The organism is Halalkalibacter okhensis (assembly GCF_000787375.1).
GTDB classification, from domain to species: Bacteria; Bacillota; Bacilli; order Bacillales; family Bacillaceae_D; genus Halalkalibacter; species Halalkalibacter okhensis.
This window is the reverse complement of the sequence record NZ_JRJU01000021.1, coordinates 1-56649: the sequence shown is the minus strand read 5'-3', so window position 1 is coordinate 56649 and position 56649 is coordinate 1. Positions and strand designations below refer to the sequence as shown.

General features: G+C 35.2%; 73 protein-coding genes, 1 pseudogene and 2 other annotated features (1 of these 76 only partly in view). Of the genes and pseudogenes, 61 read left to right on the top strand and 13 right to left on the bottom strand.

The window, feature by feature from the left end:
• Positions 1-61 carry the 5' end (the start) of a hypothetical protein gene (locus LQ50_RS15390; protein WP_052144798.1) on the bottom strand. 185 nt of this gene lie to the left of the window's left edge, so only the first 61 of its 246 coding nucleotides appear in the window; the start codon lies at positions 59-61; its stop codon lies off the left edge, out of view.
• A gap of 195 nt (positions 62-256) precedes the next feature.
• Here LQ50_RS15390 and LQ50_RS15385 point away from each other — a divergent pair, with 195 nt between their 5' ends.
• From LQ50_RS15385 to LQ50_RS26525, 12 genes are all read left to right on the top strand, one after another.
• Positions 257-1321 carry an ABC transporter permease gene (locus LQ50_RS15385; RefSeq protein ID WP_034630959.1) on the top strand — a complete coding sequence of 355 codons (1065 nt, stop codon included), beginning with the start codon at positions 257-259 and terminating at the stop codon, positions 1319-1321.
• Positions 1321-2001, top strand: a complete 681-nt coding sequence (locus tag LQ50_RS15380) for an ABC transporter ATP-binding protein (protein ID WP_034630956.1) — start codon at positions 1321-1323, stop codon at positions 1999-2001. The genes LQ50_RS15385 and LQ50_RS15380 overlap by 1 nt, the downstream gene beginning before the upstream one ends.
• Positions 2002-2117: 116 nt before the next feature.
• Positions 2118-3245 (top strand): sensor histidine kinase, encoded by a 1128-nt coding sequence (locus tag LQ50_RS15375; RefSeq protein ID WP_052144797.1) that lies wholly within the window; start codon positions 2118-2120, stop codon positions 3243-3245.
• A complete protein-coding gene (locus LQ50_RS15370; protein WP_034630953.1) occupies positions 3217-3903 on the top strand; it encodes a response regulator transcription factor in 687 nt (228 codons plus the stop codon). The genes LQ50_RS15375 and LQ50_RS15370 overlap by 29 nt, the downstream gene beginning before the upstream one ends.
• A gap of 184 nt (positions 3904-4087) precedes the next feature.
• Positions 4088-4504, top strand: a complete 417-nt coding sequence (locus tag LQ50_RS15365) for a DUF6220 domain-containing protein (protein ID WP_052144796.1) — start codon at positions 4088-4090, stop codon at positions 4502-4504.
• A 4-nt stretch (positions 4505-4508) separates the two neighbouring features.
• Positions 4509-4700 (top strand): DUF5957 family protein, encoded by a 192-nt coding sequence (locus LQ50_RS15360; protein ID WP_034630952.1) that lies wholly within the window; start codon positions 4509-4511, stop codon positions 4698-4700.
• Positions 4701-4900: 200 nt separating this feature from the next.
• Positions 4901-5356 (top strand): GNAT family N-acetyltransferase, encoded by a 456-nt coding sequence (locus LQ50_RS15355; protein WP_034630950.1) that lies wholly within the window; start codon positions 4901-4903, stop codon positions 5354-5356.
• A 7-nt stretch (positions 5357-5363) separates the two neighbouring features.
• Positions 5364-5552: a DUF4083 domain-containing protein gene (locus tag LQ50_RS15350; RefSeq protein ID WP_034630948.1), complete on the top strand. Its 189-nt coding sequence runs from the start codon at positions 5364-5366 to the stop codon at positions 5550-5552.
• Positions 5553-5626: 74 nt separating this feature from the next.
• Positions 5627-6001, top strand: coding sequence for a DUF4181 domain-containing protein (locus tag LQ50_RS26530; protein ID WP_034630945.1), 375 nt, complete (start codon positions 5627-5629; stop codon positions 5999-6001).
• A 378-nt stretch (positions 6002-6379) separates the two neighbouring features.
• A complete protein-coding gene (locus LQ50_RS15335) occupies positions 6380-6712 on the top strand; it encodes a hypothetical protein (RefSeq protein WP_034630941.1) in 333 nt (110 codons plus the stop codon).
• Between the two features lie 117 nt (positions 6713-6829).
• Positions 6830-7495 (top strand): HAD family hydrolase, encoded by a 666-nt coding sequence (locus LQ50_RS15330; RefSeq protein ID WP_034630939.1) that lies wholly within the window; start codon positions 6830-6832, stop codon positions 7493-7495.
• Between the two features lie 22 nt (positions 7496-7517).
• A complete protein-coding gene (locus LQ50_RS26525; protein ID WP_034630938.1) occupies positions 7518-7892 on the top strand; it encodes a DUF4181 domain-containing protein in 375 nt (124 codons plus the stop codon).
• A gap of 89 nt (positions 7893-7981) precedes the next feature.
• Here LQ50_RS26525 and LQ50_RS15320 read toward each other — a convergent pair whose 3' ends face one another.
• Positions 7982-8935: an arsenic resistance protein gene (locus LQ50_RS15320; protein WP_034630936.1), complete on the bottom strand. Its 954-nt coding sequence runs from the start codon at positions 8933-8935 to the stop codon at positions 7982-7984.
• A 208-nt stretch (positions 8936-9143) separates the two neighbouring features.
• Between LQ50_RS15320 and LQ50_RS15315 the strand changes: the two genes are divergently transcribed.
• The 3 genes from LQ50_RS15315 (at position 9144) to LQ50_RS15305 (ending at position 10783) form a co-directional block, all read left to right on the top strand.
• Positions 9144-9581, top strand: coding sequence for a VOC family protein (locus LQ50_RS15315; RefSeq protein ID WP_034630934.1), 438 nt, complete (start codon positions 9144-9146; stop codon positions 9579-9581).
• Between the two features lie 129 nt (positions 9582-9710).
• Positions 9711-10202 (top strand): DinB family protein, encoded by a 492-nt coding sequence (locus tag LQ50_RS15310; RefSeq protein ID WP_084138858.1) that lies wholly within the window; start codon positions 9711-9713, stop codon positions 10200-10202.
• Positions 10203-10318: 116 nt separating this feature from the next.
• A complete protein-coding gene (locus tag LQ50_RS15305) occupies positions 10319-10783 on the top strand; it encodes a hypothetical protein (protein ID WP_152608230.1) in 465 nt (154 codons plus the stop codon).
• A gap of 236 nt (positions 10784-11019) precedes the next feature.
• On the opposite strand, the gene LQ50_RS15300 is transcribed toward LQ50_RS15305, so the two are convergent.
• Complete coding sequence (locus LQ50_RS15300) at positions 11020-11907, bottom strand: AraC family transcriptional regulator (protein WP_034630928.1); 888 nt, start codon at positions 11905-11907, stop codon at positions 11020-11022.
• A 174-nt stretch (positions 11908-12081) separates the two neighbouring features.
• Here LQ50_RS15300 and LQ50_RS15295 point away from each other — a divergent pair, with 174 nt between their 5' ends.
• The 18 genes from LQ50_RS15295 to LQ50_RS15215 all read left to right on the top strand — a co-directional run bounded on the left by LQ50_RS15295 (position 12082) and on the right by LQ50_RS15215 (position 23153).
• Positions 12082-12864, top strand: coding sequence for an MBL fold metallo-hydrolase (locus LQ50_RS15295; RefSeq protein WP_034630927.1), 783 nt, complete (start codon positions 12082-12084; stop codon positions 12862-12864).
• Between the two features lie 191 nt (positions 12865-13055).
• Entirely contained in the window at positions 13056-13271 is a 216-nt protein-coding gene (locus LQ50_RS15290) for a hypothetical protein (RefSeq protein WP_034630926.1), read from the top strand.
• Positions 13272-13646: 375 nt separating this feature from the next.
• On the top strand, positions 13647-14096 hold the full coding sequence (locus LQ50_RS15285) for a GNAT family N-acetyltransferase (RefSeq protein WP_034630924.1): 450 nt from the start codon (positions 13647-13649) through the stop codon (positions 14094-14096).
• Positions 14097-14150: 54 nt separating this feature from the next.
• A complete protein-coding gene (locus LQ50_RS15280) occupies positions 14151-14363 on the top strand; it encodes a hypothetical protein (RefSeq protein WP_034630922.1) in 213 nt (70 codons plus the stop codon).
• 125 nt (positions 14364-14488) lie between these two features.
• The gene (locus LQ50_RS15275) at positions 14489-14881 is read left to right on the top strand and encodes a DUF4871 domain-containing protein (RefSeq protein ID WP_237563725.1); all 393 of its coding nucleotides are present in this window, start codon (positions 14489-14491) and stop codon (positions 14879-14881) included.
• Between the two features lie 330 nt (positions 14882-15211).
• Positions 15212-15643 carry an HTH domain-containing protein gene (locus LQ50_RS24420; protein WP_308417927.1) on the top strand — a complete coding sequence of 144 codons (432 nt, stop codon included), beginning with the start codon at positions 15212-15214 and terminating at the stop codon, positions 15641-15643.
• Between the two features lie 91 nt (positions 15644-15734).
• Positions 15735-16040: a TIGR04104 family putative zinc finger protein gene (locus LQ50_RS26520; protein ID WP_034630921.1), complete on the top strand. Its 306-nt coding sequence runs from the start codon at positions 15735-15737 to the stop codon at positions 16038-16040.
• Positions 16041-16074: 34 nt separating this feature from the next.
• A complete protein-coding gene (locus LQ50_RS25470; protein ID WP_161784689.1) occupies positions 16075-16221 on the top strand; it encodes a hypothetical protein in 147 nt (48 codons plus the stop codon).
• Between the two features lie 151 nt (positions 16222-16372).
• Complete coding sequence (locus LQ50_RS15260; RefSeq protein ID WP_034631024.1) at positions 16373-16915, top strand: GNAT family N-acetyltransferase; 543 nt, start codon at positions 16373-16375, stop codon at positions 16913-16915.
• A 27-nt stretch (positions 16916-16942) separates the two neighbouring features.
• Positions 16943-17722 carry an alpha/beta fold hydrolase gene (locus tag LQ50_RS15255; RefSeq protein WP_034630920.1) on the top strand — a complete coding sequence of 260 codons (780 nt, stop codon included), beginning with the start codon at positions 16943-16945 and terminating at the stop codon, positions 17720-17722.
• Between the two features lie 14 nt (positions 17723-17736).
• Positions 17737-18018, top strand: coding sequence for a hypothetical protein (locus LQ50_RS25795; RefSeq protein WP_034630919.1), 282 nt, complete (start codon positions 17737-17739; stop codon positions 18016-18018).
• A 148-nt stretch (positions 18019-18166) separates the two neighbouring features.
• The gene (locus LQ50_RS15245; protein WP_052144794.1) at positions 18167-18694 is read left to right on the top strand and encodes an RNA polymerase sigma factor; all 528 of its coding nucleotides are present in this window, start codon (positions 18167-18169) and stop codon (positions 18692-18694) included.
• Positions 18684-19904, top strand: coding sequence for an anti-sigma factor (locus tag LQ50_RS15240; protein WP_034630917.1), 1221 nt, complete (start codon positions 18684-18686; stop codon positions 19902-19904). Before LQ50_RS15245 ends, LQ50_RS15240 begins: the two co-directional genes overlap by 11 nt.
• A 233-nt stretch (positions 19905-20137) precedes the next feature.
• Complete coding sequence (locus LQ50_RS15235; protein ID WP_034630916.1) at positions 20138-20614, top strand: DUF2975 domain-containing protein; 477 nt, start codon at positions 20138-20140, stop codon at positions 20612-20614.
• Positions 20615-20624: 10 nt separating this feature from the next.
• The gene (locus tag LQ50_RS15230; RefSeq protein WP_034630915.1) at positions 20625-20846 is read left to right on the top strand and encodes a helix-turn-helix domain-containing protein; all 222 of its coding nucleotides are present in this window, start codon (positions 20625-20627) and stop codon (positions 20844-20846) included.
• 15 nt (positions 20847-20861) lie between these two features.
• Positions 20862-21653: a DUF817 domain-containing protein gene (locus tag LQ50_RS15225; RefSeq protein WP_034630913.1), complete on the top strand. Its 792-nt coding sequence runs from the start codon at positions 20862-20864 to the stop codon at positions 21651-21653.
• A gap of 444 nt (positions 21654-22097) precedes the next feature.
• Positions 22098-22616 carry a DinB family protein gene (locus LQ50_RS15220; protein WP_034630911.1) on the top strand — a complete coding sequence of 173 codons (519 nt, stop codon included), beginning with the start codon at positions 22098-22100 and terminating at the stop codon, positions 22614-22616.
• 33 nt (positions 22617-22649) lie between these two features.
• Positions 22650-23153 carry a GNAT family N-acetyltransferase gene (locus LQ50_RS15215; protein WP_034630909.1) on the top strand — a complete coding sequence of 168 codons (504 nt, stop codon included), beginning with the start codon at positions 22650-22652 and terminating at the stop codon, positions 23151-23153.
• A 465-nt stretch (positions 23154-23618) separates the two neighbouring features.
• On the opposite strand, the gene LQ50_RS25465 is transcribed toward LQ50_RS15215, so the two are convergent.
• The 4 genes from LQ50_RS25465 to LQ50_RS15200 form a co-directional block, all read right to left on the bottom strand.
• Positions 23619-23795: a hypothetical protein gene (locus LQ50_RS25465; RefSeq protein WP_161784688.1), complete on the bottom strand. Its 177-nt coding sequence runs from the start codon at positions 23793-23795 to the stop codon at positions 23619-23621.
• Positions 23796-23863: 68 nt separating this feature from the next.
• Positions 23864-24394, bottom strand: a complete 531-nt coding sequence (locus LQ50_RS15210; protein ID WP_034630908.1) for a hypothetical protein — start codon at positions 24392-24394, stop codon at positions 23864-23866.
• Between the two features lie 128 nt (positions 24395-24522).
• Positions 24523-24885: a DUF4181 domain-containing protein gene (locus tag LQ50_RS15205; RefSeq protein WP_034630907.1), complete on the bottom strand. Its 363-nt coding sequence runs from the start codon at positions 24883-24885 to the stop codon at positions 24523-24525.
• Positions 24886-25238: 353 nt separating this feature from the next.
• Positions 25239-26552, bottom strand: coding sequence for an MFS transporter (locus LQ50_RS15200; RefSeq protein ID WP_052144793.1), 1314 nt, complete (start codon positions 26550-26552; stop codon positions 25239-25241).
• Between the two features lie 120 nt (positions 26553-26672).
• On the opposite strand from LQ50_RS15200, the gene LQ50_RS15195 reads away from it, so the two are divergent.
• From LQ50_RS15195 to LQ50_RS15130, 13 genes are all read left to right on the top strand, one after another.
• On the top strand, positions 26673-27887 hold the full coding sequence (locus LQ50_RS15195; RefSeq protein WP_034630906.1) for a helix-turn-helix domain-containing protein: 1215 nt from the start codon (positions 26673-26675) through the stop codon (positions 27885-27887).
• A 65-nt stretch (positions 27888-27952) separates the two neighbouring features.
• On the top strand, positions 27953-28396 hold the full coding sequence (locus LQ50_RS15190; protein ID WP_034630904.1) for a pyridoxamine 5'-phosphate oxidase family protein: 444 nt from the start codon (positions 27953-27955) through the stop codon (positions 28394-28396).
• 79 nt (positions 28397-28475) lie between these two features.
• Positions 28476-28730, top strand: a complete 255-nt coding sequence (locus tag LQ50_RS15185) for a hypothetical protein (protein WP_034630901.1) — start codon at positions 28476-28478, stop codon at positions 28728-28730.
• 105 nt (positions 28731-28835) lie between these two features.
• Entirely contained in the window at positions 28836-29507 is a 672-nt protein-coding gene (locus LQ50_RS15180; RefSeq protein ID WP_034630898.1) for an HAD family hydrolase, read from the top strand.
• A gap of 207 nt (positions 29508-29714) precedes the next feature.
• Positions 29715-30140: an Rrf2 family transcriptional regulator gene (locus LQ50_RS15175; RefSeq protein ID WP_034630896.1), complete on the top strand. Its 426-nt coding sequence runs from the start codon at positions 29715-29717 to the stop codon at positions 30138-30140.
• A gap of 85 nt (positions 30141-30225) precedes the next feature.
• On the top strand, positions 30226-30834 hold the full coding sequence (locus LQ50_RS15170; RefSeq protein ID WP_034630894.1) for a class I SAM-dependent methyltransferase: 609 nt from the start codon (positions 30226-30228) through the stop codon (positions 30832-30834).
• 488 nt (positions 30835-31322) lie between these two features.
• Positions 31323-31865: a GNAT family N-acetyltransferase gene (locus LQ50_RS15160; RefSeq protein ID WP_034630890.1), complete on the top strand. Its 543-nt coding sequence runs from the start codon at positions 31323-31325 to the stop codon at positions 31863-31865.
• A 55-nt stretch (positions 31866-31920) separates the two neighbouring features.
• Positions 31921-32136, top strand: a complete 216-nt coding sequence (locus tag LQ50_RS15155) for a hypothetical protein (protein WP_034630888.1) — start codon at positions 31921-31923, stop codon at positions 32134-32136.
• Positions 32133-32660, top strand: a complete 528-nt coding sequence (locus LQ50_RS15150) for an AAA family ATPase (RefSeq protein WP_034630886.1) — start codon at positions 32133-32135, stop codon at positions 32658-32660. Before LQ50_RS15155 ends, LQ50_RS15150 begins: the two co-directional genes overlap by 4 nt.
• Before the next feature lie 618 nt (positions 32661-33278).
• Positions 33279-35231, top strand: coding sequence for a hypothetical protein (locus LQ50_RS15145; protein WP_034630883.1), 1953 nt, complete (start codon positions 33279-33281; stop codon positions 35229-35231).
• Entirely contained in the window at positions 35224-35487 is a 264-nt protein-coding gene (locus LQ50_RS15140; RefSeq protein WP_034630881.1) for a hypothetical protein, read from the top strand. The genes LQ50_RS15145 and LQ50_RS15140 overlap by 8 nt, the downstream gene beginning before the upstream one ends.
• Complete coding sequence (locus LQ50_RS15135) at positions 35488-36012, top strand: sigma-70 family RNA polymerase sigma factor (RefSeq protein WP_034630880.1); 525 nt, start codon at positions 35488-35490, stop codon at positions 36010-36012.
• Positions 36002-36298: a zf-HC2 domain-containing protein gene (locus LQ50_RS15130; RefSeq protein ID WP_034630878.1), complete on the top strand. Its 297-nt coding sequence runs from the start codon at positions 36002-36004 to the stop codon at positions 36296-36298. The genes LQ50_RS15135 and LQ50_RS15130 overlap by 11 nt, the downstream gene beginning before the upstream one ends.
• 149 nt (positions 36299-36447) lie before the next feature.
• Here the strand turns inward: LQ50_RS15130 and thrS are convergent, their stop codons facing one another.
• Both thrS and LQ50_RS15120 read right to left on the bottom strand, forming a co-directional pair.
• Positions 36448-37659: a threonine--tRNA ligase gene (gene thrS, locus LQ50_RS15125; protein ID WP_052144790.1), complete on the bottom strand. Its 1212-nt coding sequence runs from the start codon at positions 37657-37659 to the stop codon at positions 36448-36450.
• A 49-nt stretch (positions 37660-37708) separates the two neighbouring features.
• Positions 37709-37949 (bottom strand) — a binding site (T-box leader).
• A 33-nt stretch (positions 37950-37982) separates the two neighbouring features.
• Positions 37983-38215: a binding site (T-box leader), on the bottom strand.
• A 79-nt stretch (positions 38216-38294) separates the two neighbouring features.
• Positions 38295-39005: a CPBP family intramembrane glutamic endopeptidase gene (locus tag LQ50_RS15120; protein ID WP_034630877.1), complete on the bottom strand. Its 711-nt coding sequence runs from the start codon at positions 39003-39005 to the stop codon at positions 38295-38297.
• A 173-nt stretch (positions 39006-39178) separates the two neighbouring features.
• On the opposite strand from LQ50_RS15120, the gene LQ50_RS15115 reads away from it, so the two are divergent.
• Entirely contained in the window at positions 39179-39637 is a 459-nt protein-coding gene (locus tag LQ50_RS15115; protein ID WP_237563724.1) for a helix-hairpin-helix domain-containing protein, read from the top strand.
• A 324-nt stretch (positions 39638-39961) separates the two neighbouring features.
• Here LQ50_RS15115 and LQ50_RS15110 read toward each other — a convergent pair whose 3' ends face one another.
• The gene (locus LQ50_RS15110; protein WP_034630873.1) at positions 39962-40921 is read right to left on the bottom strand and encodes a helix-turn-helix transcriptional regulator; all 960 of its coding nucleotides are present in this window, start codon (positions 40919-40921) and stop codon (positions 39962-39964) included.
• Between the two features lie 110 nt (positions 40922-41031).
• Here LQ50_RS15110 and LQ50_RS15105 point away from each other — a divergent pair, with 110 nt between their 5' ends.
• On the top strand, positions 41032-41574 hold the full coding sequence (locus tag LQ50_RS15105; protein ID WP_034630870.1) for a dihydrofolate reductase family protein: 543 nt from the start codon (positions 41032-41034) through the stop codon (positions 41572-41574).
• Between the two features lie 205 nt (positions 41575-41779).
• On the opposite strand, the gene LQ50_RS15100 is transcribed toward LQ50_RS15105, so the two are convergent.
• A complete protein-coding gene (locus tag LQ50_RS15100; RefSeq protein ID WP_034630868.1) occupies positions 41780-42544 on the bottom strand; it encodes a DUF8817 family protein in 765 nt (254 codons plus the stop codon).
• Positions 42545-42801: 257 nt separating this feature from the next.
• On the opposite strand from LQ50_RS15100, the pseudogene LQ50_RS15095 reads away from it, so the two are divergent.
• The 4 genes and pseudogenes from LQ50_RS15095 to LQ50_RS26515 all read left to right on the top strand — a co-directional run bounded on the left by LQ50_RS15095 (position 42802) and on the right by LQ50_RS26515 (position 45011).
• Positions 42802-43686: pseudogene (locus LQ50_RS15095) on the top strand (aminoglycoside 6-adenylyltransferase).
• Between the two features lie 58 nt (positions 43687-43744).
• Entirely contained in the window at positions 43745-44122 is a 378-nt protein-coding gene (locus tag LQ50_RS15090) for a hypothetical protein (protein ID WP_237563723.1), read from the top strand.
• Between the two features lie 39 nt (positions 44123-44161).
• Positions 44162-44647, top strand: a complete 486-nt coding sequence (locus tag LQ50_RS15085; protein WP_034630866.1) for a hypothetical protein — start codon at positions 44162-44164, stop codon at positions 44645-44647.
• 67 nt (positions 44648-44714) lie between these two features.
• The gene (locus LQ50_RS26515; protein WP_034630863.1) at positions 44715-45011 is read left to right on the top strand and encodes a TIGR04104 family putative zinc finger protein; all 297 of its coding nucleotides are present in this window, start codon (positions 44715-44717) and stop codon (positions 45009-45011) included.
• 251 nt (positions 45012-45262) lie between these two features.
• On the opposite strand, the gene LQ50_RS15075 is transcribed toward LQ50_RS26515, so the two are convergent.
• Complete coding sequence (locus LQ50_RS15075) at positions 45263-46174, bottom strand: iron-hydroxamate ABC transporter substrate-binding protein (RefSeq protein ID WP_034630862.1); 912 nt, start codon at positions 46172-46174, stop codon at positions 45263-45265.
• A 233-nt stretch (positions 46175-46407) separates the two neighbouring features.
• Between LQ50_RS15075 and LQ50_RS15070 the strand changes: the two genes are divergently transcribed.
• The 7 genes from LQ50_RS15070 to LQ50_RS15040 all read left to right on the top strand — a co-directional run bounded on the left by LQ50_RS15070 (position 46408) and on the right by LQ50_RS15040 (position 53411).
• Positions 46408-47097, top strand: coding sequence for a response regulator transcription factor (locus tag LQ50_RS15070; RefSeq protein ID WP_034630860.1), 690 nt, complete (start codon positions 46408-46410; stop codon positions 47095-47097).
• A 1-nt stretch (position 47098) separates the two neighbouring features.
• On the top strand, positions 47099-48103 hold the full coding sequence (locus tag LQ50_RS15065) for a sensor histidine kinase (protein ID WP_034630858.1): 1005 nt from the start codon (positions 47099-47101) through the stop codon (positions 48101-48103).
• 105 nt (positions 48104-48208) lie between these two features.
• A complete protein-coding gene (locus LQ50_RS15060; RefSeq protein ID WP_034630857.1) occupies positions 48209-48892 on the top strand; it encodes an ABC transporter ATP-binding protein in 684 nt (227 codons plus the stop codon).
• Entirely contained in the window at positions 48889-51477 is a 2589-nt protein-coding gene (locus tag LQ50_RS15055; protein WP_034630855.1) for an ABC transporter permease, read from the top strand. Before LQ50_RS15060 ends, LQ50_RS15055 begins: the two co-directional genes overlap by 4 nt.
• 184 nt (positions 51478-51661) lie before the next feature.
• Entirely contained in the window at positions 51662-52249 is a 588-nt protein-coding gene (locus LQ50_RS15050) for a cell wall hydrolase (RefSeq protein ID WP_034630854.1), read from the top strand.
• A 186-nt stretch (positions 52250-52435) separates the two neighbouring features.
• Complete coding sequence (locus LQ50_RS15045) at positions 52436-52990, top strand: GNAT family N-acetyltransferase (protein WP_034630852.1); 555 nt, start codon at positions 52436-52438, stop codon at positions 52988-52990.
• A gap of 229 nt (positions 52991-53219) precedes the next feature.
• On the top strand, positions 53220-53411 hold the full coding sequence (locus LQ50_RS15040; protein ID WP_034630849.1) for a DUF6366 family protein: 192 nt from the start codon (positions 53220-53222) through the stop codon (positions 53409-53411).
• A 265-nt stretch (positions 53412-53676) separates the two neighbouring features.
• On the opposite strand, the gene LQ50_RS15030 is transcribed toward LQ50_RS15040, so the two are convergent.
• Positions 53677-54777 (bottom strand): M24 family metallopeptidase, encoded by a 1101-nt coding sequence (locus LQ50_RS15030; RefSeq protein ID WP_034630845.1) that lies wholly within the window; start codon positions 54775-54777, stop codon positions 53677-53679.
• 88 nt (positions 54778-54865) lie between these two features.
• Between LQ50_RS15030 and LQ50_RS15025 the strand changes: the two genes are divergently transcribed.
• Entirely contained in the window at positions 54866-55720 is an 855-nt protein-coding gene (locus tag LQ50_RS15025; RefSeq protein WP_034630843.1) for a YitT family protein, read from the top strand.
• Between the two features lie 79 nt (positions 55721-55799).
• Entirely contained in the window at positions 55800-56492 is a 693-nt protein-coding gene (locus LQ50_RS15020; RefSeq protein WP_034630841.1) for a metal-dependent hydrolase, read from the top strand.
• The last annotated feature ends 157 nt before the right edge of the window (positions 56493-56649 follow it).

Here is a 56649-nt window from a genome sequence, read left to right as displayed (position 1 = left end):
TAGTAAAGCTATTTTTGGCATATTGGTGGATGGTGGTAAATTTTAAATTTGCTCGTTTCATCCATTCTCCCAGTGCCTTTATGACGAACTAATTCTAATGAATCGTCTGTCACTTGTTTTTCTTTTTAAAAAGAAAAGTTCTCTACATTTAAGAAACCATTAATAAATAGGAAAGAGTTATTTTAGATTTCCTCTGTATTCTAGGTTTACGTCAGATCACACAGATTCGATGTAGTAGAACAAGAGGAGGAAGATTATGTTTTTAGCATGGAATGAATTTAGGAGGAATAAGATTCGATACTCTTTACTTAGTTTAATTATGATTGCAGTATTATTTTTAGTCTTTTTTATCACGGCATTATCTAATGGGCTGGGGTATGCTGACAGCGCGGCAATGAGTAATTTGAACACGGAATATGTCATTTTAAGTGAAGAAGCAGAAGGGGTCTTAATAAAATCAGAATTAAATAATGAAGATTTAGATGAACTTTTTGATCTGTTAGGTGAACCATATTCCCCGTTAGCGATAACTGTATCTGGATTAGAAAAAGCAAATGAGCGGACTGTAGATGTGGCTTATTTTACGGTTGATACGAAACGGTATGGCGATGTAACCATAACAGAAGGAAAGAATTTAGGGGAATTAAAAGATCAAGAAGTAGTAGTTGATGAAAGTATAAAGCGGTTTGGCTATGAATTACATGACACGATTAAAGATTCTAGAACAGAGGTTGAAATGACGATTGCTGGATTTACAAGAGACCATGTCTACTCCCATATGCCTGTTATTTTTACAGATGAATCGTTTGGGTTTCAGACCTTCTATCGAATGGAAGATACGTATAATGCGGTGCTCTATCATGGTTCAGAGATTGAACTTGAGCATTACAACGTGCAAACATTGGAGGAGACCATAAAGACCATTCCTGGTTATTCAGAAACACAAGGTTCTTTTATGATGATGAAGACATTTTTGTTTATCATTTCTGTTTTTGTGTCTAGTGTTTTCTTTTACGTCATTACTCTTCAAAAGACACATCAGTTTGGAATTTTAAAGGCAATCGGGGCACAAACATGGTACATTGCGAAGTCAATTTTATTGCAGGTTGCCTTCATTACATTAATAGGCTTGCTGTTGAGTAGTCTTGCTTTTTATGGAATTGTTCAAGTAATGCCAGAGGAAATGCCAGTCGTATTATCTTGGCAGTTAGTCGTTGGAACTGGTGGGCTGTTTTTAATCCTAAATATGTTCGGAGCTATGCTTTCTATTTGGAAAGTAGCAAAAGTTGATGCATTAGAAGCAATTGGGAGGATGGAATGATGGGTAAATCAATATTGGAAATTAAAGATGTATCAAAGGACTTTGGGGATGGGAGTAGTACCATTCGTGTTTTGAAAAATATTAATTTAACCGTAAAACAGGGAGAGTTTATAGCTATTGTTGGACCATCTGGTTCAGGAAAAAGTACACTTCTCTCTGTGATAGGTGCTTTGTTGTCGCCGACAGAAGGGGAAATTATGATTGACCATGAGGTTATTCAGCTACAATCAAAAAAACGATTAAGCCAACTCCGCGCGAAAAAAATTGGCTTTATTTTTCAGGCGGCTAACCTAATTCCTTATTTAAATGTTTCAAGTCAATTGAAACTCGTTAATCAAATTGCCAATAACTCTAAAGGTACAGGAGAGAAACGAGCACAGGAGCTTCTTAGCCGTTTAGATCTCCATCAAAGAGTAAACAATTTCCCATCTGAATTATCAGGTGGGGAAAAACAACGAGTCGCCATCGCTAGGGCCTTTATGAATGACCCTTCTATTATTCTTGCAGATGAACCTACAGCTAGCTTGGATTCTGTCCGGGGACGCAAGGTTGTAGAGATGATCTCGCAGGAGGTGAAATCAAGAAACAAAGCGGCTATTATGGTTACCCATGATGAACGAATGTTAGATTTATGTGATAAAGTATATGTGATGAAAGATGGATGTTTGTCTCAGGGATAGAATATATAGGCGGAAGTTGATGAAATGCAGTTGGAAAACAACTGCATTTTTCAGTATGATTACATACATACTGAAAATGGCTAAGAGTGTTAAATTTGTATAAAGGTAGTGATTGAATGACTATCAAGAAGCGGTTATTGCTATCAAATATCGGGATGATCATTATTCCGATATTGGGGTTTCTCGTAATTGAGATTGCATTAGGTTATATTCTGTTTTTTCTATTGAGAGGGAACATAGAAGATGAACTTCAGTTATTTATGACTCTAAGGTTAATCGGAATGCTGTTAGTCATTATCATAACGAATGGACTACTTACTTATTTTGTTTCTAAGAGCATTATACATCCAATAAAAAAGCTGATGAATGCTGCTGAAGAAATCAGTAATGGCAATTTGAATTATCAATTAGATGTAACAAATAAAAGAGATGAACTTGATCAACTGGCAGAGACGTTTGAGTCGATGCGTAAGAAGTTATTGCAGGCCAAAAAGCTCCAAGAAACGTATGAGGAAAATCAGAAGGAATTAATAGCAAGTATCTCACATGACTTAAAGACGCCAATCACTTCGATAAGAGGATATGTAAAAGGGATACAGGATGGAGTAGCCAATACCCCTGATAAGCTGCATCGTTATATGGAAACAATCGATCGGAAAGCTCTAGGGATGAACCAATTAATAGAAGAGTTATTTCTTTACTCGAAACTGGATCTTGAAAGTGTGCCATTTGAGATGGAAGAGGTTGATCTGAATGCCTATATGGAAGACTATATAGAGGAGTTACAATTTGAACTAGAACAAGAAGGATGCACGGTTTTTTATGAAAAGGAGCAAGGTAAGTCATATATCGTTGAAGCTGATCGGGAGAAGGTAAAGCGTGTCGTTGATAATATTATTCAAAATAGCTTAAGGTATCTGAACAAAGATATCAAAAAAATTGAGATTTATTTAAAAGCAAAGGCTGATAATGTCACAGTAGAAATAAAGGATAATGGAATGGGAATACCAGAAGAATCAATAGCATCAATTTTTGACCGCTTTTACCGTATCGATGCGTCGCGAAGTTTAACTACTGGTGGCAGTGGTTTAGGATTAGCCATTGTAAAAAAAATCATACAAGGCCATGGAGGGACGGTTTGGGCGAGTAGTAAATTTGGGGAAGGGACCAGTATTTTCTTTACGTTACCGACACCATATCAAAGGAGGGGAACGAATGGGGAAAATCCTAATCATAGAAGATGAAGAGAGCATTGCAGAATTGGAGAAAGATTATTTAGAAGTGAGTGGATTTGAAAGTGATATAGCGACAACTGGTGAAGAAGGCCTTGAAATGGCATTGAAGCATGATTATCAGCTGATCATTCTAGATTTAATGTTACCAGGAATAGATGGATTTGAACTTTGTAAGAGAATTAGGGAAAAGTTAAACATTCCAATTCTCATGGTAACCGCGAGAAAGGAAGACATTGATATTATTCGAGGATTTGACCGAGGGGCCGATGACTATATCGAAAAGCCATTTAATCCAAATGAGTTAGTAGTAAGAGTGAAAGCACATATATCAAGATACAACCGGCTTATTAATAGTGAAGCATCTCAAAATGAGATCCAAATTCGAGGGCTGGTTATCGATAAAAGCGCGCGTACGGTTTTTGTAAATGAGGATGAAAAGGTTCTTAGGGGAAAAGAGTTTGATTTACTGTTATTTTTAGCGACAAACCCAAACCAAGTATTTAGCAAGGATCATTTATTTGAAAAGGTATGGGGGTATGATTCCATGGGAGATATCTCCACTATTACTGTACACGTCCGAAGAATTAGAGAAAAAATAGAGATAGACCCATCTAAACCAGAGTTCATTGAAACGATTTGGGGAGTAGGCTATCGTTTTAAAAAGTAAATGCAGCAGTTTAAAGAGGAAGAACAAAAGGAAGTAAGTGACCTTTTGTCCTTCCTCTTTTTTTGCTAATCCTAATGGGATTCTAATAGTTAAGAAATATTTAATAATCTAATAATAGTCCGTTTAGAAGTTGTCAGTATACTAACAATTGTATTGATCATGTAAGGAAAAAGGAGTGGTACAGTTGAGTTCAGGTCGATTACGAATCAAGGTTAGTAGATATATGTTTCTACTTTTTATTAGTTTATTTATTTTGTGTGTATTGTTTCAGTTTTTATCAGTAGGTCTTGCGATGTTTGTGGATTCTGGCAATTGGGTTTATCATCGAAACGTTGTTCATTTGTTTGGATGGAATATCCCTTTGCTTTTACTTTTGTTTGCCTACCTTGGATCTCTTCCTAGGTTAATGTACGGGCATATTTTTGGACTGTTTTTTTTCATTTTTGCAATGTATTTCACAGCCAATATGAGATTTCAAATACCATGGATCGGAGCATTGCATCCCTTATTCGGTTTATTGCTATTAGCAATCTCCTGTCGCAGTTTAAAAAGCATTATCAAGATGATCTTTAGTAAAAATGAGCAGCAAGAAGGGGTGTAGCCATATGAAAATGTTTATAGCGGTGATTGTCGGGTTAATTGGAGGATTTATTCTAGGAATCGCCTTATCAAGCTTAATTGGTATCATCGGCATAACCGTTTTTAACCAGGCTATGGGAATTAAGTTTTTACCTTATTATACAGCAGTAGTATGTTCAGTTATCGTTCCTATTATTGAATATAAAAAAGGCAGATAGGTATAGCGAATCATTATATTTAAAGATACGGTGCGTTCCTGTAAATCTAATCAGGAGCGTTTTTTTTTGATGAATAAGAGGTAAAAAATGTTAAAATGAAACAAGCAGTAATTCAAACGTTAATAGAAGGTGGATGAAGGCATTTTTTAATCATTTAGATAAAAGTTTTTTTTGAGTGAACATGTAGGAGGTACAGTTGTATGAAGACTAGCATTTTAAATAAAAGTGAATATGAGGAAATGAAAGATTTGTTTTTAGATGTTTTTTCAAATGACCCTTGGTTTGATAAGTGGGAAGATGAAAAACAAGTAGACTTGTATTTAAAAGACCTGACAGACAATCAAAATTCGTTGTCATTAGCCTTTTATGATGAAAATCAAAAGTTAGTTGGCGGATCATTAGGCTATGTTTTTAACTGGTGGGAAGGTCGGGAATATTTTATTAAGGAATTCTTTATTTCAAGAGAAAAACAAAATCAAGGGCTAGGCAGTATGTTTTTTGAACAAATAAGTGACCTTTTGAAAGCTGAAGAAATCAAGCATATATGGTTAGCCACAGAAAAAACGGTGCCGGCATATCATTTTTATCATAAAAATGGATTTTCTGAATTGAAAGATTCAGCTTTTCTTATGAAAAAAGTATTCGAAAGGAGGTAATTGGAAATTGGATGTTACATGGGGGTCAATTCTTTATCAACTCGTTTCATTTGGACTAATCGCTTTAATGATTATTTCGTTAGCACTTTTTATAAGAAGGTTACTTGCAAATTCGACTGAAAAACATAATCAACAAAAAGAACTTGGAAAGAAACTAGATAGGATAATAGAAATAATGGAAAAGGATAAAAGATAAGATAGTTTTTTATTAAGTATCAATAAAATTATATACTTTTTCCTAGGTTTGGGAATTCTGGGGGCGACATAGGTGTGGGTTTAACTTTATCTTTATTGTATTTATTTATCATAGGTTTGATAGTTGCCTATTTCGCTAAAATACTTAGACGAAAACTAAATATACGAAAAATAAAATATGAAAAAAAGCCAAAGTTGCAGACATTAGGGGAATCTTTACTTATCTTTTTATTTGTGTTCTCAGTTGAATTTATAGAGACTACTTCATATCTGATAACGTGGAAAACGTTTGTATTTTTAATAGCATTTATTGGTTTTGTTGCATTCATGCAGTGGAAGCACCATCCGAATAGACAGGAATATGTTATTACGATTGTTGTAGGTTTCGTATTTTTGTTCATCTTTTCATTTAATTTGGTTTTTCAATTCCCTAATTTTATTTTTAGATAAAAGGGATTCTGAATTAAGAATTTGTTTTTCTGAGGAGTATGGACGTACTGTGTATTACTGGGAGGGTTTAAAAAACGTTTATGGGTGGGGAAAAACAAATGGCAATAATTTACACATCTCCTTTTTGGTTTTCGTTGATAATTGTATTCATTATTATGTTTGTAATAAACTACATAACTCAAATGTTAATAAAGAAGAAAAACGAACAAATTCTAAGCTGGGGTTTTACTCTGATCGTTCTTATCCAAAGTTTAGTCATTACAATCATATTTGAAATCTTATAAGTCTATTATTCTACTAGTCATTAGCGTTGATTAGTGCACGTTCTTATGAGTAAGCATAATAAAGAAACAAAAAATGCAAAGGAGTTTGTTAGACATGATTGATTATAGCTGGCTTAATGTTGGCAGTCTCGTACTTGGGCTAATTGCTTGGATCCTTCCTGTAGTTAATCTGATGAGAGACAAAAAAGATGTCCATAGGAATAATTGGGTCGCTCTTTCTATTATTAGCATCAGCGCTTGTGCTATTTCACTATGTTTTCAAATTTTCTATAATTATCATCTCGTCATGATTGAGGATTGGTCTGCTATTATGGATACAATAGGTGCCGTGGCGTTCGTCTCAGCAGTGCTTCTCATTGTCACCATCATTTTAAATGCAATTACCCTGATTGTCTATCGAAGCAGTCACGGTTTCGGCAAGGCTTAGAATTTTTACTAAGCCTTTTTGAATGTAAATTTCTTTTCAACTAATGAAAAGTATAATCAGGATCCAAGTAAGTCCATTCAGTTTCTGTAATAACCTTATTCCGAGGAGTGGATGAATATGATCAGAGCTGTTATTTTTGATTTAGATGGAACTTTGTTAGATCGAGATGCGTCAGTAAAGGTTTTTATCGAAAAGCAATACAAGCGATTGAATAAATGGGTAAATCATGTATCAATAGAAAAATACAAAACACGATTTATAGAACTTGATAATAGGGGATATGTTTGGAAGGATAAGGTCTATCAACAGTTAGTGGATGAATTTGATATAACTGGTTTGACTTGGGAAGAATTACTCCAAGATTATGTTAGTCAATTTCATGATAGCTGTATTCCATTCCCTAACCTCAATAGTACGTTAGAAAAATTGAAGGATGATAATCTTGTTCTTGGAATGATTACTAATGGCAAAGGGCCATTCCAATTGGCTAATATTAAGGCTTTAGGTATTGAAAAATATTTTGAAACAATTCTTATATCTGAAAGGGAAGGCATGAAAAAGCCTGAACCTCTAATATTTCAAAAAGCCTTAAACAATCTAAATGTTTTACCGTCAGAAAGCATATTTATCGGCGACCATCCAGAAAATGATGTGCAAGCTTCTAAAAATGTAGGCATGAAAAGTGTCTGGAAAAGAGACGATCAATGGGATAACGTGAAAGCAGATTTCGTAGTGGAGGATTTGAAAGAACTACCTTTAATTGTAGAAAACTTAAGAAAGTAATTTATAAAAAAGGGGAACAGATATGGTATTATTCTTATCTCTACTATACATTGGTATATTGGGAATTATTTGTGGTCTTATTGGTAGATACCTACGAGCTAAACTTAACATAAAACCAATAAAATATGAGGAAACCACTTCACTACACAGATTTGTTCCACCCTTCCTGATTTTCATTTACCTTGCTTCAGGACATCTATTTGAACGAACTGGCTATTTAAGTTGGCGAACTTTTTTATTTGTTGGCCTTTTATTTGGAGTAACTGCATTTCTTTATTGGAAAAATCACAGAAAATCTAAAGAGTATCTTATTCAACTGTTCTACGGTGTCTTTATTTTAGTTATTTTTACATTGAGTTTATGGTTTGGTTTTCCATCTTTCATTAACTCTGATTAACACCAAACCTGTTAACCACGTTGCCTTGTTCCGCTATCAAAGCTGATTAAATTAAGATGAAATAAGACTGATGTGTGTTTTCGAGTTATCTATAAACGCTTATTTTTAGAAATAAATAATAAAAGTTGAGTAATGATAGCTAGAATAGGCAATTCCAGTAATGGACCTATCACTAATGTTATAGCAATTAAGGGTTGGTCAGGAAATGCGGTCATAGCAATGGCTAAAGCGATTGGTGAATTTCTTGCTAGCGTAGTTAAGCTTAAACTTATTCTGTCGGAGTTCGGGAACTTCATAAGCTGTCCAACCTTTTGACCTATAAAGAAATTCACAATGAAGAATAGAAGAATAGGAATAGTCAATTGCCACATTAAGTCTAAATGATCAAGCAATAATTGCCCTTGTGAAGCAAACATGGCAACAATTGCAAGGCTTAGAAATATAATCGGTAACACACTGAGATTAGATATGAAGTGTTCTCTTAAATGATGCTTGTTCAGAAAGAACATTTTTGTTAAAAAAGCTAAAACCAATGGTATCAATAAGACAATGATGATACTTTCTACTAGAAATGTAAGCTCTATAACCCCTGTTGTACCACCAAAAATAAGAAGGTAAATAGGGAGCATAATAATTTGTAAGATTAAGTTTAAAGGTAAGATTGCTGTAGATAATGCAACATTTCCTTTAGCTATCCCTGTAAAGATTAAATACCAATCGGTACATGGTGTAACCATAAGCATAATAAATCCAATATACAACGCTGGGTTATCACCTAAAAAGACCATTGCTAGTAGCCATGCTAGGATAGGTGTCCAGAGAAAATTTATAAGGACTGAAGTGTATGTAAACTTGAAGTTTTTAAAAGCTATCTTTATTTCATCGATAGGGATTTGTAAGAAAGTAATATAGAGCATCGCTACTAATAAAGGAACAATAAAGCTTTCGGCATTTTCTCTTATCAGTTCTACTTTTCCTATACCTATCCCAATAACGACGGCTAAGAAAATAATAAGAGTATATAGTCTTTCGAATAAGTTCATTGTATGTCACAACCTGCAAAATTAATTTAATTGCATATGTCATTTTACCTAGCCAGCGCATAGATAACAAGCTCTTATGCTTGTTCCAATTTAAGCTTTTATAGGAGTTGGGTTTATTATGGTTGAATTTGGTATACTTTAATTGAGAAACTGGGGAAAATGGTGAGGTAAAGAAAGAATATATTAACTTGTAAAAGGAGTGTTCATTTTGGTTGGAGTAGAAATTGATATTGTTGTGAAAGATAGCTTAAAAGCATTGGAATTATACGAAGATCTATTTGATATTAAGCGTGTGGAGGTTTCAAACTTTCCTCGTGGTGAAAATGAGGTTGTTTTTACCCTATATGGCGTTCACTTTCATATGCTAGATGAAAATCCAGATTTCCATTTGATCGCACCAAAACCTGACGATCCTAAAACGAGTTGGGTAAATGTTACGGTCCCAGACATTAAGGAAACCTATGCCAAGGCAATGGATTTAGGTTGTACAGAAGTTCAACCAGTGACTGAGCTTTCTGATCATGGAGTATCGAATGCCATATTTATGGATCCCTTTGGTTATATATGGATGCTGCATCAAGTACATAAAGAGGTTAGTCATGAAGAGCGTATACAGCTTTGGGAGGAAAAAAGGGAGAAGAAATAATAGGGTTACTATAAGAACTATAACCTAACCATTATTAATGGAGCGATACTTCAACAGTAACGCTCCTTCTTTATTGTAGACAAGTGACTTTTGGTTCGGTTAATGTCAATATACTTATTAATAGACTAGATGGGGGTGTTTACATTGATTAGTTTTTTTGAATACAACTGGCAGGTCAGAGACGAATGGTTTGACTGGTGTAATCAACTATCAAATCATGAGTTAGTCAAAAGCAGAACGGGAGGAGTAGGAAGTATTTTATATACTCTTTTTCATATAATTGATGTTGAGTATAGCTGGATTCGTGGGATTCAAGGAAAAGAAGATGTAGTGATTAACTATGCTGATTATAATACAGTAGAGAAGGTTAGGTCTCTTTCAGATGGATTTCGAAATGAGATAGTTGAATTTCTAAAAAACAACTTAGAGGATAAAAAAGTGAAAGCTGTGAGTGTCCCTTGGGATGAAGGTAAATATACTGTTGAGGAAATATTACATCATATAATTGCTCATGAGATTCATCACATCGGTCAACTCTCAATTTGGTCAAGAGAGTTAGAACTCAATCCCGTACCTGCTCACTTTATTGGTAGAGAGTATAAATCCATGCATTCTTTTTAAACAAAATGGTGCGCTTTTTACTAATAATGTGGAGAAAGAGTTGAAGAAGAAGCAACTAAAAAAATCTTAGGAGACAATAACTCTAATGAAAATACGCTGGTTTATCTATATAATTATTGGAATTTGGAGTATTTGATTTTTTCTTCCATAACTATATTTCTAATGTACTTGGTCAAGGTGGGACTCTTTGGAGATATTTAACTTACGGTATATGGTTGCTACCGCTTATTCCTATCGCTTTATTTGAAGTAAGAATTTCTAAATCAAAATTGTTTACTGCTTTGGCTTGTAGTTTAACTTGGATCTTCTCCATTATTTCTTATTATCTATATATGGCCGTTCAATTTGCTTTTATAGGTGTTTCAACGAGACCAGAGTTACATATATCCAGCTTAGGTGAACACCCTTACTTTTGGAGCAATTGGAAAAGTCTATTTTGGAAGGATATTGTAGGTAATATAGTTGAATGGAGTGGTGTTGCACTATTAGGTGGGTTTATTATTGGTGTGTTCATTAGCATTATTTATATTTACTTAGGAAAGTTTTTTAAGTCGAGAAAACCCCGAGATGAAAATCTTTAATCAAATGAGTTTGTTATTTGCCATTATTGAATTAAGCGTGCGTTTTTTTATGAACTTAAAGTAAATGCTTGTTGGGTTGAGGAATGGTCAATGGTGGAGAGCGACTATGGGGTAATAAAAAAGCCTAATCTCTTTCTAATAAAAATAGAGAGTAGGCTTTTTAAGTAATCTATATCGAAATAAACTACAAAACTCCTGATGCTTCTCTTAATAAAAGAGATTATTACTATTATGCCTTACCGGTTTATTTTTTTTACAGGAATATAAATATCTATCTCCTTGTTCTCTGATCCGTAGCATCGTTCGTCATACAGCTCAAATTCAATTGAGCCGTGATGTTCATATCCCGATTGTGGAAACCATGTTGTAAAGATATAATTCCAGGTGGACTGAATAGAAGAGACAAATGCTTTCTCTGTTGATGGAGGCGTTGTGAATACGGCATATTCAAGTTCAGGGAAACTTTTGTACACCATTCCTTCAGGAGCTTGAGTCCCTTTTTCTACTTCCATTCCAATAACATATACGAACTCACCAGATTCAGGAAAAAATTCTGTGCATATGCCGAGTTCTTCATTTTTACGTATAGGGTTTGGAATGGTAGCTCCCAATTTATTTTGGATATACTGCTGCCAAAATTCAGGAATGTCTATATTGTTCTGGCCGTCCTTATTCTTTGTTATCAGCTCATATCCAATAACATGAAAAGCGGGTTTAATAAGTATTTTCGGTTCCAATCTAATTCCTCCTTGAGAAAGGTTTGTATTTAGGTAGGCTTTTCCGCGTAAAGGTCCAGATATTCTAGTTGCGTTGCGGTATTTCATGGGTGAGGCGCCATACGACTTTTTGAATGCACGGGTGAATGACTCGTGGGATTGAAACCCAACATCAATAGCAATATTGATCACTTTTTCCTCTGTATAGAATAACCTTTCTGCAGCAAGCGTCAGCCTTCTTTTTCTTACATAATCCATCACAGATTCTCCCACCATCGCCTGGAATACACGATGGTAATGAAAAGGGGAAAAACAAGCAACTTCTGCTAATTTCACTAATGAAATAGGTTCGTGTAAGTTCTCTTCAATATAATCAAGTGTTCTTTGTATACATGCTGAATAATCCATTCCCTTTCACCTACCCTACCTCCACTATAACAACAAACTCTCATTTGCTCTTAACAATTTTTGCTAAATCTATTTTACTTTTATTAATCAAAATAGCCAACTGTGATGTTGCAAGAGGATATTGGATGGGATTGTAGAACAAGTAAGAAAGCAAATGACATAAGGAGGTCATATATGATTAAGGATTTATGGTTTACTGTGCAGCAGATTGATCCTATTACATATGCAATTAGTGAATATGGACATTGGGAGAAGGTTCATTCATTTTTATTAATGGGAGAAGAAAAAGCGATATTAATTGATACCGGTCTTGGTATTGACAATATAAAAAGAATAACTGATCAATTGACTTCATTACCGATTGAAGTCATTACAACTCATGTTCATACGGATCATATAGGAAGTCATGGGCAATTTGAAAAGATCTATGTTCACGAAGCAGATAAAGACTGGTTAGTGAACGGAATTAAAGGTTTATCCATTGAACAAATCAGAAAAGATGTCAGTAGAGATATAACGTTACCTACACCACAAACATTTAACCCTGATACATATCAACCATTTCAAGGAAAGCCAACAGGTTTATTAAATGATGGAGATGCCATTGAGTTGGGGAACAGAAGACTAATGATCTATCATACACCGGGGCATTCTCCAGGACATATAGCTGTTTTGGATAAGACAAACGGATATTTGTTTACCGGAGATTTGCTTTATGATGAGACTCCAATCTATGCGTTTTACCCTTCAACAAACCCAGTTGATTTAGTGAATTCTCTAGAAAAAATTTCCGAGATTCCAAACATCTCAATGATCTACGGTTCTCATAACACTTTAGGGCTTGAACCAAACATTTTGGAAGAAGTGAAAATGGCTGTTAATTTTTTAAGAGAAAAAGAGCTTACGAAATTCGGCACTGGAATTCATTACTTTAAGGGATTTAGTGTCCAGTTTTAAAATGTTCAAATTGACTTAATTAAAGATGACATTGTTGAGTGTTAGTGAGTGTTTTGATGAGTTGCCATTGCAGCTCATTTTTTACGTCGACAACTTGGTAAATAATGTTAAAATAAAGAGGTGGACGTAGTAAGGAGGCAGGCTTCATTCATGAAGCATGTCAAGTTGATTTGGCATAAAGGAGGATCTTTTTGAAAGACTTGAATGTTATTACACTAATTTTATATTTTTCAGCAATAGTTGCAATCAGTACTGGAATACTAATACAAATACAGTTTGATATGAGTGATGGAACTGTAATACTAATAAGTATAGGTAGTTTGTTTGGTGGTTTTCTTTTAATAGGGATAGCTGAGCTTATTAGAGTATTAACAAAAATAAGTCGGCAGCTAGTAGAAAATAAGTAATCAATTCCTCAAGCGGATCCTGATTTCTTTAATATGGATGGAATCGACTATTACGGAAGTGAAATGGATCCTGGTTCCGCTAAAGTCACAAAAATAATGATTTTCAAGGTCAAACAAGAAAATAACGGAACGAGGATCCGTAACCCTGCTCATATTAGCATTTTTTAATAGAATAGCGGAATGAGGCTCCACTCAAACTGCAAAATGAAAAAATAAGTCTTGCCTAAACGGAGATGACTAATGGAGATAGTAGATTTTATATTAGAAAACATCATATTCCTATAAACAATACTCGTATTAGGAGTATTTATCGCGTTGAGAATAAAAGGGAATAACTGAGGTATCACATAAAAATGGATATGGGAGATGAACGCTATGCAATTTCGAAAGGCGAAAAAAGAAGACTTAAAAGATATTGTTCGTATGCTAGCTGATGATGAACTAGGTTCCAAACGTGAAAGATTTGAAGAACCACTACCAGATATATACGATCAATCTTTTAGTGAAATCGAAAAGCAAGCGGGAAACCAAATTCTCTTAGCTATTGAAGGGGGAGCGGTAGTTGGATGTCTGCAACTAACAATTATTCCTGGGTTAGCAAGAATGGGGATGAAACGAGCTCAAATTGAGGGTGTCCGAGTCGATAAAAAGGTTCGAGGGAAAAAGATAGGTGAAAAGTTATTTGAAGAAGCAATGGCTATAGCGAAATCTGAGGGGTGTGGATTGGTACAATTAACGACGGACAAGAACAGAAAAGATGCACATCGATTTTATGAAAAGCTAGGATTTAAAGCGAGTCACGATGGGATGAAATTATCTCTTTAACGAGTCAATTAGTCATTAACGTAGACTAAGAAACAATTATAAGGGGGAAATGATATGGGGGAGAAACGACCAAGATTATCTTTACCAGGTGCCTTAGTCATTTTAAGTATTTGTATTTTATTTTCTGCTTTTAACATTTCAAGTGCGATAAGAGAATCATCAAGGAATCAAATGAACAATGGAATGGTTGAATATGAATTAAGCAGGTTTAATGATAATATTGAAGACTTAATTAAGACACTTCAAGAAAACAATGAAGGAGAATAGTAAGTATTTGATGTTGAAGTATAGAAGTTTCCTTTTTTTCAGCTAGAACTAAGATGACTAGCGGTTGTTGAATTGTAAAGGTGGTACAAAATAAGTTTTCAACGAACTTATAGGAGATGACTTTTTTGAAAAAATTTTGGATGATTTTTGTATTAATTGGCCTATCATTTATGGCAATTGCTTGTAGTTCTAATGAGACAGTAGAATCAACTATTCTTTTGCCAGAAAATATTCCTGGGTTTGTTCAAGAGAGTGATTTTTCCGTAATTGATTGGGAAAAGAAAGCTGTTGAATTTGGTGATAGAGGCATCATTGGAAATGAAAAAAAATCCGGAGTCATCGGTGCTGATATGCCCGTGCTAAATGGTCAAAAATGGATGTGGCATCTATGGGGTGTTGAGAATGTGGAGTTAACCGTTGTTGGCTTTCACAAAGAAACACAAACCGTGCATCAAGTTCTATACAATGGACCAGGTGGAGATTCTATTTGGACAAATCAAGCCGGGGGGAGAAAATAATGGTGCCGATTCACATATGCCTTCTAATATAAAATTACCAGTAACAGGCGAATGGGCATTTTTACTGTACTCAAATGATGACTTATTTGATATTTTGGTTTTTGATATTAATGAATAAATGAGAGAGGTCATTGTTATTGATGCTCTTTAACGTTAGCAGGTAAAAAGGCGTTCTTTTCTAAATAGGGCGCTTTTTTCTTTTTATACCAAAAGAAAAAGAAATTAATGTTAAAATTAAAACAAACATGGGCTTTCCAAGTAACGAAATAAGGAAATGGAGCAGCGTCTCTACGTATTAAAAGGTGATTGGATTGGAGAGATTAAGTGAAAATGGATATTAAAAGTGGAGACCCAAGAGATCATTTGAAAAGCATTCTTGACGATTATAAACTAACTCCTCACACTTTTGGCTTAATTAGTGGACTGGATGAAAAAGAAGTGTTGGATTTTGCTAATTATGAAACGGACTTAGCCCATTTACCTCACGAAAAGGTAGGGCATATGGTATCAATGATTGGTTTATTATCAGACGGAATGACGCTAGTGACGTCGGATGAAAGAGTAAAAGCAATCACCGAAATACTGAATCAACAATTCCAGGTTTCTTTTGAGACACTGGCCCTATATGCAAAGCTAGAAGAAAAAGAAATAAATGCATTTATGAGTGACTGCGATTCTTTAACATATGAAAAACGGTACCAGTTAGCAGTTGTAGTAATGTTTCTGTTTAAGCTGTTTTCTGATAACAATCAAAAATCCTGAAGAGGTTTTTTTAGAACAGCTAAATTAGTGGTTTGAGAAGAGTGTATTTTTTAAACTAATTTTATCTAACAAGAAGACAGGGGGATGAGCAATGCCCACTTGTCAAATGTGCAATAAAAAATGGAGCTGGAAAGAAACAATCAAACGAGGATTCACGTTGGATATAGGGATGAAATGTCCGCATTGTGAAGGGAAGCAGTACCATTCTGAGAAATCGAGGGTACGCATTTTCATATCTTCCCTTATTGTTTTAAGTCCCATGCTTCTTCCAATAGTTTTTAATATGAATTCTTTATTGGTGTTAATTATTTTCTTTGTTTTAGCATGTTTAGTGTTTTTACTACAACCTTTTTTAATTGAGTTGGCTAATCATGAAGAGCAGATAAGAATAAAATAATTTATGCTAATTCGATAATGAAAAAAGTGATGAAGTGTATAAAGCACTATCCTTCAACAAGCATGATCATGACTTTGTTGAAATTGTTTATCCTAAAATAGAAGCGATTGAAGATACGTTCTTATATATGTATAACATCATGGTCTTGGATGAGTTGGTTGTGGAAGTAGATTTAAAATAATATATAACAAATTGGGTGAATGCGCTCTTGTTGCAACAGGAGCGCATTCTTTGTAGCTAATATGAAGAATAGGTTAATAGATCATTACATTTTATGGTAAAATAAGGTAGTTTACAAAGGATCAATATATAACTAAAGGTGTGTGATTTCAATACTTTCATCTACGAATATTTTTTTAAGACCTTTTCATGTAACGGATGCCAACGATCTACTTCAACTGCAATTGCAAAATAAGGAATTCTTTGAACCATTTGCAATGGTTCGTTCTGATACATATTACACGCTTATTCAACAACAAAAATATATCCAAAAATGGAAAGAAAATATGGAAAATGATTTAGAGTACCAGTTTGGAATCTACCATCATGCACATACATTGATAGGCACAATAAGTCTTTTTCAAATCATGCGTGGCTCACTTCAGAGTGCGTTTATCGGATATTTCTTAGGTAGGGAATATAATGGAAGAGGATATGGAACAGAAGCTGTAAAATTAATGGTAGATTATGCTTTTAATCAGCTTGAGCTACATAGAATTGAAGCAGGTGTGATGCCACATAATATTGGTTCCATTCGTGTTCTAGAAAAGGCTGGATTTCATAAAGAAGGAGTAGCCATACAAAACGTAAAAATTAATGGCACATGGGAAGATCATCAAGTGTTAGCAATTATTAACCCTAAAGATTTCCAGTAAAAAATGACCTTAAGAGTGGTGAAATCAGTGGATTTACATTATCAAGAGTATGGGAATAAAGATGGGTCGTTATTGGTATTTTTACATGGTGGTGGAGTAAGCAGTTGGATGTGGGATAAACAAATTCAATACTTCAGTGATTATCATTGTGTTGCAATAGATTTACCAGAACAAGGGAAAAGTAAGGATGTTACTCCTTTTTCTATTAAAATCAGCGCTGAAAAAGTGATTGATTGTATTAAATATTTAGCAAAAGAAACGAAGGTCATTGTTGTTGGATTTTCATTAGGAGCACAAGTAATTGTTCAAATGTTAAGTATGAAACCCAATTTAATTGACTACGCAATCATAAATAGCGCGCTAGTTAGGCCTAATTGGTTAGCTAGTAAACTTATTAGTCCTATAGTTGAACTAACCTTTCCACTAATTAAAAATAAATCATTCTCAAAGCTTCAAGCCAAAACATTGTATGTCGAAAAAGATCATTTTGAAATCTATTATAAAGAAAGCTCGAATATGAAATCAGAGACCCTTATAACAATATTGCAAGAAAATATGGCGTTTAAAATCCCCGAAGACTTTAACAAAGCCAACAGCAGAATATTAGTAACTGTCGGTGAAAGAGAGAAAGCAATCATGAAAAGCTCAGCAAAAGATCTCGTTTTAAACAATCCGAATTGTACAGGGATAATAATTCCTAAAGTCGGTCATGGAATCTCTATGAATAATCCTGAGTTCTTTAATCAGATGATAAAACATTGGATAGAAAAGAGTGTTTTACCACGAAATGTCGTAGCGATAAAATGAAATGAGGGGAAACAATGGAGTATTTGAGGGTTTATGATTTGTTAGTCGTACTACTAACTATTTTATTTTTAATTGCACTTACGCTTTTTATAAGAAGGATCAGTTTAAGTCGTATGGTAAAAGGTTTAATCATTGCGGCAGGGATGTTTGCAGCGCTTAGTGTAGTCTTTCCTTATTTTGGTTATCAGTTTTATTTCATTGTAGGATTCATTGAATGGTCGACCAAATTCATTTTCCCATGGATCGTGTTATATTGGGTTATTAGAGGAATAAAAGCATTAGAGAAAAAAGTTTAATACATCGTATTTGAAAGTGCGTTCCTGAAGGAGACAGGGACGTATTTTTTGTTCAAATTTGCTATAACATCACGAATTTTAAAAAAAGGTGAGTAACGGCTGTAACTTTTTCTTTCTGCATCCGTGGTTATAGTGAAAGGAGGCTTCGATGGAGAAGGATATTAGTTTAGAACAGATATACTCCCTTTATATGAAGGATCTCTATCAGTATATTTTTTCGCTTTGTAAAAATAAATCCTTGGCTGAGGACATTGTTCAAGAAACGTTTTATCGAGCCTACTTTTATATAGATAGTTATCAAGAGGAGAAAATCAAGCCTTGGTTGTTCAAAGTAGCTAATCATACGTTCATTGATGTAATTCGGAAGGAGAAACGAATCACATATTACGAAGATCTTGATCATTTAATCGAGAGACAAGTGAAAAGTGCAGAACAAGAGTATTTGCTTAAGGATAGGCTTGATCATTGGTTTAAAGCTCTTGCTAGTTTATCTGTTTCTAAGAGGAATGTCGTTTTATTAAGAGATTATTATCGATTTTCTTATCAAGAAATTGCCGACATCTTTGATATCTCGATTGCAAAGGTTAAGGTCAGTATCTACCGAGGAAGAAAGGAAGTAGAAAAGAAAATGGCTGAAGAATATGAATATAAAGGGGATGAGGAACTTGGATTGTAATGAGGTCAAATCTAAATGGAAGTCGTACATGAATGGAGAGTGCCGAGAAAAGGATGAAAAAGAAATTGAAGAACATTTGCAAGGCTGTTCTCAATGTGAGCTCTTGCTAAATCAAGATATTGAAAAACAGGAAGAGAATCATCTTCATGTAGGAGATAGGTTAAATGATCAAGAAAGATTGCTCGACGATATTCCAATAAAAAAACAAAAGAAATGGTTACGTAAGGCCAAGTGGAAAAATCGGTTGATGAATGCGTTGACTATTTTTATGTTATTCATTGGTGTTAGTATCATATCTGGAATTCTTACGGCTTTCTTTTTTGGTTTTGGAACGGATGAAGGAAGAGGGGAAAAAGCAATTCAAGTCATTCGAACAGCGACACAAATGACCATGCCTAACGTCTACCTTGCCGGTGGAGGAATGAACACAAACTTTTATTATACAATGGATATCGATTTTCAAATTCAAAAACAGCTAGGAAGAGAGCATAAGTCCATAGGTCAACTTCATGGGAAGATGTTTTTTAATCTCCTTAATGTAAATAGAGAGTGGACAGACGGACAATATGATGTAAAGTTATATTTTATGCATCCTCAATTTGTAGAAAATCAACCAGAAACTGAGCAGACTTTTTATCAAGAGACGTTACAGGATACATGGAATACGCTTGATTTGCTTCCAAAAGGGACGGTTTCTGAACTGGCGATAACATTTGATCAATTATACGACATAGACGATGTGTATGCTTTATTACATGACTATGACTTGGATATAGTATGGTATGCCATTGATACAGGTACAGAAGGGAAAGGGGACACTTACCACTCACCATACTTAAGTGCCAATAGCGATATCTGGGGTTTCCATGAACATGCAATATTTGATTTTTCACGAGATGGGGGATCGATTCGAATAAGAGGAGATGGCCATAAACGCGCTGAAGCATTTAAAACAGGGCTACAGTTTCTAGCTGAAAACAAAAAGCTAGTCGAGCGATATATTTGGTACTTCAATAATGAAACGAGTATTGAAGATCGGTATAACTATGTTGAAGAAAATGGTGTGAAAACGTATGGAGTGGTGGTTACTGGTCCAACAAAAGAGCTACTCACACTTCAGGAAAATAACTCAATCATCTTTGCAACATTAGGAGAAGTCGATTTTTGGAATTGGTATGACCGTCCTGCTGGTGGTACGATTTATAATTAAGTCGTCATGAATGGGGGCCACGGTTAAAGATAGTGAGAAGTTAATCACTGTTGAAGCATGTTTTTAGTAAATAATAAATCATGTTCCATCAAGCATTTCTTATAATGAGGAATGCTTTTTTGTATGGAATATATATATAACAGTAAAAATATAATAAAAAAAGATATTTTTTTATCGTAAAACAATAAAAAGTGTATTATAATCAATTTTATAAATGAAGTGAGGTGTTTTTTATGAAACAAGGTTCAACACTCTTTTTAAAAATAGCTGTTTTTCTAATTGGGGCTCCCGTTCTTGCCCTATGTCTATTGGGTTTACCTTGGTTGATTAATAATCCAGTGAATCCAGATTATGCCCATATGCTATATCCAATTGTAATCATCATGTATGTTACAGCGATTCCGTATTTTATTGCCTTGTATCAGGCGTTTCGACTTTTAAGCTACATTGATAAGAACATAGCATTCTCCCAAATTTCTGTAAGAGCTTTAAAAATAATAAAATACTGTGCAATCACAATCGGTAGCTTTTATTTAATAGCTCAGCCATTTCTATATCTCATCGCAGAGGTGGACGACGCGCCAGGTATCATAGTCATCGGGTTAGTAGTTGTTTTTGGTTCAGCGGTAATCGCCGTCTTTGCTGCTGTTCTCCAGAAACTTTTACAAGAAGCGATCAAGATAAAATCAGAAAATGATTTAACGGTTTGAGGTGAATATGATGGCAATTATAATTAATATTGATGTGATGCTCGCTAAAAGGAAAATGAGTGTAACGGAACTTTCAGAGAGGGTTGGAATAACTATGGCTAACCTCTCTATCTTGAAAAACGGAAAGGCAAAGGCGATTCGCTTTTCCACTTTAGAGGCGATTTGTAAGGCTTTAGATTGTCAACCGGGAGATATTTTAGAATATCGAAGTGATGATGAAGCCAAAGAGTAAATGGAGGTAAAACATATGAGAGCAGTAAGTCAACTTGTTCATTTTGGCTGGGAGCAGGCTCTATCATGCTTGTTTCCTGTCGTTATCTTTGCCTCTTTGGCTTTAACGCAAGTCATCCCACTCCCCTTTTTGCCACGGTATGACTGGTTACTAATCATCTGTCTTCTCATGCAGTGGTGGATGGTTCGTTCAGGACTCGAAACACGAGATGAGCTAAAGGTTATTACACTGTTCCACGTTATCGGTCTTGCTCTTGAGATTTTTAAGGTACATATGGGGTCTTGGTCTTATCCAGAGGAAGGCTATTTCAAAATTTTTGGTGTGCCTTTGTATAGTGGATTCATGTACGCAAGTGTAGCGAGTTATCTTTGCCAAGCATGGCGGAGGTTGAAGGTTGAACTAATTAAGTGGCCACCGTTTTTAGTCGTCGTTACACTCGCAGCTGCGATTTATTTGAATTTTTTCACTCATCATTATTGGATTGACATCCGTTGGTGGCTATCTGGATTGGTTATTATCGTCTTTTGGAAATCATGGGTCACATACGAGGTGAATGGAACTCGTTACCGTATGCCAATTTCCCTATCCTTTGTGCTGATTGGATTTTTTATATGGATAGCCGAAAATATTGCCACCTTCTTTGGCGCGTGGGAATATCCAAACCAAACCGATGCGTGGAGTCTCGTTCATTTAGGAAAGGTTAGTTCATGGCTCTTATTAGTAATCGTTAGCTTTCTTATAGTTGCAACGTTAAAGCAGGTTAAAGGTAGAAAAGCTACTAGAGTAGAAACAAGTCAATCTTTATAACTGGTAAACTTCGGAGCATTAAAGGGCTAATATTGAGATGGTAGAGTAGAGACAAAGTGGATCCTGATTCCGTTAAATTGAGAAAAATGGCTCTCCCAGGAGTTAAGAGGATCCTAGTTCCGCTAATGTCACAAAACTAATGAACTTTAAGGACAAAATAGGAAAATAACGGAACCAGGATCCGAAACCACACTTAAAACAAGGTTTTTAATTAGAATAGCGGAATGAGGATCCGCCAAATCAGCAAAGCGAGAATATACGTAAAAATTGAAGATAAAAGCTTTAACTAGTGGAGACCGTTTTCTTAATAAGAGTAAACAAGGCAAACTGATTTTTCAGTTTGCCCTATTTACTATTATAACATTAAAAATGAAGAATTTTCAGTCTTGTTCTTCTTTCATTTCTTGTTAGTCTTAATAGATATGGGGCGGGAGGAGAATAAACATGGATTTTAGAATCAAACAAAGAGATGGTTATGATGGGAGAATGGGAGAGCTTGTTTCCATGTTAGAGTATTCACGAAAAGTATTACTGGATGATATTAAAGATTTAGGTCAGGATGATTTAGATTACTACGCATATGACGGTGCTAATTCAATCGGTGCGCTTTTAATGCATATCTCTGCGATTGAGTTTGTCCATCAGGTTATTTCATTTGAAGAAAGAGATTTAAATGAAACGGAGTATACCTTTTGGGAATCAGCTTTATTTCTTGGAGAGAAAGCAGGTAATGAGATCAAAAATCAACCACTTGATTATTACTTAAAGGTATTATTTGAAACGAGAGAGAAAACTTTATCTCAGTTAAGTTCCAAAAAAGAAGAATGGTTGTTTCAGGAGAACAATTGGGAAAATGGTGTTGCTCATAATAACTACTGGCTCTGGTATCATGTTATGGAAGATGAAATAAATCACCGCGGGCAGATTAGATTAATTAAGCGAATGCTCTTAAAGAATAGATAAACGTTTTATGGATCAAGGAAAGAAGGTGATTAAATGGAAAATCCTATATTTGTTGATGAAATGCTACCAAAAGATTGGGGACGGGTTAGAGAAATTTACCGTGAAGGAATTGCTACTGGAAATGCAACTTTTCAAAAAGAAGCTCCTTCTTGGGAGGATTGGGATAACAGTCATACTGAAAAAAGTAGATTAGTTGTACGATCAGAAGGTGAAATTTTAGGGTGGGCTGCATTAAGTCCTGTCTCAAATAGATGTGTCTACGCAGGGGTTGCAGAAGTTAGTATTTACGTTAGTCAATTTAGTAAGGGGAAAGGAATAGGAAGTTTCCTGTTAAAGTCCCTAATTGAAAAAAGTGAAGAACATGGATTCTGGATGCTACAATCGGGAATTTTCCCTGAAAATGTACCAAGTCTTAAAATACATTATAAAAACGGTTTCCGAGAAGTGGGCCGACGAGAACGAATAGGTAAAATGGATGGGAGATGGCGTGATACGATATTGTTAGAAAGAAGAAGTACTAGTGTAGGCGTACATTAAAAACGGGTCTAATTTCATTTTGTTTCCTAGCAAAAAAAGCGTCTTCTATCGAGAAATCAGCAATGGTTCCACAAGTTGCACGCCAGCTACTAGAAACCCACTTATAAATTGCTTAAGCAAGGCAACGGTTCGGCTCATTGATTAAAGACCATTGAAAAAGGTGAAAATCGTGCCTTTTTCAGTGACCTTTAACGAGAACGATTTTTTTATTTAACAATCATAAAAAAGGGTGATCGCAATGTAATGGGTTCATTTTTGGGAGGGGAAATGTGAATTTGAAAGCTAAATAACAGCCCATTTAGCATTTCTTTCTCAACCAAATTAACAGTAAAATCAGCATACAAAAAAGCACAGATATTTAATCTGTGCTCTTACTCATATTCTAGTCCCTTCTTCAACTAACGCCTCCGTTCGTATTTGAGAGCTATCACTATCTAATTGAGGGAGTTGAGGAAACTTCTCTCTTTAACTACTTTCATCCTTTTTTATTTTAAATTTTGAAGTTACTAAATATACGGCAATGAATGTTAATATTAAATCAGTATAGGGACTACTAGAACCACCTAGAAGAGTTGCACCAATCATAAAAACGATAAATGTCAAAACAATTAAAGCTAATACATACATACCAAAATTCCCCATCATACCCCCCCATTAAGTTCTAAACAAAATTTTCGGTTTTCATTAATGCCCCCGTTCAAGAAATACAATTATAATGTTCTATTCTTTATTAATTTTTTAACTTTGATATAATCAGAAATACCTATGGCAATAGCAGATAGGAAACTAGCCATAATAAACGCCGTTTCAGAAAATGCAATGTAAATAATAAAATAAACTAAACCTAATGCGATTAGCACCAAATCCGTTTTCAAAACTAAATCTAAATAATTCTCACCTTGCTTCGATAATATAAACCCCGTTACTAATATTGATATACATAGGTTAATAAAATAAGCTATGGAGAATAGCGAGGCTCCTAAATATGCTGTGTAAATTATATCCCCATCTTCTGCTAGAAGAGACAATAAATAAATAGATAAGGGTCCAATAATTAATAATATAATAATTTTTTTTCTTCGCTCAGGGGTAGCCAATGAATTATAAAAGTATTTATTGATATCTTCTATCTTATCTTTATTGATACGACGGACCAAAACAATTGAAATTTGCTGAAGTAGGAACACTAGAAAAAATATTATTGCAGCTAATAAACCATTACTCGTAATTATTTCTGACAAAGAACCACTCCTTTTGATTTTATAAGCCTTTCACAAACCCCATTTTACTAGATGGGAAAATGAGTTGTTTAACCAAACGCCCGTTGAATATGATAAGTAACAACAACTTGGAACTAATTTTATTTTTACTATAAAAATATAGATAAGAACATGATAGATATATACCAAGGTATTAAAAGAATAAGTGGAACAAGATACGCTTTAGAGTGATTAAGGTATATACGTTTCATTAATGCTTCAAAACCATACACAATTGTAACAATTATAAAGACAGATAACCATCCATTAAAATAGTCCGACCACCAATTTAATATAATGAAAAAATAAACAATTGCCAGTATTGCAATGGTCCAATTACCATACACGTATATCTCATAACCACTATTGGTTTCTGAAATCTTATCGTCCTCCATTTGAAACTTTCTCTTTACGACTTTCTCAAATAGGAACCACATTCCTAAAACTGCAAGTAATAATATAAAATTGAACATTAGGCACTCCCCCGTACATACTATTCAACTTTTCTGCCCGTTGAATAAGCCTCGTTATCACTTTAACATAAAATCCCAAAAAGCCTTTAGTGAAACATACGTTAAATAACATCTAACATAACAGGCGTTTTAACATAGTTTTTCTCCAGTGAATAATAGCGAATAGTCTAGCATGTTAATGGCTGCTAATTCCCGTGTCAAAAAAGCGTATCCATTGCTATAACTATGAAATTAAACTAACCCAAATCTAATGTGATTTGGGTCTGAATATTAGTGTTATTTATCGTTTTCTCTCCCTAAACTGAACCCTTTAATCGCAATGACCACGCTTTTTGCTCTATTGAACTTCTCCTTTATAATTCTACATTCACAGTTTTGTCCTTCCCTGTTATCCCTACATTTTCATTAGAAAGCTCGGGATGGGCCTTACGAAGCATGGATGGTCTTGCAAGGAAAAGAACAACAATAATTAGGGAAGCCGCAGACAGAAGGAGGATCCATTGACCAGGAAAGATATCGTATAGAAAGCCGTACATGACCATTCCCAGTGGAATGAGTGCCATCGACATCGTTTCGATGATTGAAAATACCCGTCCTTTATAAGCATCATCAATTGTCTTTTGTAGCATGACTTGTAATGGTGTGTTAATAACAATAATGATGGAGCCGAAACAGAACATGAGTATTAAATAATAAACAAATACAAGATTATTGGGTAAGGTGCTTATCAACGGTAAGGAAATGGCTCCCATAATCACACCCAATGCTAGAATTCCCCGTTTGGAAATAAGAAGTGGAAACTTTACTTCTTTTCTAATTGAAAAATACAGTGACATCAATAACATGCCAACGGAAAAAGCCCCTTGTGTAAAACCAAAATGCTGTGATTCCATTTTCAGTTTTTCAATAAGAATATACGAATATCCAACTTCAAAGGCTCCAAACAAAAAGTTTACCATTAACCCAATCCACAACATAAGAACAATAACAGGCTGCAATTTCAAATAGCCAATGCCTAGCTTTATACTCTTTAGGATCGATTCTTTCTGTTCTCCCTCTTTCTCTTCTTTCGGTTGACTGAAAAGCCGGAAGTTCATTGTTGACTCAAGAATTACAGCAAGGATAGATGCGGTCATATAGACCAAAAGAAAGATCGGCATCGATACCGTTCCATATAGTAAGCCACCAATGGCAGGACTCCCAACGGCAGCAAAGGAAATCGACATTTGATTTAGAGACATGGCTTTTTGGATACGTTCCTTATTGATTAATCCAGTTATAGAAGAAGTAAAGGCAATTCCTGAAAACGTTGAGGTCAGAGACAGTATAATGGTCGTGACATAAATGGAAAGCAAAGAAAGTCCAGAAGTTAACGTGACAATGAGAAGGCCAACAATGGTGAGGGTAGTGGCAATTTGAGCGCAAATAACAATCGTTTTTTTCGAGTATCTATCGGTAATCGCTCCAGCAAAAGGGGCAAGAATGGTCCTCGGAAGAATATTGCAGATTAAGTTCGTTGCAAAACTTGTTGCAGAACCTGTCATTTGTAGAATGTAGAAACTGATGGCGAATGTATAAATTTGAGCCCCAAATGTAGAAATAAGCTTACTAATCATAAACGTATACAGGTGATAGGTTGCCTTTTTCACTTTCCATTTATCGTCCATGTTCGCACCTCTTCTTCAAAAGTTTAATTAAATTAAACAAATCATACCATGCACTGCTCTTCCTTTTCAACAAAAAGTTTAATATAATTAAACAAATGGGCGGTTTAGGGAGGACGTACAATGCTTGGAGAGCGTATTAAGAAATTACGAAAGCAAAAAAAGCTAACACTTGAAGCACTTGCTGGCAACGAATTATCAAAAGGAATGCTCAGCTTAATCGAAAATAATAAAGCAAATCCATCTATGGAGAGCTTAACCTATATAGCTAAACAATTAGGTGTCGATGTCGGCGATTTGTTGGATACGGTCAGCTCAGAGGAACTTCGAGGAATATTAGAAAAAGCGGAAAAGATATATAATGATGATGACCCAAAAATGACTGATAAGAATAATCAGCTCATAAAACTAATCGAGCCTTTATCGGATGTTTTACCCCAAGGTTATGAGGCAGCTCGGTTGTTAGAAATTTATAGCTATTCTCTTTGGAAAGAGAAGAAAGCAAACTGGTTAGAGGCTTCCGAATCGGCAGCAAAAATGTTTGAGCAATTGAATATCTCGTCAAATCGGGCTTCCATCGCTATCTTCTGGGTGAATCTGAGGTTTCTTGAACATCAATACGAGGAGTCTTTAACGATCTTTTTACAAGAACGAAAGATCATCGAAACAACTTTTGGTTATATTGATCCTTTAACAAGGCTTGATCTTGATTATCGTGAATCCATTTTGCATTTTGCCGTGGGCAATTCCCAGTCGGCCATAAGGATTATGGAGAATGCAATTCAGTTCTCAAAGGAAAAGAAGATTTTTTATCGAATTGATGATTTATATCGACTTGCTGCTTGCGAGGGAATGATTTCTAGGGACGAGAAGAAGAAAGACTTTTATTTAGAAAAACTAAGGCAATACGGAGAATTCGCGGATAATACATTCTCTATCCATTTCTATAAACTATTCCATATTATGGGCCTCATTTCAGAAGAACAGGAATATGAAAAAGCATTAGAAGAGATTGATCAGTTGCTTACAGACTCGGATACAGACGGGTTTTATAATACATGGTTTATATTGGAAAAGGGAAAGGCATGTTATTATTTAGGGCGTTATGAAGAAGCCTTACTTTTGTTAAATAAGGTTGTGATTCCAGACGTACATCACCCCTTTGATTTATCAATATTTTATGTCATGGATACATTTAAAGCTCTATGTCAACTAAAGTTAGGAGATAAGAAAGCTGCTCTTAATTCAGTGAAACAGGCATATGGTAATTTCAACTTATTACCTTCGACACCTTTTAAGGAATTTACGTTGAAAATATATAAGGAGATTCAAAGCTGATTTTCCGTTACTTTGGCAGACCGTTGATCCATGCAGCTTTGTTTCTTAATTAGGGGGACGAAAAAATGAAAATGATTAGAGATAAGAGGAGAAGTTTTGATTTAGATACATTTCTAAAGAAGCCTTTATTTGCACATTTATCTACAGCAGTGAGTGACTCCCCAAGGGATTCGCCTGTTTGGTTTCAATGGGAGAATAATGAAATTTGGATCATTGGTACCTCTTCAGATACATTTCCAGATCGAATAAAAAGAAACCCAAAGTGTGCAATTGGAATCATTGATTTTGACTATAGAAAGGGATTGGTTTTACACGCGGGTTTCAGAGGGAGAGGAACCGTTGAACCGTTTAATAAAGCAATCGCTAATCGGTTACTGTCGAAGTATTTGGGAGAAGATGAGTTGAAGTGGGACCCACGTTTTAGGGACTTAGATGATCGTAATGTTCTTATTCGTTTTGTGCCTGAAACAGTAGTTGTTCGAGACCAATCTTATTTAGCACCTAAGTAGAGCGTTGCACGTGGCACTACTTAGGGAAAAGGAGTTACTAAGATAATCACAAGATAATTGAGGAGGATACTGCTTAAATATGGGGAAATGGAAATGGCTCTTTTATTTGGTTGCCATCCTTTTAATTGGCATTCCAATATCTATCGTTCTAATGTCTGACGAAGTGACATTCAGTTCAACTTTTAGTCATACTGTAATCAGTACGGCAATGGTACTAGTAATACTTGGGAAGATGATTACCGTATTTGAAAAGAGAAATAAGAAGAAAAGTTTTGCTTCAGATATTGGAATGATTATAGGGATATCTATTGTGTTAGTTTTAAGGTTTTTCTAATGAAACTCTTACGAATAATATTAACAGCAGTGCTTGTATTAATGTGGTGAATTATTACTTATTTGTTTTTTTGTTAACGAAAACTGTAATGAAAAAGGGGTTCATATGGGCAAATATAAAGTGATTTTATTTGATCTAGACGGAACACTTTCAGATCCGAAAGTAGGAATAACTAAATCGGTTCAATATGCGCTACACAAAATGGACATCATTGAGTCTGATATTGATAAATTAGAATGTTTTATTGGACCACCGTTACACGTCTCATTTGCTGAATATTACCATCTTGATACGAAAAATACAAAAAAAGCAATCGATTTATATCGAGAAAGGTTTAAGGAAAAAGGGATGTTTGAGAATGAGTTATATTCAAATATTCCCATGCTCTTAAAATCATTAACAGAACGAGGATATATTTTAGTCGTGGCAACTTCAAAGCCTACTGTTTTTGCAGAGAAAATACTAGAGTATTTTAATATAAACAAGTATTTTGAACGTATTGTTGGAAGTAATCTTGATGGGACAAGGGCATCAAAAACTGAAATCATTCAATACATACTAGATAAATATACTGATTATACAATTGGAGATTTTATTATGATTGGCGACAGAAAGCACGATATGATCGGGGCAATAAATACGGGAATCGATTCTATTGGAGTAACTTACGGATATGGTTCATCTGAGGAATTAAGTTGCGTTAACCCTACTTATATTGTAGATAATGTTGACCAGTTAAATGATATTTTTCTGGATAGTGAAGAGATTAAATCATAAAATAATGCAGCCGAGACATGATTAAACCAAGTATGACTGAAACCGTAGGACTTCATTTTGATCAATTTTTCCTGAAATGAAGTCTTATTTATTTAATCTAATTTCCCTTTCAATAAAAATGTCATTATCCTTGTAATTTGTCAAAAGCAAGTTTATACTGAATTACAGACATAAAAGGTCTTTAATATATCTATAAGGAGAACATGAATGAAATATTCAAAAGCTACAAATTACGCCCTACACACAATGGTTTATTTAACTTTAGCACATAAGGGACAATCAGTTGGAGTAGATCAATTAGCTAAAACTCAAAACCTATCTCCAACCTATCTTTCGAAGATACTAACTAAGCTTGTAAAAGCAGGATTAATCGAATCCACTCCTGGTGTTAAGGGAGGATACAGTATCGTGAAACATTCTACGGATATTACGTTTTTGGATGTAATACATGCAATTGAAGGGAAAACAACGTTATTTAGTTGTTCGCTAGAGCATGGTGAGTCTAAAAATGGAGAATGTTTGATTGAAAATGTGATGATAGAAGCTGAAAAAAAGATGACAAATGATTTAGGAAGCAAATCTATTATGGAGATTGCAAAAAAGATTGAAGCAACAAGGGATCATAAAAAATAATCCTCATTTTTCTTATTTTTTTGTGTTAATTATAGATATTAAGAGTCTTTTATGTCTTGGATGATGAAAAGGAGAGTTGATTTAAATGGCTTACGAGAACTTTAATTCTATTGAAAAGAAACAACTGTTTGAAAGGAAAGTTGCCTATTTAGAGAGTCCAAATAAAAGAGGAGGAGTGACGCCAGAAAGTCTACAAGAAATTCTCCAGATTAAAGGGAATGAAAATATCTTAGATTTGGGAGCAGGAACAGGATATTTATCCATTCCCATCGCTCAAAAAACAAACGGAACCGTTTATGCCTTAGATTACGATAGCAACATGTTAAGCTTTATGAAAAAGAGGATTGCCGAAAATAAAATCGTAAATGTCCATCCTCTTAAAGGGAATATCGAAAGTATTCCGTTGCCTTATGAATCTGTTGATATAGTCATAGCCTCCTTAGTTTTGCATGAAACAAAGCACTTGAATTTAGTATTGAACGAGATTAAACATGTACTAAAACCAGGCGGGATTCTTGTATGCATTGAGTTAGAGAAACAAGAAAAGGATCATCATAACCATCCTAGGATTGATATATTGGATATGAAAAAGGAAATAAAAAATACAGATTTAATAGTAACGGATGTGTTAAATCCAACAAATGAAACATACATTATTATGGCGGAAAAGATGAATCAAAAGAAGAGTCTATAAGACAATAAGAGGGCGATTGCTACAAGGTAATCGCCTTTTCTTTTTTTAATGAAAAGTCTAAAACAATAATATATGCTTTTAGCTTTAGATATTTAGTGTGGTATTGTAAATTACATACTTCCCAGAGCATGACCGACTTAATGAAGAAGCGATGTCCTTGATAAAAGATTATTCAGTAGTGACTCTAATTAATAGCTTTGTTTCCACACGAAAAGAACTTAATGACAGAATATCAAGACTTGATAAAGATGTTAGGTTTACAATTGGTGGTGGTAAAAGAAAATTCTCGGGAGAAAATTTTATAAAGATATTCGTTAAGCATGATGCGCACCATTTAGAAAAAATTAATGGAAAATTACAAAACTAGTAACTATTTCATTTTAAATTTGTTCGTTAATGGGAAGTGCGCTAAAACAGTTTAGTAAAACAATAGGAAACTTTTTTTTATTTGCTACGTATAAATACCGTAATTAGTGTGAGATGAGAGGATGTTGACTGTGTTAAGCTCAAAAAACCTTCGATTACGAAAAATGGGAAACGAAGATATTGAAAAATATCATACTTGGAGAAATGATATAGATGTCATGATAACTACCAGTCCAACGTTAGATGTTTATTCTATCGATGAAACGAAGAAATTCGTCGAGGAAGTTATACTAAATTCCCATTCATCTAAGAGTTATATAATTGAATTGAAAAAGGATCATTCTCCAATTGGCGTAACATCTCTTATTAATATCGATTCAAAAAATAGAAATGCTGAGTGTATTATTGATATTGGTGAAAAAGAATATTGGGGCAAGGGGTATGGTTCTGAAGCTTTAAAGGTATTGCTTGATTATGCTTTTTTAGAATTAAATCTTCATCGTGTTTCACTAAGGGTATTCTCGCTTAATGAACGAGCTATACATATTTATAATAAACTTGGATTTGAGAAAGAGGGAGTCATTCGAGAGAGTCTATATAGAAATGGTAGATGGCATGACATAATTACTATGGGCATTTTAAAAAAAGAATATATGAGAGAGTAATATTTGGTTGATTAATTGCGAAGGGGATTAGGGAATATCTAGGAGGAGGTACAATTTGAGTAAGGGAAATTCTTCAAAATTAGAGAAATGGCGAGCGAAATATGGGGCAATTGCTATTGCTTTAAGCTGCTTATCTAGTACAGTCGTGACCTGGGGAAATAATTGGATTCTTACAGGTGTACTAGCATTAGGAGTATTAACTTGTGGAATGATTGGGATCTTTGATATAAAGAGAGCTAAATCCGGGGAACAAGGAGCTGGGAACAATTGAAAAAAATTTATATTATATCTGGCCCAGCAGGAGTAGGTAAATCTACAACTTCCAAAAGGCTTGCTGAACTATTTGAACAGAGTGCTTATATTGAAGGTGACTTAATAAATCATATGGTTATTGGTGGATACCTTCCTCCGTGGGAAAGTGAAGAATCTCTATTGCTAGTCTGGGAAAATATAGCGGATTTAAGTATTAATTTTGTTCAGGCGAATAAAAATGTAATCATTGATTATGTTGCTTTTCCAGAAGAAGTAGAAAAGTTAGTACAGAAGATTCATGCCAAAGTCAGTGATGTAGAAGTTATCTATGTTGTATTGTGGGTCGATCAGGATGAACTATTAAAAAGAGATGCTTTACGGAATAAAGAACATCAGATGGGTGAAAGGTGTTTAGAATTAGTGAAGGAATTTGAAAGTAAAGATGTAAAAGAACGCTTTGTATTGAACACAACTCATTTAAGCCCAACCGATTTAGATGAAATTCTTCTGAATATAAAAGAGAATCCTGCCTTTATCTATTAGTTTATCTACAATAAAAGGCTAGCTTGGATTTGAAAAGTAAGTGTTACGACAGCTTCTTGTTGTACGAGAGAAGCAGAAGAGTTCCAGGAGAATTTGATTATTCATTCTTGTCATAGAAAAAGTGGATCCTGATTCCGTTATAATGGAGAAAATCGGTGCTACCATGAGTGAAATGGATCCTGGTTCCGCTAAAGTCACAATTTGAATGGAACTTAAGGTCGATATTGGAAAATAACGGAATGAGGATCCGCAACTACACTCAAATCAAGGTTATTAAGTAGAATAGCGGAATGAGGATCCGCTAAAACAGCAGAGTGTTATTCTTCTATTTCTATAGTTTATTCTGACAATGTTCATATTACTGTTTAGTCATTCTGTTATTTTTTATTATCTCTTTATTGGTATTTAGTTCAATGAGCTTTTTAAAGTAAGTAAGCAGAATTGAAAGTCAAGCTAAATAAGCATCATACAAAATAACTAAGATCCCTTCATATAATTTGAAGGGGTTTTTCATGTTAGTATATGCTCTTTGAAAATTGAGGTAATTTTTGAAACTTTTTTCCTCTTTAATTGTCTAAATAGTATGAGCTCATAGAAAATAAGAGAAGGGGATTTGAAATGGAGATCATTAGCAGGTTCGTCTTGCATATTGAAAACTTCTTTTTATTAAGTCATTTTAGCAAAATCATAATTCAATGGACGTTAACTTTATTAGCCGTTTATGGGTTAGTGACTTTTTTGATAAGAAATGGGGATAAGACGAGAGCATCAATTTATGTTGGCTTTACAGTACGTTTCGTGTTACTTATCGGTTTATCGATTGAAATGTTACATCAAGTTAATATTACGGAGATTACGACTGTTTTTTACGATAGGCAGCCGTCTTTACGGCAGTTTCTACACTTTTTATTTTTCGGATATATTATTGTCGTTGGCTTTTACTATATTTGTACCATTAAGCAAAAAAAGAACAAAGGGACCTTTTATACTTTTGATATTGCCGTAATGACGTTGCCAGCTTTACAGTTAATCACTAGTTTTTTTGTTTTTGCAATAAAAGGCGAAGTTGCTGTTGGGGATGTGGTTGCCTTTTCCATCATCGCTGTGATTATAGTATCAAGCCTATATTTGTTTTTCCTTAATTACTGGGAATTTCGTTGGATAACAGTCATTCCATTTTATTTAATTGTAGGCATATGCATAACTCTATTTTATATGGTTAGGCGTGAAACTGGTATAGTAGATTTAATGGAAGTGTCTAATCTTATTGTTTTCTTGGGTTTATTATTAACGTATCATTTTATAAATAGAAGTCAAACTCAATTACTAGAAAAGGTGAAACAGCCATTTGTGTTAATGATCGCTATTTTGTTCCTAGTATTATGTAATCCACTCTATAATGCAGCGGATGCGTCGCTTTCTTCTACTGAGGCCGAACTGAGATTGAGATATTTCGAATCAACGAATTTAATACAAGTTGAAGAGGCGAAAGAATTGGCGATGAGGATTACAAATGATGAGCAATTCTCATTCCGTCAGCCTGAAACACAAGATTTTCACAATCGATATTGGCTAAAGTCAAAAAATTATTCCGTTGATATCGACGGGGTTTCGGGAGTTGTGATGAATGTTCATCGTCAAACTGAACCAGAAGGCGAGATTCTTTCTGCTGATGAATATGTCGCTCGTTCAAAGCAAGTTTTGGAACAAATGGGTAGAACATTGCTAGATGATGATCAAATTGATACGACCATTACTAAAGAAGATGATCGCGTTCATGTTGAAATGATGCCAAAGTATTCCAGTGGGGTTGTCTTAGATTTATGGATGAACACTTCTTTTACGTGGGAAAAAGAATCTCTAATAGAATTTCACGAACGTTTAAATCTTTATCCTATTGAATCTTTAAAAGATGTTTTAATTACGACTGAAGACATTGAATTAATTCTACAACAGTGGTATGAAATGTTAGGAGAAGAGGTGCCTACCTACGTTGTTGATAATGTTTGGTATGGATATAGTAATAAAACAATTGATATCAATCTTTCTACTTTAAATGATCATAGTATTCATATTGATGGTCGCTCAGGAGAAATTCTATATTTTGGTGGAGAACTTACGAATGATGAAAAAATTGATTTTCAAGAATTAGAAACTAACATATTAAATAGTAAAAATGTTCAAATCGAAGACTGGGAGAGAACACGTAGCTCAAATTTTTGGGAGTGGAGAAAAAGCGCTACGAATCCAGAAGAAATGAAGCTTTCCTATGTTCATCAATTCGGTTATACAAAGGGGGATCCTCTTTTTACCTACTCAAAGAATATCGATTATTATAACCAACCACAGACAAAGGTGACGGTTGCATCTAGCAAAGAAGCATATGAGGTTGTCGCAAATTCACTAGATTATACACCTTATGCCTCGAGGTCAAGATTAACTTATGTCATTGATGAAAACGATGACATTAGAGTAGCTTGGTTACTCGTAATTCAGCCATATAAAAAAGCAGAGCATCGCCTCTATTTGGTAGACATTGAAACGAAAGAGTGGGTTTCCCTCTATGAATAAGAAAGTTGAGTGTACAGTATTTCTAGATTTATATGAATTGTATTTAGAGGATGAAGTTGAGGATGAAACGAAACAATGGATGATGAAGCACGAGGAAACATGTAGGTATTGTCAAAACAGCGGAAAGGATCATGAGGGGAATCCAGCTCTTCATGAGGATAGAGAGAAAATTTGGGGGATTCGTGTGTTAACGATGTCGTTATACAGTATTTTCCTTTTACTTACGATTTGGATGTCTATCTGGTACTTATGGTAAATGAGTAATTGGAGTACGTTAGAAGAATTATATTCCCTTTATTATGAAGAGATCTTTACCTATTTATTTCAACGAACGAGACAAAAGGAGCTAGCTCAAGACCTTGCTCAGGATACATTTTTAAAAGCATTTAATGGATTAGCTTCCTTTAAAGGGAAATCTAGTGTTAAAACATGGCTGTATACAATAGCTCATAATACATTTATTACCTGGTATCGTCGTGAAACAAAATATAGTAAGCATCCGATAGAAAAAACGTCCTCACTAGAACAAAGAACATACAAAAACCCGGAAGAAGTGGTAGCTCAAAAGGCGGAACAAGCTCAAATTTTGAGAGCGATTGATTTATTAAAAGAAGATTATAAAACCGTTCTGATCTTACGAGAGTATCAAGAGCTTTCCTATGATGAAATTGCTCAAATAGTAGGGTGGAAGCTTTCAAAGGTGAAAACAAATTTGCACCGAGCCAAGCTTGAACTTAGAAAGCACTTATGTAAAACAGAGGATGATACAAATGAAGTGTAGCTTAATTCGAGATTTGTTGCCACTTTATGTAGAAAATGACTGCTCAGAAATGACAAATCAAATGGTTAAGGAACACCTAGAAAGTTGTTCTGACTGCCGCGAGTTATATGAACTGATGAAATCGCCAATTGATGTAAAAGGAATGGATCCAATCGTAGCTACAGATGCCCCAAACAACAATAATCAATTTTGGAAAAAATACTATGGTCGCGTTATTTTGAAAGGTGCTGGATTGTTTTTCGGTGTATATATAACAATTGTCACACTAATGATCCTGTTAAAATGATAAAAACGGTAGAACAAGGGCATTGCTTGCCTTGTTCTACTAAAGAAATCATACAGAAGCAAGACTAATGAGCGTTTTATGCGAACAAAGACCTTAAGAGTAAGGGAAAGCCCAATAGGAAGAGAATCCTCTCGGGCATGGAATATCGTTTACTTGATATCGTTCATTTCATGAATAAACCGATTAATTGTTTCGTCGGCGTTCATTACTCCAAGGTTTCCCGCTTTTCGCTTTCTTAATGCCAATGATTGGTTCTCCATCTCTTTATCACCGATCACAATCATATATGGAATCTTTTGTTTTTCAGCCTCTCTAATTTTAAATCCCATTTTCTCGGCTCTATCATCCACTTCCACACGTAATCCAGCTGATTCAAACTGAGTTTTCACGTCTTCTGCAAAGGCGGCATGAGAATCGGAAATGGGAATGATTTTTGCTTGGACAGGTGCCAGCCATAGAGGAAACTCCCCAGCAAAATGTTCAATTAAAATCGCCATAAAACGCTCTACCGAACCAAAGATCGCTCTATGAATCATAACTGGACGATGAAGTTGATTGTCTTCACCTACATAGGCACATTTAAACTGTTGAGGCATTTGAAAATCTAATTGGACAGTTCCGCATTGCCAGCTTCTTCCGAGAGAATCTAATATATGAAAATCAATCTTCGGACCATAAAACGCTCCATCACCATGGTTGATTTGATAGTGAACGTCTTTGGCCTTTAAGACAGATTCCAAAGCTAATTCAGCTTGACCCCAGATTTCTTCAGAGCCCATATACTCTTTTGGCCTAGTTGAAAGTTCCACTTTATAGTCAAACCCAAAATGGGAGTAGAACTCATCAATTAGGACAAGTATCTTTTCAACTTCGGCTTCGATCTGATCAACACGAACAAATAAATGTGCATCATCTTGAGTGAAGGAACGTACTCTTAAAAGTCCATTTAAAGAACCTGATCGTTCATGTCTGTGGACTAATCCAAGCTCTGCAAAACGAATAGGTAATTCTCGATAACTTCTACGTTTGCTATTAAAAATTAATATGGCACCAGGGCAGTTCATCGGTTTAATGGCGTAATTTTGATCATCCACATGGGAAAAGTACATGTTTTCGTGATAATGATCCCAATGACCTGATTGTTCCCAAAGTTCTTGTTTCATCATTATAGGTGTTTTAATTTCCTGGTAGCCAGCTTGTTGGTGTTTTCTTCTCCAGAAGTTTTCGAGTTCATTTCGAACCACCATTCCATTCGGCAAGAAAAAAGGCATTCCTGGAGCCTCTTCCATTGAAGTAAATAATTCTAACTCTTGACCTAACTTTCGATGATTTCTTTTTTCTTTTTCCAATTGATTAGACATGTGAATTCCTCCTAATTTCATATAAAAAAAGACCGCACTCCTCCCAAACAATAGGGACGAGTGCGGTCGTGGTTCCACCCAAATTCCATAAAGCAGTCATGAAGAATGCTTTATGCTTAAAAAAAGATAACGGATTACCCGATTATAGATACTTTGAAGAAGTTTCATTTCCCTATAATAGCTCCAAGGTGGTAAATCAAACACCATTTCTTTCAGGGCTCTCAGCCAACGGCCCTGTTTCTCTGTACAGAAAATAAATGAATGATTCATGTCCTTTTCAACGCCTATTGATATTAAAATAAAAAGACCGCACTCGTCCCAACAGTAGGGACGAGTGCGGTCGTGGTTCCACCCTGATTCCATAAAACAGACAAGAAGATGCTTTATGCTCAAGAAAGATAACGGATTACCCGATTATAGATACTTTGAAGGATTCATTTCCCTATAATAGCTCCAAGGTGGTAAATCAAATACATTTCTTCAGGGCTTTCAGCCGACGACCCTGTTCTCTGGTAAGAAACCGAAAAATGATTCATGTCCTTTTCATAGCTTAATTAGAATTTTCGATTTATTGTTGTTCACAATCATAATGCACATATCAATAAAGGTCAAGTAGCTTTTTGATTATGAATTCATTATGCCAAAGTGACGGTTAATACGAGCGCTAATCCGTTAAAAGTTGCATGGATAATCATAGCGGGATAAATAGATTGAGTTTTTTCATATGTCCATGCAAAAACAAGCCCACTTAAGAAGGTATATGGCAAAGAATTGTAAGTAGGAATGTGTACAATCATAAAGATAAGTGAGCTAATTAATAGTCCAGCTATTAATCCATATTTACTTCTAATCCAGCGATACAAGAAACCTCGATAGAAAATTTCTTCATAGATCGGTGAAATGATTGCTGCGGAAACAAAGGCAATAATAATGTTGAGAGCCGTTAATCTAGTTGTAAGACTATCCGTCTTGCTATTTTCCGTCCCGATTAGAAAAAGCCATTCAATGATATATGACAATAAAATACTACAAAGGATAAGAGTAATCGTCCAACCGAATATTGGACCCCAATACGACTTTGAAAAACGCTGAAAACCTACCTCTTTCCATGAGAGCTTTTTTGGTTTAATCGCAATAAAATAAATACCTAAAGTGAAAAGGATGGACATGATAAATCCTATCATCGTCCCAGAATATAACTCATTTTGAAAGCTTTTTGTTAAAGTTTGAGCGAGAAGATACTCGATAAAGAATGGAATCAAGATCAACACAAGCGTGAGCAATAAGGTTACTTCTTTCCATGACCAAGGACTTTCAGTAAAAAAACAATTTTTGTTCTTCAACATTAACCACTCCTTTCTAATTCTGGTTTAAGTGTAATGGGTAACGTTACGTAACTTTCAAGTGCTACTATTGGAGAAGATCTGTATTAATTATTTTACTGGTGTGACTTTTCTTTATAGTACATAAAAGGAAATTAATGTTAAAATTAAAACCAAGTTTGATGGGAGGGGAGATTTTGAGTTCAAATCCTACATTGCCACTAACACACGAGGAAAAATCTATACTTAGAAAAGAAAAAGTCAAAATTAGAGATATCCACTATTTGCGTACGGAACAAATTGCCCAAATGCTAACCATTACATATGAAAGAGCCAAAATATTAAAAGGGTTAGCTGAATTTCAAACCGTTCCTTCAATAGGTCATAAATTAGCTGAAAAGTTAGTTTTTGAGTTGGATATTTGTTCTTTAGCTGAAATGAAAGATCAAAATGGAGCAGTACTCTTTGATCAATTAGAGCAAAAATTAGGCGTATGGACCGATAGTTGTGTTGAAGACCAAATTCGTTGTGTGATCAACTATGCGAACAACCGTGATAGCAGCAAACAGTGGTTTGATTTTACAGAAGAGAGAAAGTCCTATCGAGCCAAAGCTGGTTTTCCTGAAGATCGACCTATTAAGGCTTGGTATGATTAAAACTGAAGCTGGTTTAAGAGTTCAAACAAACAGGATCCTCATTCCGTTAAAATGGAGAAAAACGGTTCTAACAGGAGCAAAGTGGATCCTGGTTCCGCTAAAGTCACAAATCCTATTAAATTCAAGGTGAAAACAGGAAAATAACGGAACGAGGAACCGGAAGCAAGCTAAAAGCATGTCTTTTAACTAGAATAGCGGAATGAGGGTCCACTTGAACAACAAATCGTAGGAAGATAAAGAAAGTGGGAGGTTACTTGAAGAGGGTGAGATGTTTAAAATAAAAAGAGAAGAATTACGAGATTAATTCGGTTACTTTGTTCTTAGTTAAGACGTATATAAACGAATAACTTCTTGAGCTGCATGTAAGATATCTTCTTTCAAATTCTTTGGTGAGATGATTCTGATTTGATCTCCAAATCCTAAAATATATTCAATAGCCTCTTGTTTGTCATTGAAAGTTAACTTAACGAAAGTCCACTCTTCATTTGCACTCTGTTTCATTTCTAATGAGTGAATAAATTTTGATGTAAAAGTAATGCGGTTGATAATGGAACTAGTTACTTCAACTTCAACTAAATATTGCGGTAAACGACTAATAAAATCTTTTTTGGACGTCTCCCAGTATTTAATTAGATTAAAGTTGGTCGGTCTTATAAAGACTTCGTCTAAAATAGTGGCAGATAATATTCTTGCTACCCTATAGTTACGGTATTGTTTCTCTTTTCTTGCAATTAAATACCATCTATTACTTTTAGCGACTAGACCCAAAGGTTCAATATATGTTTCACTTTCATTATTATTAAATTTTTTATAAACCATTTTTAGTTTCTTATTTTCAAGAACTGCTTTTTGGACGATCTCTAAGTATGTGGTATTATCGTTAGATTCTCTCCATGTTCCTGTATCAACGTATACTCTTTCCCAAAATGTTCTAGTTTTAACTGTATCACTTTTGGATAAAGAGGCTAATAGTTTTTCTCTAATATCAATGGTTCCCTTTTTCATTCCTAAGTCTTTTAATAATTTTCCTGAAGGAGAAGCGATCAGTGAATGAATTTCTTCTTGTTTCAAATGAAATAGATTATTTTTGAAACTCTCTAATATAGTCCATCCTCCATGTTTTCCTCTAATTGAATATACTGGTATTCCGGCTAAACTTAGCGCGTCCATATCCCTAAGAATAGTTCTAGGGGAGACATTGAGTTCTTCGGCTAATTTTTCAGTCGTCATAATTTCTCTATTTTTTAAGAGAACCATGATATTAAGTAATCTTTCAGCACGCATGTAATCACCTCTTTTAATCATAATAACCAATAAAATATCACTTTAATATGACATAGGTTGTCATATTAAAAATCTATAATCGGTTTATACTGAAAATAAGAGGTGTAAATATGAGTGAAGATAGAAAAGTTGTATTATTTATTGCTACAAGTTTAGATGGGTACATTGCTACAGAAGAAGAAAAGTTAGATTGGTTATTTGAGGTGGATGGAGAAGGAGATAACGGTATTTCTGATTTTTATCAAACGGTCGATACTGTTTTAATGGGACGAAGGACGTATGATTGGATAAATAATACAATCAATATGAATGAATACCCATATAAGGATAAAAAAAGTTTTATATTTACTCGCTCTACTACTTATGAGGAGAAGGAACATATTCAATTTATAAATCAAGATGCCCATGTGTTCGTTCGGAATTTAAAGAGAAAACAAGGGAAAAACATATGGTTGTTGGGTGGTGGACAATTAGTCACTTCATTTATAGAGAAAGATTTGGTCGATGAAGTAATCATTACTGTAGCACCAAAATTAATTGGTACAGGAATTCCGCTTTTTATTAAAGGGAAATATAAAATGAACCTCTCTTTAGAAGGGGTACAGACTTTTAATCAGTTTGTCGAATTACATTATAAAGTTAAGAAAGATTGATAACTGACGATTATAACTTATGTGAAATGAATGCTAAAGGGAACTTTTGTAGAAAAAGAGGTCGAACATCTCGGCTTTTATACGTATTGCCAGGATCGTAACTCATAACTATTAGCACTTTAATAATCAAAAAAAGCTCTACATACCTGCAGAACTTCTTTGATTATTAAAGTAGCTTTAGCGGAAAATGTAGGAACCTTAATTTCTATCTAATCTGTTCATTAATTTCACTAAGTCGGTCGACAAATTCAGATAGAGATTCTTTCTCCCCTGTGGTTAGATCAACTTTATTTGCCTCTAGAATAGCTTCGTTTGCTTGACTTTTCTGCCCTAAAGAAGCAAAGATTTCTGCTTGTAATACTTTAGCTTTAAATAAAGTTTCATTGGAAAAGTCCTCAGTGAATTTGCGAAAGGCAACTTCTAATGTGTTTCTAGCAGCTAAGAAATCTTCTTTGGAGTAGGCTAAACGATAGGCTGCAGCATAAGCTTTTTCAAATTTTGACTCTAGGGCTCTTACTCGTTCATCCTCTGCTTCCATAAGAGTTGTTGAATCACCAAACGTTTCTCCAATTGTGATGGTATTCTCACTCGGATCGGTGATGTTGAATCGCCAGTCCTCAGCTGTTTTGTTAACCCTTGACATTCTAGGTATACCCTTTGAAGGAATTTTTCTATAATACGATTTTATATTTGCTTTTAACTCAGCATACACTTCTTGGACATTTGGTACATAGATATAACAGCCACCTCTATTGCCATTCTCCTTAGCGTTCTTCACACCATAAAAGCCAAATTCTCCAATTCCATCTTTTAGTACTGAAGCAAAACGATATGGAGCCTTTTGGTAGTAAATGATCTCAAATCCAAGAGCCGTATAAAATTCTAAATGCTTATCAAATAAATCGTAATCACAATCAAAAAGAGGCACAATACGGTTCCGGTTTCTTTCTTTTAATTCTTCTTTATTCATCTTTGCGCTCGCATCCTTTCATTCTAAGTTTCATTTTTGTGGATTTCTTACTTACACTTATAATTTTATGAAATTAAAGCAAATGATAAGGTTTATAAATGTGAGCTTCTTTACAATAGGGTTAACTAAAACAAAAGGCGTCATATAGATTTAAAGTTTATTAAAAGGGTTGTGGTTCCGTGTAATTGAAGGAAAAGTTACAATTTTAGGAACGTGATAAAATGAAAAGATAACCACAAATGTGATGGGGGTAAAAAATGCGAAGCGAAGAAGTGATGTTTAAGTTAATAACAGAAATTGCCGAAAAAGACGAGCGAATCCGTGCAGTCTACATGAATGGTTCAAGAACCAATCCCAATGTTCCAAAAGATATGTTTCAAGATTATGACATTGTGTATGTCGTAACGGAAACCTCATCATTTATAAATGACGACAAATGGATTCGTAAATTTGGTGAAGTACTGATGATGCAGGAACCAGATAAACTCGACAACCACATTGGTTTAAAAAATATCGACTATAACAGTTCTTATACGTATTTAATGCTCTTTAAAGATGGGAATCGAATCGATCTTCGTATTCAAACAAAAGAAGAAATGATAAAAGTGTATCGGAATGATAAGCTACCTGTTCCGTTACTAGATAAAGATCAGATTTTACCACGGACTGCTGCTGCAACCGATATGGATTACCATGTCCTACCACCAACAACACCTATGTTTGAGAATTGTACCAATAATTTTTGGTGGTGTTTGCAAAATGTGGCAAAAGGGATTTGGTGAGATGAATTGCCTTATGCAAAAAACATGTTTGAATCTATTATCAGAGCTTCTTTAGATAAGATCGTATCTTGGTGGATCGGGATTAAGCATGATTTCAACATTTCTACAGGGAAAATGGGCAAGTATTATAAAAAATATCTGCCAATCTCTTATTGGGAAATGTATAAAGGAACCTATTCTGATAGTAATGATGATCATTTTTGGGATTCAATTTTTATGACGTGTGATTTGTTTAGAATTTTATCGAAAGAAGTAGCTGAATACTTCTCATTTAGCTATCCAGATGAAGATGATATAAATATGACAAACTATCTAATACACGTAAAAAACTTACCCATTGAGGCAAAGGAGATTTTCTAAACAAAGAATGTAAATGTGTACATTTTAGTCATGTAGAAAAGGTGAAAAGGGAAAAAAAATGAAAAAAAACGCATTGCACAAATCATCTTTCTTAAAAGTTATTTTTGGAATATGGGTTCTTTTAAAAAGAAAAAAGAATGCCGGTTATACCTTATTTGTTCCCTCAGGAGTACGGCATGAATACCCACTTGTTGATTTAACAGAGCAGAAAGTAGTTGGTACGGTTATATATAAAGATAAGGTCTATTTGAAAGTATTGGTAAATTTGAAAGAAGATACGGTATCCGTTGAAGGAAGCGTAAGTGATTTAGGAGATCTAAGCATGGATAAAGAATCATATATAGACATGTTTCAAAGTGATGCACGTTTTTTTGTTAACAACCATATTTCTGATCCCCAAAAATATTACGAAGAGCTAAATGAATCTATAAATTAAATTAATATGAAGTTGAAAATTTGAACATGGTGATGTCGGATGGATAATAGCAATAAAAATTTGAATTCTATTTTTGAACAAAGTATGTTATTTCGTTCCATTCTTTTGCTTTCGGTATTTCTTTATATGGTATATGTATCGATTGAGATATACAAATCCCATATTAGTGAACCTTTTATAGTGAATGCAGAATTAACTCAAGTGGAGTTCAATCAATTACATCTACTCTCTAATTATGCATTTATTGCAGAAGTTGGCTTTTTGATCTTGTTGATTGTATGTAACCTATTAATGTTTAAAAAAGAAAAAAAGCCATTTTTTAAAGACTTTATCTTATTTCAATTGTTAATGTTCACTGGTTTATTTTTATTGAATACTGCTCTAGCTTGGCTATTTAATGTACCTATTGGGAATATGACACAGATCCTGTTTGCTCCTTTTACGGTTGTCATGATGGTCCTTATTTATTTTTTAATTGAAAGTTTTTTGAGAAGAAGAGAAGTTAAAGAGTCTAAATTAAAATAATCTGCTGATTGAGTATAGAGCACAACTACGAGAAAACGTGGTAATTTTTAATAGGAGAGAGATTATTATGGTTTTACATAAATGTGATGTGTGTTTTACGTCTTTTCGATATGGTGACGTATTGAAATCCATTTTATTAGGATATAAACCGCTGACATGCTCAAAGTGTAGCGTTGAGCTCAAAGTTACTATTGCTTCTAGAGTACTAACCTCTGTGCTAACCATTCTTATCCCGCTTATTGTTGCATTTAACATAGCTTCAGAGCCAATCTATCAAGTGGCCATTTTTTTATTGTTCGGTTTTGGTGTTAGTTTCTTCTTACCGTTCATCATTAGATATAGCTCTAGAAGTCCTCTGAAATAATGTGCACAAGCCTTCAGACAGGTTGGGATGAAAGCAATATGAAAAAAAGATATTCAATGGCATGATGTTGATGCAAATTACATCGTCAATGACTTGGCAGAGGTTCAATTTGTGATTGAAACATTAAACAACTGTAATTAATTTGTAGGCTAGTTTGTTATTCCTCATAAGAAGAGGATGAAGTACTGACTCCATCCTCGAGCATAATATGTGGGTTAAGATCATGTTTACATAAGACAATTGTCTTTATCTTAATTGGAAAGAAAAGATTTTTCGAAAATATCTAGAAGATAATCAAGAGTGATTGGATCACTGTACGTTGATGCTTTAGTATTGATTTCGAAGACACGATCGTTTTGTACAGCAGGTATGTTGTTCCACGTATCGGTCTCTAAAAATGAGCTATCAGCATCTGGATTTTTACTCAAGATAATATAGTCGCCAGCAAATTCAGGAAGCAATTCAGTTGAGAGTGTATAAACACCTGACTCAAGAGCTTCCTCTTCAATCCTCTCTGGCATGTTCAATTCCATGGCTTGATACAATATTTCGGTTCCGCGAGCATAATTGTTTCCAAATACATAAATTTCCTTATCGCCATTTTCAAACACAGAAACGGTTGCATCTTCTCCGATTTTCTCTCGAATCGCTTTTCCAGTTGCCTCTGCACGCTCTTTGAAATCATTTACCCAATTTGTCGCTTCTTCTTCTTTATTCAAAAGCTTCCCAATTTCTTCTTGTTGCGTTAAATAATCTAATTTTCCCCAAGTGAATACGACAGTAGGGGCAATTTCATTTAATTTATCAAGATTATTCATGTAAGAACCTGCAATGATTAAGTCTGGCTCGAGTTCAATAATTTTCTCCAAGCTTTCATCTGAAACGACTTCTACTCCTTCAAGCCTTTCTTGAAAAAGGGGATTCATATTCGTCCATTCATCAATTCCAACGATTTGACCATCTAAAGCTAACACATTCGGTCCATTAGTAAGCGCGATAATCCTCTGAGGATCTGTAGGAACGTCAATAGGACCTGTTTCTGATTGATATGTAAATGTTTCTGTTTCGTTCTCTTTCACGGGATCTGTAGTAGCTGTTTCTTGCTTTCCGCAAGCACTAAGAAGGACTAGTAAGAGTAGGGTACTGAATAAGAGCTTTTTCATTTTAATTTTCTCCTTGGTTAAGTAGTATAGGCGACATAGTTGGTATTGATAATCATTTTCGTTTACTTACATTAAAATATTAATAGTAATGATAATCATTGTCAATATAATTTTTTAGTTAAGGGTATGTAATCTTTCCTTTCTTTAATCTTTCTTTTGTTGAAGTAGTTTTTTCTATAAAATAAGATAAACGAATAGAGAGTCTAATAAATAACCTAGTTAGGGTGTTCAGAATGAAAATATTAGTGGTGGAAGATGATAAAACGATTGCTTCTGGATTGGAGTATTCATTGCAGCAGGATGGCTTTATAACGGTCCTTTGTTATAATGCGAACTCGGCAAAGAAGGCTATTGCTAAAGAGTTGGATCAAATTGATTTATGTTTATTTGATTTATCCCTTCCAGATGGGAGTGGTTATGAATTATGCGAAGAAGTGAAAAAATATAGTGATAAGCCAGTGATTTTCCTAACAGCATTTGATGATGAAGTTAATGTTGTAATGGGGCTTGATATGGGAGCGGATGATTATATTACAAAGCCGTTTCGCATTCGTGAGCTACTCTCGCGAATAAAGTCGGTCTTGCGCAGATATAACAAACAATCGAATACACAACCTACCACTAGCATCGATATTGAAAACATTACGATTAATACACTAGAAGGCAAGGTGTATAAATGGGGTGAGGAAGTGCTATTGACGGCTTTGGAGTATCGATTGCTTCTCATTTTTGCTAATCATATTGGACAAGTGTTGACGAGAACCCAGCTGTTAGAACGAATTTGGGATGTTGCTGGTGACTTTGTGAATGATAATACATTGACTGTTTACATTAAGCGGTTGAGAGAGAAGTTGGAAGATAATCCGCAAAATCCAACGATAATAAAAACGGTACGTGGTCTTGGTTATAAGGTTGGTGGTTGATGTGTTTCGGAATCCAGAGATCCAACGATTGATCATATTACTAGCTGTAGTTAGTGTTGTTGCAATAAGTGTAACAGCTATTGCCGTTACACCATTAGCAGCGGTTTGTGTTTTGATTACAGCTGGGACACTAGTAGCTTGTTTTCTCGTTTTTACGAAATGGCGTTACAAAGAAATTGCTAAGCTTTCTAGTTACTTGAGGAGGATTAGCCATGGTGACTATACCCTTGATGTTCGGGATAACTATGAAGGTGAATTAAGTATTTTAAAAAGTGATATTTACAAAGTGACGCTAATGCTATCTGAGCAAAGCTCGCTTTTGCAGGAAGATCAAAAAAAATTAACCGAGGCGATTTCAGATATCTCTCACCAGTTAAAAACCCCATTAACATCAATGATGGTCATGGCTGATTTGTTGCAAAATCCGAACCTTAATGCAGAGAAGCGGGTCGAATTTACAAATAATATAACAATACAGTTAGAGCGAATTGAGTGGCTTGTCTCATCGTTATTGAAGCTATCAAGAATTGATGCGGGAACGGTAGAGTTTAAGAAAGATCAGGTTATTGTTACCGATTTAATTCAAAAAGCGTTACAACCTGTGTTCATTCCAATGGACGTTAAACAGCAAACATTAAAAATAAGTGGAGATGAAACTGTTTCGTTTCTTGGTGATCGAAATTGGACGGCTGAAGCCTTAATAAATATTTTAAAGAATTGTGTGGAGCATACAGCAGAAAAAGGAGTTATATCGATTTCTTTTTCAGAAAATGCGCTTTATACCGAAATAAACATTAAAGATAATGGTATTGGTATTCTGAAAGAAGATCTTCCATATATTTTCAAGCGTTTCTACAAGGGGAAACAGGCAGGAGAGGATAGCGTTGGGATTGGACTTGCTATGGCCTATAGTATCATTAAAAGTCAAAAAGGAGATATTGAGGTGAAAAGTGCAAGGGAGCGGGGAACAGAATTTCAAATTAAGTTTTATAAAAGCGTGATATAAAGACGATTAGAAGAGGGGGGAAGTGACTAAACTGTCACATAAAAGTCACTTTAAAGTCATTTTGGACAGATAAGCTAGAAGCATCAAAAAGGTGGAGGTTTACAAATGGATATTTTACAAATTAAAAATCTGTCTAAAGTGTATGGAAAAGGGGATACGGCAGTGAAGGCGCTAGATGATGTGTCATTTTCCGTAAAAAAGGGAGAATTTGTTGTTATTATTGGTCCTTCAGGCTCTGGGAAGTCTACGTTATTGCATCAACTTGGAGGGGTTGACCGCCCTACAAGTGGGAAGGTACTTGTCGATAACACCGATATTTATCAACTCGATGAAAGTCAGCTTGCCATCTTTAGAAGAAGGCAGATTGGTTTAATCTATCAGTTTTATAATTTGATACCAATCTTAACAGTTGAAGAAAATATGACACTGCCATTGTTATTAGATGAACATAAAGTAGATCAGAAGCAATTCGATGAGATCGTTGGCATTCTAGGCTTGCAGAATCGCTTAACACATTTACCTAATCAACTTTCTGGTGGACAACAGCAACGTGTGTCGATCGGACGAGCGCTAATTAGCAATCCAGCCATTATGCTAGCCGATGAACCGACAGGGAACTTAGATAGTAAGAATAGCGGCGAGATTATGGAACTCTTAAAAATGTTCAATAAAACTTACAACCAAACGTTAATTGTCATTACTCATGATGAACGAATTGCCTTACAAGCAGATCGTGTGATTTCAATTGAAGATGGAAAGATTGCCAAAGATGAGGTAATTCGTCCATGAACATCATTAATAAATTAACTTTACGGCATTTGAAAGAGAATAAAAGAAGAACACTTGTAACGATCATTGGTGTTATTATATCGGTGGCAATGGTGACGGGCGTTGCCACACTAGGTGTTTCCTTTTTAGACTTAATGAAAAGACAAACCATCGCCTTAGATGGTGAGTGGCATGTGAAATATAATGATGTTCAATTAGAGCAAATTTCTGCGATTGAAGAAGATGAACGAACAAAAGAGATTGTTCTTACAAAGGATTTAGGATATTCAGTTTTAGCTGAATCAAAAAATGAAAGAAAACCATACTTATTTATAAAACAATACAATGAAAAGGGATTTCAACAGTTTCCGATTAGTTTGAGTGAAGGTCGTCTTCCAAAGGATGAAAGTGAAATAGTTATTTCAAGTGAAATAAAAAACAATGCCAAAGTCGACTATGAAATAGGGGATCAAGTAACGATTGAGATCGGCACCAGATGGTTAGAAGGGGAACCAGAGCCCCTGTCTCAACGAATGCCCTTACAGGTCGGAGAAAATGGCCTAGCGGAAGAGCTTCATGTCGAGATGGAGAGATCATTTACAGTTGTAGGTTTGATTGAAAGCCCAACCTGGGAGCCGTCATGGGCCCCAGGATATACAGTCATTAACTATGTAGATCAAACAAGTTTGGACGCGACTGAAACTGTTGATGCAGTTGTAGCTCTGAATAAGGTAGACCGTGACATCTATAATGATACGGAAGAGTTAGCTTCAAAACTAAATATCCCATCAACCGATTTCAATAATGAGCTGCTACGTTATGATGGAGTGACAGATAATGATAATTTAAGGACGACCTTATTTTCATTAGCAGGAATCATTATGGCCATTGTCATCATCGGGTCGATTGCTTTGATTTATAATGCTTTTGCAATTAGTGTATCCGAACGCTCTAGACACTTAGGGATGCTTGCAAGTGTTGGGGCGACGAAAAAACAAAAACGAAATTCAGTTTTTTTTGAAGGCTTCCTTATTGGGCTGATCAGTATCCCGATTGGAATTGCATCTGGATTAGTTGGGATTGGTGTAACATTTCGTTTGATTAACTCTATAATTGAAGAAGCGTTAAATGTGACCGAAAAGCTAGTCGTCATAACGACACCAGGTTCCATCATCATCACTTGTGGTATCTCATTGGCAACGATATTCATTTCGACCTATGTACCAGCACAGAGAGCGTCTAAAGTTTCTGCTATTGATGCCATTCGTCAAACAGCAGATGTGAAACTGTCCCAGAAAACAGTCAAAACATCAAAGTTTGTGCGAACGTTATTTGGCATAGAAGCGGAAATTGGTTTGAAGAATTTAAAAAGAAATAAAAGAAGATACCAAGCCACTGTATTTTCCCTAGTGATCAGCATTGTTCTATTTTTAACTGTTTCTTTTTTTACGTCTAACTTAGAAAGATCCATAGAGTTATCTCAGGATAATATTGATTATGATATTCAAGTTTTGAGTAATAGTCAGGGGGTTGGTGTGGAAGAGTTGCAGTCTCTAGCCACTCTAGACCATGTAACATCCTCGACGATGATTGAAGAGATTTATCTTCAGGCGTGGATTGATGAATCAGAAATGGCAAAGGGCTTACAGGAAACAATCAAGCAAAGCCCGGACATATTAGAGGATGGAAAATATCCATATTATGTTGTGTTACGTGGGTTGGATGAGCAAAGTTTTCAAGCATATGCCGAAGAAGTAGGGGCTGAAGTTGAGGATTTCAAGGATTTAGATCAGCCAACAGCAATAGTCATTGATCAAATTTCGTATAAAGATTATGATTTGCGTAAATTCATTGAAACGAAATCGATTCATACAGTACCTGGAGAAACCATTGATCTTTATACGATTAATCATGAAACGGACGAACAGGAATACCTCAATCGTGTCGAAATAGCTGCGTTAACGGATCAAATTCCAACAGGAGTGCATACCGTTGGACTTGGAGGAGTAGATGTGATCGTTTCCACTAATACGTTCCAGCAAATAATCAGTCAGGTAAAGGAAGATGAAGTACAAAACTACCTATATCTGAATAGCTCAGATCCACTAGCGACTCAGGAAGCTATAGAAGAAGTGCAACCATCGAATGTGTATGTGTACAATGTACAAAAGGAAAGACAACGAAATGAACAGATGATTTTACTCATGTCTGTGTTTACGTATGGATTTATTGCATTGATTTCTGCGATCTCAATCGCGAACATCTTTAATACGATTTCAACTAGTATCTCTCTTCGTAGGCGCGAATTTGCAATGCTCAGGTCAGTAGGAATGACGCCGAAGGGATTTAATAAAATGATTCAATATGAAAGTATATTCTATGGAATAAAGGCTATTGTTTATGGATTGCCTATTAGTATTGCGGTGATGATACTTATGTATTTCTCGTTTCGAAGCACATTTGAGTACGGATTCATTCTTCCATGGATGGATATTATCTACGTGATTGTTGCGATTTTTGTTATTGTTAGTTTAGCTATGTTGTATTCCATACAGAAAGTAAGGAAGCAAAATATAATTGAAGGGTTAACCCAAGAAAATATATAGTGGTCATTTGAAGCCTGTCCCTGTTGTTCAAGCAATGGGGGCAGGCGTCTTTATGATGGCGATAACTTCCAAACCTCCAAATCAATTGGGAATCCTACCAATCATCTACTAATGAGTTCACTGCAAAAACCTGTTAGCCTTTTTAAATGAGCCTGTATCATTACAAAAACAGGAGGTTAACAAAATGAAAATTATATTTGTCTTTTTAATGACAGTAATCGTAGCAATCGGTTCCTATACAGCAAATAAAGTCAACGCCGAAGCAAATGTGCCTAATCAATCAGGTGACGTTTTGGAATTATTGTGCGTAAAATATGGTTTTAATCAATCTGAAGATAAGATAAAAAATGCATGTTTTGAGGACGAGGCTAATCTATTTATGACTTTAAAAGAAAGCAGAGATGATGAGTTACCAATCTCTGATGAAGAAAAAGATTTACTTGCTCAACTCGTTCACGCCGAGGCTAAAGGTGAGCCGTATGTTGGTAAAGTGGCAGTGGCAGAAGTTGTTCTTAACCGTGTGGAACATGAAGAGTTTCCTGATACAATTGAGGAAGTTATTTATGAAACGAATGCATTTGAACCTGTGCTTAATAACTCCATTAATGAACCAGCTGATCAGGATGCGTATGATGCTGTGGAAGAAGCGCTAGTTTATCAAGGAATTGAAGACGACGTTGTTTTCTTCTATAACCCTGAGACAGCAACAAGCGATTGGATTTTTTCGCGTGAAGTTGTAAAGATAATAGGAAACCACGCATTTGCTATTTAATAGATTGTCAGGGAATATATCATTTTATATGAAAAAACTGCATTCCGTTGTGATTAACAATGGGGTGCAGTTTTTTTATTTTGTTATCCTCACCAATCTCCAGCCGACCAAGCAGGAATGTCGGAGGAGGAATTTGAAAGTAATTAGAGGGAAGATTGAACATGATTAAAGAGGTGGGAGAAAACAATGGCTAACGTTCAATTAGTGAAACATAAAATCGATTTTTGTGATCAAATTTATCAACTATCTTCTGACCCTTATGTAAAAGGTGTATTGGGACTCCCAGACGGTAAAGAAGAAGATACTAAACAATTTGTTGAAGCTATTATCCAAGAAGAACATGAAGGAAAAACCGTGTCGCGAGTTATTCTTGATGAAAATAGCAATGTTATTGGTATTACAACTTTGATGTTTATTGATCATGATAAAAAATCTTGTCACATCGGGTCATGGCTCGGTCACAAATATTGGGGGAAAGGGTACAATCAAGCATCAAAAGTGGCCATCTTACGAATAGCTTTTGAAGAATTAGGGTTATTGCATGTTCTAGCAGGGGCCAGGAAGGTCAATATTCGATCGCAGAGGGCTCAAGAAAAGTTACCTTTTATTAGGTTGCATGTTGAAAAAGAATTTCCAAAAGAGCATACTGCGTTAGAAACAAAAGAAAAACAACCTTGTGTATTGCATGCGTTTTACAGGGAAGATTTTATTAAATACCTCCATGGTGACGCATTGGATTAGCCAGTGCGTTAATATTATTTTTATTAAACTCAATCGAATCCTCATTCCGTTATTTTCTTATTTCGGACTAATAATTCATTTGTTTTATGGTTTTAACTGAACCAGGATCCACTTCAACGGCTCAGTTATTAAAAACGTTCTTCCCCCCTTAAGCGACGGGAACGGTATAATGTCATATAAATGAAACGTTTAAGGTCCACATTCGTATTCTTAATGAGGAGGTCGTTAAATGAGTGAGGAAAGAGAAAGTCCAGAAAGAAGACGAGAAAGAATGAGACAAGAAGAGCTAAAAAGAAATCCTGCTGGTAGTATTCATGGTGGCGGACTTGCTGATTTAGTTGGGAGTTTAGGTTGGAAAGGTACTGGAATACTTATCTCTTTAATAGTATTAGGGTCAATAATTTTTGTGCTTGTTCGTTAACGGGTTTATTTGCACATAAAGGAGGGCCGGTATGGTTAAGATAAATATTAGTACTCCCATATTTTATTTGATATCAGCAACTATTGTTCAATTCATTTCTCAAAGGGAAGTTAGTTGGATACAGAATATTAGTATTAGCCTAGTAATGGTCTTGATTATGGTGTTATATAATTGGTCAAAAATACCATATGAGTGGAATAAAGATAAAAGACTGAATAAAAAGGATAAAGTTTAGGGCACTGAGATCTCAGTGCCCTAGTCATCATTATTTAATAATTTGTAGCTCTTTCGAAAATTGTGTTAAACATTCATAGCCGTCTGTCGTAATTAACACATCATCTTCAATTCTAACGCCACCTGTTGTTGGTACATAGATTCCAGGCTCAATAGTAAAAGTCATTCCGATTTGTAATTGATCCTTATTTGTTTCGTTAAGAGAAGGAAGTTCGTGTACTTCTGTCCCTAAGCCATGACCAATTCGATGAGGGAAATAAGAGCCATAGCCAGCATCTGTAATAATGGACCTGGCTTTGCGGTCTAAATCACCTAAAACGGTGCCCGCTTGACACAGCTTTAATGTCTCCATTTGTGCTTGCAATACCGTATTGTAGATGTGTTGTTGTTCTTCTGTTATTTGACCAAAGGCGATAGTTCTTGTGATATCAGAACAATACCCATCTAACACAACTCCTAAATCAAATAGCACAAATTCACCTTTTTGTAGATGCTTCATACTTGGTTTGCCATGAGGATTAGCAGACTGCTCCCCGCTAAGGACAAGCGTTCCGAAAGACATTTCAGCAATGCCTTTTCGCTTTAACTCATATTCAATCATCGCCAGGACGTCCATCTCTGTTCGGCCAGTTGAAAGAGCGTGTACGCCAACTTCTACACCGTAGTCTGCCAGCTTAGCAGCCTCGCGTAAAATCGCAATTTCCTCATCACTCTTAATTAAGCGTAAGTTCATTAATCTTGTTTCACAACAGATGAAATCTGCTTCTGGAGACAGCTCTTTTAATTGTTCCGCTCTAGCTACAGAGAGCAGACTTTTTTCAATGGCGATGTTATGGCCATTTATATTTAACGTAGCTACATATTTAGAAATAAGATCCCATGGATTCTCATGATCACTGTAACCTATAATATGATATTTCCATCCGGCTTGTCGGACAAGGTCCTTTTCCATGTTTGGACAAACTAAGATCGGTTCCTCTTTTTGAAAGACAAACAAAGAAACGAGCCGTTCATGGGGCTCGCAACGAAACCCTGTAAGATAAAATAAATTGGCTTTTCCTTGAATAAAAGCATATGCTCCATTTTCGTTTTTTAACCATGTTTGGATAGTTTGTAATCGTTCCTCTAACATAATTACTCCCCTTTCAAAGCTTGTATGATTATTCTTAATTTAACATCATATGTTAAAATAAGATAGACGTAGAGAAGAGGGGAATGAGATGAAGACTTTTTTTAACTATCTATCTTTAACGATTGGTTCGGTCATCGTTGCTGCTGGTTTAGAGTTGATATTAGCACCGAATGGGCTTGTTGATGGTGGTGTGACAGCAATAGCGATCATGGTAAATTCTCAATTGGGTTGGCCGATTTCGATTGTATATCTAGCTTTGAATGTCCCTACTCTTCTTTTTTCTGGACGTTTTATGGGGCGGAAATTTGTTATTCGGACGCTATATGCGAATGCCGTGACAACGGCAGCATTGTGGTGGATGGCTCCGATGCAAGCTATTACATCATCAGAAGTGCTAATTGTATTATATGGTGGACTTATGCTTGGCTTAGGGATTGGTCTTGTTGTAAAAGCTGGTGGAGCGGTTGACGGAACCGAGATGATCGCGATATGGGCAAATAGACGTTTTCATATCCCGATAAGCACGTTTTTATTAGCTATAAACGCAATTATTCTGACAGCGGCTGCTTTTGTTTTTACTTTGGAGCAAGCGATGTTTAGTGTTGCTGTGTTTTACATTGTCTCAAAAATGATTGATTTTGTTTTAGATGGGTTAAATCAGGGAAAATCAGTAATGATTATCTCAGAGCAACCCCATGTAATCGGTGAGAAGTTGTTGGAGGAACTTGATGTTTCGATCACCTATTTGTATGGACAAGGTGGTTACACGGGCGATGAAAGATTAATCATTTATTGTATAACAAATCGATTCATGTACCCGAAACTAAAAGATATTGTTCTATCGATTGATCCAACTGCGGTATTAGAAGCTTCATACGTAACAGAGACCACAGGAGTAAAAAAGCAAACGCTCTTTCAAAGTGGAGAAAGGAAAGAATCATAATTTTTTGCAGGAATCTACTTACTCGTTGGTTAAATAAAATGAATAAAGAAAAACAATTTTTTAAAAGGAGCGATATAGAGTGAAGATTAGTTATCATGGACATTCTGTCGTACAAATTGAAACCAAAAAAACGAAAATTATTATTGATCCATTTATCACAGGGAACCAGCTAACAGATTTAGATGCGAAAGACCTTAAAGTTGATGTGATCCTATTAACACATGGTCATAATGATCATGTTGGTGATACGGTAGAGCTTGCAAAGAAAAATGATGCCCTAGTTGTTGCCCCTTTTGAGCTTGCTACATATTTAGGATGGCAGGGGATTAAAACGCATCCAATGCATATTGGAGGTTCTCACCAGTTTGAATTTGGTACAGTTAAGCTTACACAAGCATTCCACGGGTCATCTTTTACCATTGAAGAAGAACAAAAAATAGTATACACAGGCATGCCGGCAGGAATATTATTTACGGCTGAAGGAAAAACCATCTTTCATGCAGGAGACACTGCCTTATTTAGTGATCTCAAATTAATTGGAGAGCGAAATTCAATTGATGTAGCATTTTTACCAATTGGTGATAACTTTACAATGGGGCCAGAGGACGCTTCTGTTGCTTCGGAATGGCTTCAAGCTAAGCGGGTTGTCCCGATTCATTACAATACATTCCCAGTTATTGAACAAGACCCAGTTGAGTTTGCTGAGAACTTATCAGGGAAAAAAGGTCTTGCTTTAGCTGTTGGGGATTCTATAGACCTGAAAGAAATTTAGGATTGCAGATGGAAAGGGTGGAGCTATTGCTTCGCTCTTTTTTTTATGAATGTGTATAGTGTCTCCACACGCCGTGCGCCATTTGAGAAGAGCGCTCAAAAGGCTTAAAAGAAAACGGCGTTTCCGCTCATTGCTTCGAGCCTATTAAAAAAAGGAA

Bases quoted from the DNA above. Each gene is read 5' to 3' on its own strand.
- LQ50_RS15070 (WP_034630860.1), top strand. From the start codon at position 46,408: ATGAAAATATTAGTGGTGGAAGATGATAAAACGATTGCTTCTGGATTG.
- LQ50_RS15300 (WP_034630928.1), bottom strand. From the start codon at position 11,907: ATGGATTATTCAGCATGTATACAAAGAACACTTGATTATATTGAAGAG.
- LQ50_RS15050 (WP_034630854.1), top strand. From the start codon at position 51,662: ATGAAAATTATATTTGTCTTTTTAATGACAGTAATCGTAGCAATCGGT.
- LQ50_RS15310 (WP_084138858.1), top strand. From the start codon at position 9,711: ATGGGGGTGTTTACATTGATTAGTTTTTTTGAATACAACTGGCAGGTC.
- LQ50_RS15060 (WP_034630857.1), top strand. From the start codon at position 48,209: ATGGATATTTTACAAATTAAAAATCTGTCTAAAGTGTATGGAAAAGGG.
- LQ50_RS15385 (WP_034630959.1), top strand. From the start codon at position 257: ATGTTTTTAGCATGGAATGAATTTAGGAGGAATAAGATTCGATACTCT.
- LQ50_RS15295 (WP_034630927.1), top strand. From the start codon at position 12,082: ATGATTAAGGATTTATGGTTTACTGTGCAGCAGATTGATCCTATTACA.
- LQ50_RS15175 (WP_034630896.1), top strand. From the start codon at position 29,715: ATGAAATATTCAAAAGCTACAAATTACGCCCTACACACAATGGTTTAT.
- LQ50_RS15205 (WP_034630907.1), bottom strand. From the start codon at position 24,885: ATGTTCAATTTTATATTATTACTTGCAGTTTTAGGAATGTGGTTCCTA.
- LQ50_RS15025 (WP_034630843.1), top strand. From the start codon at position 54,866: ATGAAGACTTTTTTTAACTATCTATCTTTAACGATTGGTTCGGTCATC.
- LQ50_RS15235 (WP_034630916.1), top strand. From the start codon at position 20,138: ATGAAACAAGGTTCAACACTCTTTTTAAAAATAGCTGTTTTTCTAATT.
- LQ50_RS15230 (WP_034630915.1), top strand. From the start codon at position 20,625: ATGGCAATTATAATTAATATTGATGTGATGCTCGCTAAAAGGAAAATG.
- LQ50_RS15100 (WP_034630868.1), bottom strand. From the start codon at position 42,544: ATGAATAAAGAAGAATTAAAAGAAAGAAACCGGAACCGTATTGTGCCT.
- LQ50_RS25465 (WP_161784688.1), bottom strand. From the start codon at position 23,795: ATGGGGAATTTTGGTATGTATGTATTAGCTTTAATTGTTTTGACATTT.
- LQ50_RS15335 (WP_034630941.1), top strand. From the start codon at position 6,380: ATGATTGATTATAGCTGGCTTAATGTTGGCAGTCTCGTACTTGGGCTA.
- LQ50_RS15075 (WP_034630862.1), bottom strand. From the start codon at position 46,174: ATGAAAAAGCTCTTATTCAGTACCCTACTCTTACTAGTCCTTCTTAGT.
- LQ50_RS25795 (WP_034630919.1), top strand. From the start codon at position 17,737: ATGGAGTATTTGAGGGTTTATGATTTGTTAGTCGTACTACTAACTATT.
- LQ50_RS15285 (WP_034630924.1), top strand. From the start codon at position 13,647: ATGCAATTTCGAAAGGCGAAAAAAGAAGACTTAAAAGATATTGTTCGT.
- thrS (WP_052144790.1), bottom strand. From the start codon at position 37,659: ATGTCTAATCAATTGGAAAAAGAAAAAAGAAATCATCGAAAGTTAGGT.
- LQ50_RS15320 (WP_034630936.1), bottom strand. From the start codon at position 8,935: ATGAACTTATTCGAAAGACTATATACTCTTATTATTTTCTTAGCCGTC.
- LQ50_RS15375 (WP_052144797.1), top strand. From the start codon at position 2,118: ATGACTATCAAGAAGCGGTTATTGCTATCAAATATCGGGATGATCATT.
- LQ50_RS15045 (WP_034630852.1), top strand. From the start codon at position 52,436: ATGGCTAACGTTCAATTAGTGAAACATAAAATCGATTTTTGTGATCAA.
- LQ50_RS15190 (WP_034630904.1), top strand. From the start codon at position 27,953: ATGAAAATGATTAGAGATAAGAGGAGAAGTTTTGATTTAGATACATTT.
- LQ50_RS15110 (WP_034630873.1), bottom strand. From the start codon at position 40,921: ATGCGTGCTGAAAGATTACTTAATATCATGGTTCTCTTAAAAAATAGA.
- LQ50_RS24420 (WP_308417927.1), top strand. From the start codon at position 15,212: ATGGATATTAAAAGTGGAGACCCAAGAGATCATTTGAAAAGCATTCTT.
- LQ50_RS15090 (WP_237563723.1), top strand. From the start codon at position 43,745: ATGAAAAAAAACGCATTGCACAAATCATCTTTCTTAAAAGTTATTTTT.
- LQ50_RS15055 (WP_034630855.1), top strand. From the start codon at position 48,889: ATGAACATCATTAATAAATTAACTTTACGGCATTTGAAAGAGAATAAA.
- LQ50_RS15195 (WP_034630906.1), top strand. From the start codon at position 26,673: ATGCTTGGAGAGCGTATTAAGAAATTACGAAAGCAAAAAAAGCTAACA.
- LQ50_RS15140 (WP_034630881.1), top strand. From the start codon at position 35,224: ATGAATAAGAAAGTTGAGTGTACAGTATTTCTAGATTTATATGAATTG.
- LQ50_RS15200 (WP_052144793.1), bottom strand. From the start codon at position 26,552: ATGGACGATAAATGGAAAGTGAAAAAGGCAACCTATCACCTGTATACG.
- LQ50_RS15145 (WP_034630883.1), top strand. From the start codon at position 33,279: ATGGAGATCATTAGCAGGTTCGTCTTGCATATTGAAAACTTCTTTTTA.
- LQ50_RS15105 (WP_034630870.1), top strand. From the start codon at position 41,032: ATGAGTGAAGATAGAAAAGTTGTATTATTTATTGCTACAAGTTTAGAT.
- LQ50_RS26520 (WP_034630921.1), top strand. From the start codon at position 15,735: ATGCCCACTTGTCAAATGTGCAATAAAAAATGGAGCTGGAAAGAAACA.
- LQ50_RS15030 (WP_034630845.1), bottom strand. From the start codon at position 54,777: ATGTTAGAGGAACGATTACAAACTATCCAAACATGGTTAAAAAACGAA.
- LQ50_RS15330 (WP_034630939.1), top strand. From the start codon at position 6,830: ATGATCAGAGCTGTTATTTTTGATTTAGATGGAACTTTGTTAGATCGA.
- LQ50_RS15180 (WP_034630898.1), top strand. From the start codon at position 28,836: ATGGGCAAATATAAAGTGATTTTATTTGATCTAGACGGAACACTTTCA.
- LQ50_RS15040 (WP_034630849.1), top strand. From the start codon at position 53,220: ATGAGTGAGGAAAGAGAAAGTCCAGAAAGAAGACGAGAAAGAATGAGA.
- LQ50_RS15280 (WP_034630922.1), top strand. From the start codon at position 14,151: ATGGGGGAGAAACGACCAAGATTATCTTTACCAGGTGCCTTAGTCATT.
- LQ50_RS15185 (WP_034630901.1), top strand. From the start codon at position 28,476: ATGGGGAAATGGAAATGGCTCTTTTATTTGGTTGCCATCCTTTTAATT.
- LQ50_RS15245 (WP_052144794.1), top strand. From the start codon at position 18,167: ATGGAGAAGGATATTAGTTTAGAACAGATATACTCCCTTTATATGAAG.
- LQ50_RS15135 (WP_034630880.1), top strand. From the start codon at position 35,488: ATGAGTAATTGGAGTACGTTAGAAGAATTATATTCCCTTTATTATGAA.
- LQ50_RS15380 (WP_034630956.1), top strand. From the start codon at position 1,321: ATGGGTAAATCAATATTGGAAATTAAAGATGTATCAAAGGACTTTGGG.
- LQ50_RS15220 (WP_034630911.1), top strand. From the start codon at position 22,098: ATGGATTTTAGAATCAAACAAAGAGATGGTTATGATGGGAGAATGGGA.
- LQ50_RS15225 (WP_034630913.1), top strand. From the start codon at position 20,862: ATGAGAGCAGTAAGTCAACTTGTTCATTTTGGCTGGGAGCAGGCTCTA.
- LQ50_RS26525 (WP_034630938.1), top strand. From the start codon at position 7,518: ATGGTATTATTCTTATCTCTACTATACATTGGTATATTGGGAATTATT.
- LQ50_RS15085 (WP_034630866.1), top strand. From the start codon at position 44,162: ATGGATAATAGCAATAAAAATTTGAATTCTATTTTTGAACAAAGTATG.
- LQ50_RS15170 (WP_034630894.1), top strand. From the start codon at position 30,226: ATGGCTTACGAGAACTTTAATTCTATTGAAAAGAAACAACTGTTTGAA.
- LQ50_RS15130 (WP_034630878.1), top strand. From the start codon at position 36,002: ATGAAGTGTAGCTTAATTCGAGATTTGTTGCCACTTTATGTAGAAAAT.
- LQ50_RS15160 (WP_034630890.1), top strand. From the start codon at position 31,323: ATGTTGACTGTGTTAAGCTCAAAAAACCTTCGATTACGAAAAATGGGA.
- LQ50_RS15370 (WP_034630953.1), top strand. From the start codon at position 3,217: ATGGGGAAAATCCTAATCATAGAAGATGAAGAGAGCATTGCAGAATTG.
- LQ50_RS15360 (WP_034630952.1), top strand. From the start codon at position 4,509: ATGAAAATGTTTATAGCGGTGATTGTCGGGTTAATTGGAGGATTTATT.
- LQ50_RS15215 (WP_034630909.1), top strand. From the start codon at position 22,650: ATGGAAAATCCTATATTTGTTGATGAAATGCTACCAAAAGATTGGGGA.
- LQ50_RS15120 (WP_034630877.1), bottom strand. From the start codon at position 39,005: ATGTTGAAGAACAAAAATTGTTTTTTTACTGAAAGTCCTTGGTCATGG.
- LQ50_RS15355 (WP_034630950.1), top strand. From the start codon at position 4,901: ATGAAGACTAGCATTTTAAATAAAAGTGAATATGAGGAAATGAAAGAT.
- LQ50_RS26515 (WP_034630863.1), top strand. From the start codon at position 44,715: ATGGTTTTACATAAATGTGATGTGTGTTTTACGTCTTTTCGATATGGT.